Origin of the sequence: Salinicoccus carnicancri Crm, assembly GCF_000330705.1 — a bacterium.
Classification (GTDB): domain Bacteria; phylum Bacillota; class Bacilli; order Staphylococcales; family Salinicoccaceae; genus Salinicoccus; species Salinicoccus carnicancri.
Genome location: NZ_ANAM01000010.1, coordinates 57,672 through 115,342, shown reverse-complemented (window position 1 = coordinate 115,342; position 57,671 = coordinate 57,672). Strand labels below are relative to the sequence as shown.

Sequence of the window (57,671 nt, the reverse complement as noted above, 5' to 3'; positions counted from 1 at the left end):
TGATTTAATCCCCTTATTTCAGGTGTTACACTGATTATTGCAATTCGTCATGCAGAGATAAAAATATACTTATTCTCAACATGTTATTAGTGGAAGCATTTCTCCGGTTTTATGAATAGTGGTCAAGAGCCATACATTAGACTCGGATGCTTCCTTTTTGCTTTGGAGCTATTTTGGAGTTATAAAATAGTCCATAGTGTTTAAATACCCTAGTTTGATTCGTTATTTAAAAACCTATATAGTATAAATAGGTTTGATTTTATAGTAATAGAATCAGAAATATATTATTTAGTAAGAGAGTGGTTTTGAATGGGAAACAAAGAGATACAGATGCAGCGGATGTGGCAATATTTTGTTGAGGCAACGACTGAAATTATTGAGCAGAAAGGCATTGAAAATGTTACTATACGTGAAATTGCTGATAAAGCCGGTTACAACAGTGCTACGATATATAATTATTTCCAAGAAGTTTCTCATCTGATTTTTTTTGCGGCATTAAAATATTTAAATAAATTCATTGAAGAACTCCCGGAATATATGGAGAAAGGGGAAACTTCAGTCGATCAATATTTATTAAGCTGGGAAAGTTTCTGCCAGCATTCTTTTGAAGAACCTGAAATATATTATGCTATTTTTCTGAAAGACTTAGGAGAGAATCCTGAAGAGTTATTAAAATATTATTACGGTGTATACCAGTCTAATCTGTTCGGTGAAGTAACGGAAGACATACATACTTTTATAACAGAGTATAATTACTCAACAAGAAGCCGGAATGCCTTGGATAAGTCTGTAGAAGAAGGGGCGTTTTCAGAAAGCGAAGCAACTAAGATTAATGAAAAGACAGTATTGATATGGCAGGGCATGTTAGTTACTATATTGAACAATCGTCGTCATTTGAGTGCTGAAGAAGCGACCAAAAAAACAATGGACCATATTAAAGATATAATCTCATATCATTTGAGTTAAGGAACACTTTCTATCCGTTTATAAAATTTCGTCTATTCCCTTCCTTGTATTAATAATCCCATATTTAATATTTGTATTTTACCGAGACTATATGGATTTCAATCAAATTGATCAGGAATTTGTATCATCAGCCGCATCCAGAGGGGAATTATCTACCCAGGAAGTCTTTTTGATTTACGTGGGTGATAGAGAACTGTCTGGCTTATTTTGACAAACAAAAATTTTATTCATAGGTCAATACTACTTTAATAGATATTTAAATAAAAAGTTTCCTTCAAGTAAAGATTTGAAAGATTGACCAGAGAGAATGCCAAGATACTGCTTGAACAGATAGAGATGGAGAATGAAGAGACTGTGAGTTTATGGATAAAGAAATCGAAGCGCTGGAAGACACTATTGACGCGCAGATCGTCAAAGAACGCCTGAAAGATACTGGTGTCAAAACGTATAGTGTCGAAGAAGTCACAGATGTCGATCTCGATGACATTACACTCGATGAGAACGACGGTTGGAAATAAATAATGAGGAATCAGACGGGCATATGCTCGTTTTTTTTGTTCAGGTTGAATCGCTCATGTCGGACTGATTGCGCTTATTTACCCGCTATAATTTATAAATGTCTTTACGGTGGACGATATCTACTACAATGATTTTGATTTCATCCCCATCGATATCAGCCAGGATGCGGTAACGTCCGACGCGATAGCGCCAATAGTCCTTCAGTTCACCTTTCAGTGGCTGCCCGTGCTGCCTCGGATGCATTGTCCCCTTCAGGTTCTTTTCAATCCATGCGACAATCATACGCTGTTGGCCCTTATCAATCTTTTTCAGGCTTTTTACGGCCCGCTTTTCATATACAACCTGATACGCCATGCTATAGACCGAGCATCCGCTTCACGTCATCATGATCGTAAAGGGTCACGTCGTCATTTTGGACGTCGGCTTCGTAGGATTTAAGCACCTAAACGTCGAATTCATCTTCTATTTTTTCTTCAAGCGTCTGCTTCATAATGGTGGACAGAGGTACACCCCGGAGTTTCGCATACGTCTCAAACACTTCCTGCTCGTCCTTGTTCATCCGCACCGTGATTGTACTCATCAACATCAATCCTTTCTGTTTGAGTGCGCCTATCTTGTAACACATTGTAATACATTACAGCTGAAAAAGAAAATGGATGCCTCAGAAAAAAGCATCCGCCTCGGTATAAAAAAACTGATAATCAATTCACATATAGTAAAGCGAGAACTCCAGATCCTTATCCAGGTGCTCCCCGATCAGTCGCTTCCCTTTTTCCACATCCCGCTCTTCTATTGCTCCGACAATCTGTGCATGCTCCTCAATCAGGTTCGGCCGCTGCCTTTCTACGACTGTCCTGCTAAACAGGTAGATGATGGAATTCATCCGTTCATAGGTCTCACTCAGGAAGGGGTTCCTGATGGAACTGATCAATTTATCGTGGAAATATTTATTGGCGGCCAGTGTTTCATCTTCGGGCCCTGCGTATGCTTTTTCAATGGAATTTTTGAGGTCATTGATATCGGATGGGCCGAACAGCAGTATTGCTTTTTCGATTGCGTGTGTTTCAATGAGTGTCCGCATCTCGAAGAGATTCCTGTAATCTTCGGGAGAGGGCTTGTATATGTACCCGTCCTTGACGAGGTACTCGAACTCCAGCTGTTTCAATACTTCTCTGATCGGTGTCCTGCTCACCTCGTATTTTTTTGCGAGTTTGATCTCCGTCATCTTTTCATTCTCACCGAATTTTCCGCTCAATATATCTTCCCTTACTTTTTCATATAAAGTTAGATTTTTCTCCATGACCTCACCTCAAATTCATTATACAAGAATGATTCTGGTTAATAAATGTATACATTTTAATTAAAATAGTATACAATATTTTTGAGTAAACGTTTCCAAGGGAGAGAATAGTATGAAAATTGGTTTTATCGGCTTGGGCATCATGGGTGCTCCAATGGTCAAGAATCTGTTGAAAGACAACCATACAGTATATGTGAACGACCTTAATGCAGAAGCGGTTGAAATGGCGGTATCGCATGGGGCGACTGCTGTGGCGAGTCTGCAGGAGATGGCGGAGAATGCAGAAGCGTTCATTACGATGCTGCCGAATGGTGCAATCGTGAAGTCGGTCCTTCTGGATGCCGAAAATGGCCTGTATCCGCATTTGAAAGAAGGTCAGGTTGTGGTGGATATGAGTTCACTGACGCCTACTGATTCCATTGAAATCGGTGCAAAGCTTGAGGCAAAGAAAGTTATTTTTGCAGATGCACCGGTAAGTGGCGGGGAACCTCTGGCGATTACAGGCGAGCTTTCGGTCATGGCCGGCTGCAGGGAGGAACATTTTGCGCGTGTTGAAGAAATCGTTGCCTCGATGTCCAAATCGGTCATCAGGGTGGGGGACATTGGTGCAGGCAGTACAGTCAAACTGTCCAATCAGATTATTGTAAACGTTAACATCGCTGCGCTTTCAGAAGCGGTTGTCATGGCGAAGAAATTCGACATTGATCTTGAAGCGATGTTCGAGGCGATCAGGAACGGCCTGGCGGGTTCGAACGTGATGGAGGCGAAGTTCCCCAAAATGATTGCTGAGGATTACAATCCGGGCGGCACGATCAACATCAACTATAAGGATCTGTACAATGTCACTTCCACAAGTGATGCAGAACAGCTCTCGCTGCCGCTGTCCAACATGGTGAAAGAGATGTACAAATCCGAAGTGATCAACGGCAACGGCATGAACGACCACTCCGGAGTTATCAAATATATTGAACGAATCAATAATATGTAGGTGATGGATATGAATAAGGAACTGCTTGAAAATGTAATGGATTGTGGAAATATACGTGATTTTGAGAATTTCAACTATAAAGTCATCGTCCTCGATGACGACCCGACAGGGACTCAGACTGTGAAAGATCTGAACGTATACACTTCCTGGGAAGAGGAATATGTCAGGGACGGATTCCGGTCCGATAATAACATGTTCTATATCATGACGAATTCAAGGGCGTTCTCCGAGGAGGAGACAGTCCGTGTACACAGGGAGATCACTGCGGTCATCGACAAAGTATCGAAGGATCTGGATCAGCAGTACATGATCATCAGCCGCGGGGATTCGACTCTGAGAGGGCATTCCTATCTCGAGCCGAAAGTGCTGGATGAGGAAAGTGAAGGGGGATTCGATGCGGTATTCTATATCCCTTCATTTTTCGAAGGCGGACGCTATACGCATGAAGGCATCCATTACCTGGTTGAGGGGGATGCGTTCATCCCTGTCAGTGAAAGTGAATTCGCCAATGATTCTACATTCGGCTTCAAATCCACAACGATGGCGGACTACATCGCAGAGAAGAGCGGTGGTGAAGTGGACAGCAGCGATGTGAAACACATCGATCTGGACATGCTGAGAGGGTGCGATGATGCACAGCTCCTGGAATTTTTTGATTCATTGTCAGGATTCGACAAAGTGGTTGTCGACTCGGTGCATGATAATGATCTCGCCTTCTTCACGTCGGTACTGATGGATTATCTGAACAGGGAAGACAGGAAATTCATCTTCCGTACAGCCGCTTCGTTCGTCAAATCGATCTGTGCGACACCGGGTGAAATCCTGCAGGCGGATCAGATGGTGCAAAAAGAGGACGGACGGGGCGGAATCGTTGTTGTCGGCTCCCATGTCGAAAAAACGACACAGCAGCTGAACTACCTCATGGAACACGACGGGATTGAAACGTTCGAGTTCGATGTTGAGAAAGTGAGGGACAGTGAGGGACTCGCACGCTATGTTGATAATATGAAGCATCAGATCGAGGATGCCATCGGAGGAGGCAGGAATGCGGTCGTCTATACTTCCCGCAACCTGGTCAAAACAGAAGACAGGGAAGAGAGCCTCAAGATTTCAAAACGGATTTCGGAAAGTCTTGTAGAAATTGTCTCCACACTGGAAATTAAGCCGAAGTTCATCATAGCGAAAGGTGGAATCACTTCGAGTGATGTGGCAACCATCGGTCTGGGAATCAAAAAGGCACGTGTACTGGGGCAGGCGGAAAAAGGGATCCCGGTATGGAAGACCTCAGAGGAAGCAAAATATCCGAACATGCCATACATCGTTTTCCCGGGAAATGTGGGGACTCAGGAAACATTGCATGCAGTCTACAGTAAGTTGAACAGAGGGGAGTAGGAGCAATGTTACTGATATTATTCCTGATAGCGCTCATTGTACTGTTTTTACTCATATTGAAATTCAAGGTGGAACCATTCATCGCACTGCTGATCATATCCTTCGGTCTTGCCCTGGCTGTCGGGACACCGATAGCGGAGGCATCGACAATCATCGCAGAAGGCTTCGGCGGTACATTGGCCGGCGTCGGCATCCTGATCGGGCTCGGAATCGTATTCGGACAGTTCCTGGCAAAATCCGGTGCAGTCGAGAAGATTGCCGAAGGTATCCTGAGTGTGACGGGAGTCAGGAAATCTCCGGCGGGGCTCGCTATGACGGGGACGCTTGTATCCATCCCTGTATTCTTCGATGCCGCATTCGTCATTCTCAACAAAGTGATAAAGAGCCTTGCGACGAAGACGGGTATTGCCAAGATTTCCTTCGTGACTGCACTTGCGGTCGGTCTGATCGTTTCGCACAGCATGGTCATACCGACACCTGGACCGCTGGTTGTTGCGGATAATGTTGGTGTGGATCTCGGGGTATTCCTCATCTTCGGTGCTTTCACAGCAGTGGCAGCAACACTCGTAGGAGGATATGGCTACGGCATGTTCATCGGTAGACGCATGAATATTAAAGACGTGGAAGAAGAGATGGAGGAACTGGGGGAGGAAGTGGCCCGGGACACAGGAACGAAGAAACAGATTACGAAAAAGCTGTCATTCGGTCTGCTCCTTCTGCCGATTGTTCTTATTCTCAGCAATACCGTGGCGGACCTTCTCATTCCGGACAATCCGCTTTCAAGCTTCTTTGCATTCGTCGGGGATAAGAACGTTGCGCTCCTTATTAGTGTGCTCGTTGCGCTGATTGTGCTGAGACCTTATATTGCAGGGGACTACGCTGCACAATTCAACCAGTCCATGGCAGACGCCGGAAGCATCCTTCTCATCACCGGTGCCGGCGGTGCATTTGGTGCGGTCATCAACGCAAGCGGCATGGGGGACTACCTCATCGACATGATGACAGGCTTCAATATCCACATCCTGCTCCTGGCATTCATATTCACGCAGATACTCAGAGCTTCACTTGGTTCGGCAACTGTTGCATTGGTGACTACTTCCAGCATACTCGGACCGCAGATTGCAGACCTTGCCGTCTCCCCGGTGCTGCTCGCACTCGCAATATGTTCTGGAGCCATCGGACTGTCACTGCCAAACGATTCAGGATTCTGGGTAGTCAACAGATTTGGGAACCTGACTGTGCCACAGACGTTACAAGCGTGGTCACTCGGCGGGTTCGTGGCCGGACTGACCGGACTCACCATTGTATATATAATGCATTTTGTAACACTGATGATATAGTCTTTAAAGAGGCATGGGTTTAACCCATGCCTCTTATTTTCATCCTCTATCCCTGATTGACGTCACATATCTGACATTTGCGGTGATGAGCGTTGCCGCGATGACAATCATGCCGAATATCTGGTTGTCTCCTGTGGATATGGAATACATCATCAGGATCACCAGGCCGAGGAATAATGTGCCGTTGATCGTATTGAATGTTTTGTACAGCCCTTCGAGCATGACGTGACGTTCACCTTCGTCGGAGGCATGCAGCAGTTTGTCTGCGAAGTCCGAATCGCTGGATGATGGCAGGTCGCGTTCCGGGTACATTACGTGCAACAGTGTCGGCAGGAGGAATAAAAACAGCAGTGCGGCGAGCATCGTTATGCCTGAAGCGGTAAATATCCATGCATCTGTCTGCTGGATGATGGCAACGCCGGTCACCAGGAGGCTGAGAACCAGCCCGGTCTGTATGCAGAGGGAATTGTCGGCATATTTCCTGTACATATACTGTTCGGATTCATCTTCATCCATATCACCATCCCGCTTTGATGCGTGGCTTTTCAGCTGGAAGAATCCTGATATGCCGAGCACTGTAAAGATTGCCGCGGCAGCGAGGCCGGTGATGCTCAGTTCGGTTACGAAGGTGCCTATTCCGCTCAATGCCTCAAAATTCAATATGACCATCCCGACTATCAGTCCGCCCAGAAAGTATGGGGCGAAAGACAGAAGTGATTTCTTTTTCTTTTCCATCTAAATCTCCTCCTCATCAAATATGAAAATGCTCTCTATCGTTTCGTCGAAAATTTTCGCCATGCGTTTTGCGATCAGGAGGGAAGGGATGTATTCCTCCCGTTCGATCAGGCTGACGGTCTGTCTGGAAATTTTGGCGAGTCTGGCAAGTTCGGTCTGATTGAGTCCGTCCCTTGCACGCAGTTCCCTTATCCTTGTTTTCATATCATCACCCCATTAATATGAATAGTAACATATAATTGTCACTATGACAATTATAATAGTCAAAATGAATGATTTAATTGTCAAATTCATAAATGTATGAGTAAAATGCAATAATTTCAGAATATTATGATATAATTCAGTGGAATTGTATATACATGGTAAGGAGGAAAATGAATGAAGCTGTTGACCTTTTATAAAGATGGAAAAACGAGACCGGCTGTATCAACGGATCAGGGGGTGCTTGATATTTCCGGTTCGTACCCTACTATGATTGAAGCGATTGAAAGATATGAAGGCTTGAATGAATTTCTGGATTTTGCTCTTGAGGAAAATTCGGATTACTATCTGGATAAGGACAGTCTGAAATACGGACCGGCAATCGACTGCATGGAGAAGATCATATGCGTGGGACTGAACTATCAGAAGCATGCCGATGAATCGAATATGCCGGCGCCGGAATATCCGATATTGTTCAGCAAGTATAAAAATGCCCTTTCGGGTCATGGGGAAAAGGTCGCAATACCCCGGGAAGCGACACAGGTGGACTACGAAGCGGAGCTTGCCATCGTCATCGGCAAAGAGGCAAAAGGCGTTTCGGAAGAAGATGCGCTCGACCATGTTTTCGGCTATGCCTGCTCTAATGATCTGTCTGAGCGGACATTCCAGATGCGGAGTGGTCAGTGGCTGCTCGGCAAATCACTGGATGGGTTCTGCCCGCTCGGTCCATACATCGTGACGAAAGATGAAATCGAAGATCCGGACAGGCTGGGTATACGCTGCAGCGTGAATGGGGTGAGCCGGCAGGAGTCCAACACGGGGGATATGATATTCAACTGCCGGCAGATTATCAGTTACGCATCCAGATACATGACGCTCAAGCCGGGTGATGTCATTTTGACAGGAACGCCTGAAGGGGTGGCAATGGGGTATGAAGCAGATAATCCGTGGCTTGAAGCGGGTGATGAAGTGACGGTGGAGATAGACGGGCTGGGACGTCTCTCGACGAAGATGACAGCAGAATAATTGAAAAGGAAGCCAACCGGACGTGCTGTAGCATGTCCGGTTTTCCTTTATATAACAAGGAAACGCTTTCATTTATTAATAATTCAGAAAATGTAGAATATTTGATTAAAAAGTGATATTGTATCGATAAATGTTATAGAACATGGTTTTATAACCAGGTCTTAAAAAGAGGAGTGTGGTTGTATGCAACGTGGGAAGCGGGAGCCGGTCAGGAATTATAAAATCTGGGTGGTTTTCGGCATAATATTCATATTGCTGAATCCCTGGTATTTCCCTGCCGGCGGTGAACCGGTGCTCATTTATGGTGTGCCGCTGTGGGCACTTGTGATCATGGGGGTCACGGTGCTGCTGTCCCTCCATATCACTTATGTCATCAGGTATCATTGGGATGAATCGGATGAAATTGCAGACAGGGAGGAGGATAAGTGATGGAATTGGCTTTTTCAGGAATGTCCGGCATCCTGATCATGCTTTTTTACGGCATGGCGATGCTGGCGATTGGTGTCACTACGTTTTTACGGAATAAGAAAATACATGGCAGCCTGGACGAGTATTATCTGGGAGGCAGAAGCCTCGGCACCCTGGTGCTGTTTTTTACATTCTTTGCGACGCAATACAGTGGTAATACAGTCATCGGATATTCAGCAGAGGCATATCGTGTCGGTTATGCGAACCTGGTCACGGTTCCTTTCTTCATCATGATTGTCCTCGTGTATCTGCTCTATGCACCGAGGTTGTATAAGATAAGTAGAAAGCATAACATCGTGACACCGGTGGACTGGCTGCAACTGCGTTTCAAGTCGAAGGCTGTATCCATATTGGGTGCCATAATCATGCTGTATGCCCTGGGAAATTTCCTTCTGGAGCAGCTGATCGCAATAGGTCAGGGGGTGGCCGGCCTGACAGGCGGCACCGTCCCCTACCAGGTTGGTGTGATCTTCTTCATTACCATCATGATCATATACGGCTGGCTCGGAGGCATGCGTTCGGTGGCCTATACGGATACGATGCAGGGGATTGCCCTTTTGGTCGGCGTGTTCATGCTGCTGATCGGTACGATCCTCTATTTTGGCGGGCTGCCGGAAGCGGGGGATTACATCAGGACATATTCTCCTGAGAACCTCGGTGTGCCGGAAGGTGTCGGGCTGGTCACGTGGAGCAATTTCCTGCTCCTTGTCGGTTTTGGTGCAGCCGTTTATCCGAACGCCATACAGAGGATCTTCTCTGCCAAAAATGAACGGGCGCTGAAGAGATCGCTGACGCAGATGGCATGGATGCCTTTCCTTACAGCAGGAGTGGTATTCATCATAGGGATACTTGCCTATACTGCCTTCCCTGACTTGTCTGTTGCGGAATCCGAGCAGGTCGTCGGTATGATGGCGAGTGTCATAGCCAATGAGAACATCATATTCTATGTGGCTATGGTGCTGCTCTTCGGGGGGATCATCGCGGCAATCGTCTCGACGGCCGATTCGGTGCTGCTTACTTTTTCGTCTATCATTTCAAAGGATCTGTACGGCAGATACATCAATCCCGGTGCCTCGGACACCCGCAAGATCATGGTCGGTAAAATTCTCGGAGTCGCAGCGGTTGCATTTCTGCTTGTCATTGCGTGGAATCCGCCGGCAACATTATACCAGGTATTCGTTCTTAAACTCGAAATACTGGTTCAGGTCGCGCCGGCCATCATCCTGGGCTTATACTGGCAGCGGAGTCATGCAAAATCAGTCTTTGCCGGAATGCTTGCAGGCACCCTGCTCGCCGCCTTCTTCACTTTTACCGGCCTGAAGCCGCTCGGCATGTTCAGCGGCATATGGGGGTTGATACTGAATCTCGCAATATACACCGGGGGAAGCCTGGTATTTGGGGATGCGGCAGGAGAGGACCTGGAAGCGGATGGGGGCGAACCTGTGGAAGTATCCTCCATCCAGCCACTGCAGGACCATTAGGAGTACACAAGGACGGAGACGGATATCGAATGGATATCCGTCTCTTTTTTATTGCGGCTTATTATGAAAGCCTTTACATTTTCTGTTGACATGCTTTTGATGCAGTATTATATTAGTAGTTAAGTTCACATACAAGAATTTAGTTCATATATGTGAACAGGAGGCGATCGAATGTCTGTGAAATCAGCAGAAAGAGTTTTGGAAATAATTGATTATTTGACTGCAATGGAGAGGGGAGCGACGTTGATGGAATTATCCGGCGAGCTGGGTATACCGAAAAGCAGCATGTCCCAGCTTCTGGGAACGATGACGCGCAAAGATTACCTGTCCCGGACGGAGGGGAATATGTACAAGCTTGGGCATAAGCTCATTACTGCAGGCAACAGGGCGCGTACGGGAAATGATATATACAGCGCGTCAATCTCGATACTGAGTGAAACGGTGCAAAAGACGGGGGAAACGGTCTTCCTTGCGATCCGCTCCATGGATGAAATCATCTATCTGGCGAAAGTGGACAGTGATGAGTCGGCGCGGACGACGGCACAGCCGGGCATGCGCAAGCCGCTCCACTGTACGGGCCTCGGCAAGGCATTCCTGGCATTTGAGGAGGAGGGTGTGAGGCGGGAGCTGCTGGATTCCATCACTCTCAATTCCTATACATCCCATACCATCACCGACCGGGAGGAGCTTGCTGCGGTGACTGCCGGATACAGGGGCCAGGGCTTTTCCATAGATGATGAGGAGAATGATATCGGAGTTTACTGCGTTGCGGCACCGGTCTTAAACGATCAGGGCAGGATGGTGGCTGCCATCAGCTGTGCCGGTTCGAAGCCGAGGATGCTTGATAAGGAGCAATCCGTGATTGAAGAGGTTACCCGGGCGGCCGGAAGGATTTCCGAAACCCAGGGGTATGCGGGAGGTGTCATGTGATGGAAGTGATCGGAATCGGAGAATCGATGGTGGCTCTTGTCAATGAGCCGAAAGGATATATCCGGCACGCGGACAGCTTCAAACCCTATGTTGCCGGGGCGGAAATGAATACGCTGATCGGTCTCAGCCGGCTCGGGCATGGGACGTCCTGGGTATCTGCCCTCGGTGAGGATGAATTGGGTGAACTGATCCTCCACAAAGTGCGGGCGGAAAATGTGGATGCATCGCATGTAACTCATAAGGATAAGCGCACCGGGGTGTTCTTCAAGCAGATATTGCCGGACGGCAGTGTGGATGTCACATACTACCGGGAGGATTCGGCAGCGAGCAATATGGATATCCGGGACATCGATATGGATGCCATAAGGCGGGCGAAAGTCCTTTATCTGACGGGCATTACACTGTCCCTGAGCAGCTCGGCGAAAGAGATGCTCTTTGAAGCGGTACGCATAGCCGGGGATGATGTGACAGTCGTCTTCGACCCCAATATCCGTCTCAAGATGTGGTCGGCAAAGGAAGCGCGGGAAACAATACTGGAGTTTCTCCCCCATGTCGACTGCCTGATTGCCGGCAGGGATGAGGTGGATATTCTGATGGGGGCGATGCGGCCGGAGGAGGCGCTCAAGTCCTTCCGGGAACTCGGCTGCAGCAAGGTGGTGCTGAAACTGGGAAAAGAAGGTGCGGTGTATGACTTCGACGGTATCGGGGGCTCGGTGAAAAACCCGAAGCAGTTCGAAGAGATCGATCCGGTAGGGGCCGGGGATGCATTCGCAGCGGGCATCATTTCCGGGTTACTGAATGGGGAGGACCCGGAGGCTTCGGTTGAAAAAGCCTGCTTCCTCGGCGGATATATCACACAGTTTGTCGGAGACTACCAGGGTTTCCCGTCCGGGGACGGACTGCGGGCGGCCATGGAGAGTTTTGATGATGAAAAAGTCAATAGATAGGAGAGATGATGATGACTGTTCTGGAGCGGATCAAGGACCACAGGATGATCGGCATTCTGCGTGGTTATGATACGGAGGATGCACTGAAGATTGCCGGTGCATTGGTGGACACGGGCTTCACTGTAATAGAAGTGGCCCTGAATTCCCCGAATGCAAAAGCGACTGTGAGGGCGATCAAAGAAGAATTCGGCGACGGTATCGTGCTGGGCGCGGGCACTGTGCTGAATACGGAGGATGCGGACGACTGCATCAGCGCGGGGGCGGAATTCCTGCTGTCGCCGGTATACAGTAAAGAGGTCCTGGATTTCTCATGCGACAGGGATGTTCTGTACATCCCCGGGTGCTATACACCCACGGAGATATACAACGCCCACAAAGCAGGGGCGGGGATGATCAAAGTTTTCCCGGCCGGCGGACTCGGTGCGGGCTACATCAAGGATGTACTGGCGCCGATGAATGAGCTTGTACTGCTGCCGACCGGCGGTGTGACGCCCGGCAACATCAATGAGTTTCTTGATGCGGGGGCAGCTGCGCTTGGCATCAGCTCGGCACTTGTGCCGAAAGGGAAAGTTGACCGATCGCTGCTTGAAGACGTGCGTGGGCGTGCAATTAAGTTCAGGGAGGCATTGAGCCATAATGAAGATTAAAAGTTATGAACTGTTCACAGTACCGCCGAGATGGCTGTTTCTGAAAGTGGAGACGGACGCAGGACTTGTCGGCTGGGGTGAACCTGTCATCGAAGGCAAGGCGGCCACCGTCAAGGCGGCGGTCATCGAAATGATGGAGACGCTCATAGGCAGGGATCCGCTTGAGATCGAAGGCATCTGGAACGAGCTCTACAGATCAGGATTCTACCGCGGCGGACCGATACTCATGAGCGCCATCTCCGGCATCGACCAGGCCCTCTGGGACATCAAGGGCAAGTACTACGGTGCGCCCGTCCATGAACTGCTCGGCGGCAGGGCGCGGGATTCCATCAAAGTCTATTCATGGGTCGGCGGCGACCGCCCGGCGGATGTCGGTGAGGCATCACTCGAGCTGAAGAACCAGGGGATTACGGCTGTCAAGATGAATGCGACCGAAGAGCTGCAGTATATCGACAGCTACAGCAAAGTCGATATGGTGCTTGAGCGTGTCGATTCGATCCGGCGTAGCTGCGGTACGGATTTCGGCATCGGCATCGACTTCCACGGCCGGGTGCACAAACCCATGGCGAAAGTGCTGGCGCGTGAACTCGAGCAGTTCCGGCCGATGTTCATAGAAGAGCCGGCCCTGCCTGAGAATAATGAGAACCTGAGGGATATCGCAATGCATACCGCAATTCCGATTGCGACCGGCGAGCGCATGTTCTCGAAATGGCAGTTCAAGACGCTGCTCCAGGACGGCTATGCAGACATCATCCAGCCGGATCTGTCGCATGCCGGCGGCATCACGGAATGCAAGAAGATCATGTCGATGGCGGAAGCCTTCGATGTCGCTGCTGCACCGCACTGTCCGCTCGGACCGATTGCTCTGGCATCATGCCTGCAGGTGGATGCGACTTGCCATAACGCCATCATTCAGGAACAGAGCCTCGGCATCCATTACAACAAAGGGAATGACATATTGGATTACATCAAGGATGCGTCAGTCTTCGAGTATACGGATGGTCATGTGAAGATTCCGGATGGGCCGGGCCTCGGCATAGAAATCAACGAAGACTATGTGCGCGAACGCAGCCATATTGGCCACAACTGGAAGAACCCGGTATGGAGGCATGCAGACGGCAGTATCGCAGAATGGTAATAATGAAAGGGGTATAACAAATGTCTCATGAAACATGGCTGATCATAGCCACCATCATCGGAATTGCACTGCTGCTTTTCCTGATCATGAAAATCAAGCTGCACGCATTCGTTTCATTGCTGATTGCATCACTCTTCATCGGTGTTGCGAGCGGCATGAGTCCACTCGACATCATCGACGTCATTGAAACGGGGATGGGCGGGACGCTGGGTTTCATCGCTGTCGTCGTCGGACTCGGCGCCATGTTCGGTGAAGTCCTGAAAGTGTCGGGTGGTGCCGAACGGCTCGCACTGACGCTCATCGACAAGTTCGGAGAGAAGCGCTCACAGTGGGCGCTCGGCTTTACGGGATTCCTCGTGTCGATTCCGGTCTTCCTGGACGTCGCACTGGTCATATTGATTCCGATCATCTACTCATTGGCACGAAAAACGAAGAAATCATTGCTGTACTATGGTATTCCGCTGCTTGCCGGTCTTGCCGTAGCGCACAGTTTCGTACCGCCGACGCCAGGTCCGATGACGGTCGCCGCAATGCTCAGCGTCGACCTTGGCTGGGTCATCCTGTTCGGCATACTGGCCGGAATTCCGGCAATGATCTTTGCAGGGCCGGTGTTCGGTAAATATATCGGCGATAAAATACATCTTGAAGTCCCGGATTATCAGAAACTCGATGAAGAGGTTTCATCCGTGAGGGAGAAGAAGGATCTGCCGAGCTTCACTCTGGTGTTCACCCTGATCCTGATCCCACTCGTCCTCATTCTCGTCAACACAGTGACAGGTGCGATTGTCGGCGAGGACTCTGGTAACCTGTTCGCCGAAACGATCCAGTTCGTCGGCCATCCATTCGTGGCACTGATCATTACGGTCGTCCTCACATTCATCACGCTTGGCACAAGGCGCGGCTACACCAGGGATGAAGTGCAGGAAGTCGCGACGAAGGCGCTTGAACCCGCGGGCATCATCATCCTGATTACCGGTGCCGGTGGTGTGTTCAAGGAAGTTCTGATTCAGAGCGGTGTCGGTGATGTCATGGGCAACTTGGTTGTCGGTGCCGGGCTGCCGCTTGTTGTTGCGGCATTCGTCATCACGACATTCGTACGTGTCGCACAGGGCTCTGCAACTGTCGCAATGGTGACCGGTGCCGGACTCATGGCACCGATCATCGATATCAGTCCGGTCACCCAGCCGGAACTCGGCCTGATCGCCATTTCCATTGCGAGCGGCGCGACAGTGCTGTCCCATGTCAATGACTCCGGATTCTGGCTTGTCAACCGTTTCTTCGGCATGACCACCGGGGAGACGCTGAAGTCCTGGACGGTCATGGAGACCATCATCGGACTGACGGGCTTTGTCGTCGTATTCATACTTAGCCTTGTCATCTGACAAAAAACGAAATTTCCCCGCCTTCCGGCGGGGTTTTTGTATACAGCGCCAAAAACACATATAATGGAACTAATATTGACGGCGAAAGGCAGTTGTTCTATGAAAAGACATATGATCGGTCTCGATATCGGCACCACGGCCGTCAAGGCTGTGCTGTTCGATATGGACGGCACCTTTATAGATAAAGAGACAGGGGATTATCCGCTCCATACACCTGATGCAAAAACCGCGGAACAGGATCCGGAGGAGATACTCGAACGCACCCTACAGGCACTCCGCCTGCTGATATCCCGCAATGGATGCGGCGACAGCATCGAATTCATTTCGTTCTCATCCGCCATGCACAGCATGATCCTTCTGGACAGGAAAGGTGAACGGCTCACCGAGTGCATCACATGGGCGGACAGCCGGGCGGCTGAGTATGCGGATCGTCTGAATGAAGCGGACGGCCTTGAAATCTATCACCGGACGGGGACACCGATCCACCCGATGAACCCGCTCGTCAAACTGTTCCATTTTAAAAATGAAGAACCGGAGCTTTATGCGCAGATTGGAAGAATCATGGGGATAAAGGAATATGTATTCGCGGAAATCTCCGGCGAATATGCGGTAGACCGCTCAATCGCGAGCAGCATGGGGCTGATGAATCTTGAAGCATCGGAGTGGGACACTGAATTGCTTTCCATGCTGGAGCTGTCGGCGGACCAGCTGCCTGAGCTTGTGGATACGACGGAAATTTTCAGCATGGATGAAGATGCAGCCGGTGATATTGGCATTTCCCAGGACACGAAACTCGTCATCGGGGCGAGTGACGGGGTGCTTGCAAACCTCGGTGTCAATGCGATACATGAGGGGGATGTGGCCATTACGGTCGGCACGAGCGGCGCAATCCGGACAGTAATCGACAGACCGCGTACAGATGTGAAGATGCGCACCTTCTGCTATCATCTGACGCCTGGTGCTTTCGTCATCGGCGGGCCGGTGAACAACGGCGGCGTGATTTTAAGATGGATTCGGGATGAGCTGTGCCAGCAGGAAATCAGTGAGGCCGACACATGCAGCCGTGATCCGTATGAAATCATGACCGAGGCGGCGGAGAGTGTGCCTGCAGGGAGTGACGGTCTGATATTCCACCCGTACCTTGCCGGCGAACGTGCCCCGCTGTGGGATGCGAAAGCGGTGGGTTCATTCTATGGCCTGACGATTTCCCACGAACGGAAACACATGATCCGTGCGGCCATGGAAGGTGTAGTGTACAATCTGTACAGCGTTTTCCTTGCGCTCCGGGAACAGATGATGGAAGTACGCTCCATAAAGGCGAGCGGTGGATTCGCCCGCAGTGCATTGTGGAAGCAGCTGATGGCGGACGTATTCGGCGAAGCGCTGCATGTTCCGGAATCATATGAGTCAAGTGCGTTCGGTGCGTGTATACTGGGGTTATATGCACTTGGTGAAATAGATGACCTTGATGAGTCCTCCCGTTTCATCGGTGAAGATGAGACCTATCATCCGGATGAGACGGCTTATATGAAGTACCAGGATGTCATGAGCGTCTATATAGAGATTGGCAGGTCACTCGCAGCGTTTTACGGACGCATGCAGGAACTCCGGGAATGATCAAGGAAAAGGAGGTGGGAAAATGGATCTGAAAAGTTTTTTTAATCATTTTCTCGAGGAGAACGAGCTGGTGCGGGCGGGGTTGATGAGCGATGAATCCTTCGATTCACTCGGCGCCCTGGCGGAATTCAAGACGGCAAGCATCACCGATCAGGACATCCTGACCGAAGTGGCGGAGAATATATCGATGGGGGAGGCGGTGCTTGTGCGTGACCTTGTTGACATCGAGCCTGCAGATAATCTCCACCACATCGATTATGATGTATCGAAATATGCTGCGCTGATCGATTATCAGTACATACTGGAGGAGGGGGGTGGCACCGGCGTCATTCATCATGACATCGTCATGGCCATCGATGCGGCGCTGAAGGATACCGGTGTGCTGCCGGATGTTGATATGTTCATCCACCGTGATGAAAATTTCAATCCACGGGATATCTCACGCCTTGAAGAGATTTACAGAGGGCCGATATACTGGCTCTACAACAACCTGACATGGCGTGAGCTCCAGGCGATGCTCAGACGGCTCGGCAGCGAGACCGAGGGCAACCAGAAAGATGACTATCTGCGGCATATCACCTCCCTCGTCACATCTCCTGAGTTCCTTGCAGAGATACTGCTCCATATCGGTGATGAGGAATTCAGGATCATACGGGACAATGTGGAAAAGGACTATAATGTATATGAGGCAAAATCCAGGTGGGAGGAAGCGAGGAGCCTGGGGCTGATCGTCAAAGTGCATGCACATTACTTTGTGATGCATCAGAAGGTCCTGGAGACGCTGAAAACCGTGAATTTTGATGCTGTGAACAGAAACAGGCGGCCGCAGGGTGCTGACAAACCGGCGCGGGGCGACTTCAACGCCTACGCACTCATGTTCGAGGTCATGGAGACACATGAACCCGTGTGGCGGGAAGTACAGGTGCCGACGGGCCTCAATTTCTACGAACTCCATCTGATCATACGGGAAGTCATGGGATGGAGGGGCAGCAGCCCTTCAAGATTCACAGCCGATGGTTTCACCATATATGAATCCCTGCTGCTGATGAATGAAGCGAAGGCGGACTCTGGTGAGCCCGGCGGACTTGTGGCGAGTTTCACCCAGGCTGATGCACTGCTCGAGCGGGCCGGGGAAGTCTACTATCAGTATGAATCGGTGGATGGGTATGTCGTGAAAATCAGCATGGCGGACAGGATCAATATCGACTACCAGGTGCCGGCCATCCGTGACTACGGCGGACCGGTGCCGATAGAGAATGTGGGCGGTCCGAAAGGGCTGGAGCGAACACTTGCGATTCTTGGAGACAGGCGGCATCCGGATTACGTCCGGACGTTCGAGAAGGTGCGCATGATGAACTACCGGGAACGCTATCCGATGACGGCGATCAACAACAGGCTGGAGAAGCAATTTGCCAAATCCCACCCGGTGACTGAATTCAACGTCTGATATTTGGAGGATAATATGGATTTGAGACGATTTTACCATGTGGTTTTAAAAGATGACGCGCTTGCAGATATGTCCATTTCATACATCAATGATGCCTATTTCATGTCGAAGATTGCAGAGAAGATGAATCCCGACGAACGCAGGCTGATTAAAAAGCTGATTAAAGTCCGTCCCCTGTCAGGATTCTACGAGATTACGATCAAACCGGGGGAGTGTTTTCACCTGATCAAGAACCGCATCATACTCAAAAGCGGGGACAGCGGATTCATCCATGTGGAGGTGGTCCGGAGGCTTTCGCGCCTCATTGATATCCATGAAGCCGAGAAAAGGTATGAGGAGGAGCAATCTTCAGAGTCTGCATACAATGCCCTGAAGCTCAGGATCACCCTGGAAGATGCGCATACACCAGTGTGGCGGGAGGTCATGGTGCCGAGGGATTTCAATTTCTATGAACTGCATCTCGTCATCCAGAAAGCGATGGGCTGGCAGGGCAGCCATCTGTCATCGTTCTTCAGCAGGGGCGAAAGAATTTTCGTATATGAATTTGAAATGGAGGATGGGTTTCGGATGGAGGGCGGCCCGGAACACCTGCTGGCAAGTGAAACCGGGATCGACCCGCTCCTCACCCGGGCAGGAACCATCACCTACGTCTATGATTACGGGGATGACTGGATGCATGAAGTTGAAGTGCTCGGGGAAATGACGCTTGACCATCCTGAAATACCTGAGGTGCTGCACCACAAAGGACCGGGGCCGATTGAGGACTCGGGCGGCGTTGACGGATTCAGGGAAGTGCATGATGCGATCAGAGACAAGAGCCATCCTGAACATGAAGAGTGGCTGCTCTGGGCGAAATCGCAGAATTACAAGGAGAGATATCCTAAAAAAGCAATCAACCGTACCCTGGGGAAGATATTCGGGGGCAAAGAGCCGGTGACGGAGTCGAACGACCCGACCGTGGATATGTAAAAATAATGACGGCAGAACCCGAAATGGATTCTGCCGTCATTTTCATATCTCATCATCCGCCGATGCCTCGGATCGGAGTTCGTTGTAGTACTGGACACTGGTCATGGCGCCTTCGTCCACCATGTTCGCATCCCGTTCCTCATCCGGCTTGCCGAGGTGGAGCGTGTAAGGATCATTCGTCCAGCTGCCTGCCGCACCCACGGCCTTGTCAAATCCGCGCTTCACTTTCTCCCGGTTATCTTCCTTTGATAAGTACGCAACACCTGCTACGACACACGCTGCACCAATCAGTTTTGTGACTTTTCCCATAATGCATCCTCCTTGTCAGGTAAAGAAAATATCGGTGGCTGAGGCCTCTATTTCCCCTGATTATCTCATAACGGCATTTGGAATGAAACAAAGATGTTTTGTCGGCCGGCGGACTGCAGCTGCATACGGGACGTGTTAAAATAGACGGTAGAATAAAGAATATTTCGTATTATGGAGGGATGGCAGTGGAGAGGCCTCACATTGATAAGTTATTCACCGGAGGAGTGAAGCAGCTTGGCGACCCGCAGGCGCAAGACAAGCTTGAGCGGCCGTGGGAGAGCGGCATCTTCAAGGAAGAGACGGATTCGCCGGTCTTTCTGTCGGAAACCGGCCTGACCGGTGATGATGTGGCCGATAAGAAGAACCACGGCGGGCCTGAGAAGGCGGTGTTCGCGTATGCGTCGAAGCATTACGCGCACTGGAGGCATGAGCTCGGCATTGATATTGCGCCAGGGGGCAACGGTGAGAACCTGTCTGTTACAAATATGGATGAATCATCCGTGTGCATCGGAGATGCCTACCGGGTTGGGGAAGCGCTAATCCAGGTTTCCCAGCCAAGGCGTCCGTGCTGGAAGCCGGCCAGGCGCCACGGGATACTTGACCTTGCGCTCCGTATACAGAAGACGGGCAGGACGGGCTGGTATTTCCGTGTGCTTGAAGAGGGCAGGATCAGAGCCGGGGATATGCTTGAACTCGCCAGCCGCTCCTATCCGGAATGGACAGTCAGAGCGGCGAATGAAGTGATGTATGAGCAGAAGGGCAATATGGGCCTGGCGGAGAGCCTGGCATCATGTGAACTGCTCGCTGATAATTGGAAAAACACATTGAACAGACGTCTCATGGGCAAAGAAGGGGGTATAGATAAGAGAGTCTATGGGCCGAACAGATGAGAAGACAATCCATGGGGAGGAAAAGCATATGAAACTGTTGGCAGTCACAGCATGTCCGGTGGGCATCGCCCATACTTACATGGCAGCAGAGAATATTCAGAAGGCAGCGGATGAACTTGGCATTGATATGAAAGTGGAGACACAGGGTTCGATCGGTGCCGAAAATGAATTGACGGCGGCCGATATCGAATCGGCGGACGGCATCATCATCGCAAGTGACAAGGATGTATCAAAAGAACGTTTTGCAGGCAAAAGACTTCTTGCGGTCGGTGTACAGGAAGGCATCAGGAGACCGCAAGAACTGATCAGACGGTTTGAAAACGACGAAGTCCCCGTGTATAAGGCCGGGATGAAGACGGCGGATGAAGTGAAGGACGAGAAGAAAAGGAAGGAGAACCCGGTCTACCGTCATCTTATGAACGGTGTCTCCTACATGATTCCGTTCATCGTCGTCGGCGGGCTTCTGATAGCGATTGCCCTGACACTTGGCGGTGAACAGACAGAGGGCGGCATCGTCATCCCGGATGGTTCATTCTGGAAGCAGGTTGAAGCGATCGGGAGTGCCTCCTTTGCATTCATGGTGCCGATACTTGCGGGGTATATCGCCTACAGTATCGCCGACCGGCCCGGGCTTGCACCCGGCATAGTCGGCGGCTATATCGCAGCCAACGGCAGCTTTTACGGAACGGAAGCGAACGCAGGGTTCATCGGCGGAATCATTGCCGGTTTCCTGGCAGGGTATATCGTCCTGGCACTAAAGAAAATCAAGGTGCCCAAAGCGATGGAACCCGTGATGCCGATCATATTCCTGCCTATCATAGGCACGATCATCGTCGGTCTGCTGTTCATATATGTGATCGGTGCGCCTGTATCTGCGCTGTTTGATGGGCTGACCAGCTGGCTTGAAGGGATGCAGGGTGCAAGCTCCATCCTGCTTGCAATCATACTCGGCGGCATGATTGCGGTCGATATGGGCGGCCCCTTCAACAAGGTCGCCTTCCTCTTCGGCGTCGGCATGATTGCTGAAGGCAACTATGCGATCATGGGAGCAATTGCGGTCGCAATCTGTATCCCGCCAATCGGCATGGGGCTTGCGACATTCATCAACAAGAGGAAATACAACCCGGCGGAGATTGAAGCGGGTAAGGCATCATTCACGATGGGGCTCTTTGGCATCACGGAAGGTGCAATTCCCTTTGCCGCTCAGGACCCGCTCCGTGTCATCCCGAGCATCGTCACCGGCTCAATGGCGGGTGCGGTCATCGCAATGCTAAGCGGCGTCGGTGATCACGTTGCCCACGGCGGTCCGATCGTCGCGGTACTCGGTGCAGTGGACAATGTGCTGATGTTCTTCGTCGCGGCGGCGGTCGGCATCGTCGTTACGGCATTCATGGTAAATGCGCTCAAGAAGACAGTGGGTGTTGAGGCAGCGGGTGTCGGTGAAGTGGCGATGGATGAAGAAGCAGAGGAGGCAGCACCAGTTGCTGAACCAACCGAGAGAGAAAAGTCGACTGAGAAAGCCGAAGTGGAGAAGCTGACGGACATCATGGACAAAGATCTGATTGAGGTGGACCTTGCGGGTACCGGCCGTGATGCGGTCATTGATGAAATGATCGGGAAGCTGGATGACAAGGGTGTCCTTTCATCGAAAGAAGCATATAAGGAAGCGCTTCTCGCAAGAGAGGCGGAAGGTACGACAGGAATGGGGATGAACATCGCCATACCGCACGGCAAGTCGGACGCAGTGAAGCATCCGGCAGTGGTCTACGGCAGGAGCACAGAAGGTGTCGACTGGAACAGCATGGACGGTACGGACGCCAGACTCATCTTCATGATTGCCGTGCCGACCGAGGCGGCCGGAGATGCCCACCTGAAAATACTGCAGATGCTATCACGCAAACTGATGGATAATGATTTCAGGAATGAGTTGCTGGAAGCAGATTCGAAAGAAGGGGTATATGAACTGCTGGAACAAGTAAAATAAGGATGATTGTCATGAGAAAAACACTGATTTACCTTCAGCATAACCTGACCGACATTCAGGTCTACAAACTGCCCGAAGGGTATGCATTTGTCCGTTACAGAAAAGGAATGGAAGAGGATTGGGCGAACATCCTATTGGAATCAGGGGAATTTGACAGTCACAGGGATGCTTTGAAAAGATTCCGCAGAGAATTTGATAAAGCAACTGAACTTGGGGAGCATATGATCTTTATCGAAAACGAAAACTCTGAACTGGTCGGTACAGTCACTGCATGGCACGGTACAGTAAAAGACAGGCTGCGCGGACGGCTGCACTGGTTCAATATCATTCCGGATTCCCAGGGGAACGGACTCGGTTTGCCCTTATTGTCAAAAGGGATGGCGATGCTGCAGGAAAGGCATGAAGAGGCATTCTTAAAAGTGGACGTGAACAATACGGTAATGGTCCGGCTCTTCATCAGCATGGGTTGGAAACCGCTCATCGTCCACTCCTGGGAAGTAAGGGTCTGGGTCCAGTCGGGCTATCACAGTTAATGGAGGGCAATATGTTAAAGGAACCGATATTTTTGAAGCCGGTACTGCAGGAAAGGATATGGGGCGGAACGAAACTCCGCGAAGAATATGGATATGAAATACCATCGGAGACGACAGGTGAGGCGTGGGTGATATCCGCCCATCCGAACGGACCGTCCACAGTGACAGGGGGGCGGTTTGCAGGAAAGACGCTCGATCAGCTGTGGGAAAACCATGGAGGACTGTTCAATAGGAAGACTGACGGAGAGTATCCGCTCCTTGTCAAAATCTTGGATGCAGCCGACGATCTGTCAGTACAGGTCCATCCGGATGACCGGTATGCGCAGGAAGAGGAAGGTGTGCCCTACGGTAAGACCGAATGCTGGTACGTACTTGGAGCACAAGAGGGTGCGAACCTGATACTCGGACATAATGCGGCAGACAAGAGCGAATTTGAAAAAATGGTGGATGATGGCAGGTGGGAGCAGCTGTTCCGCTATGTCAAAGTCCAAAAAGGCGACTTCGTCTATGTTCCGAGCGGTACGATCCATGCCATCGGGCGCGGCATCACGATCCTTGAAGTGCAGCAGAGTTCGGACATCACTTACCGTGTGTATGACTACGACAGGCGGGATAAAGACGGCAACTCCCGTGAACTGCATCTCGACCGGGCGAAAGCCGTGACCAGCATCCCCCATGAAGATGCGAAACTGGACTTCGAAATCACCGAGGAGAATGGCTTGACCATCCGTCAGCTGGTCAAAGAGCAGTATTTCACAGTGGAGAAATGGGAAGTTGCCGGTGAAGCGGGACATTCCATCAGCGCAGATTTCCTGCAGGCAGACGTCACAGAGGGCAACGGCATCATCAAAGTGGCAGGAGAGGAATATGAACTGTCAAAAGGCGTCCATTTCATCCTGCCGAATGACGTGGAATATATTGAACTGGAGGGAGAGATGGAACTCATCGTCTCTCATCCATAAATGTAATCAGGCGGCTGCCCCCTTTCGGGGCAGCCGCCTGATTTTTTGACAGCATTTATTAAATGATACCTTGGAGCCGCAAGATGATGATGAATGTGTTTTCAATTGAGGATATCTTTTTTCGGTCATAGCATTAATATCAGAGCATTTTATGTGAGATATAGTTTGGAGTCATTTCGCCGATTGTAAAATTATGATAGGCATATAAAAGCGTATTCTACAAAATATGTTATTAATATTAAGAAAATTATTGACAATAATGCTCTTATATTTTAAAGTATAACCAATTATCGGTATATCGTTCCTATAAACGGAATATTGTGGAGGCTGGTTATGTTAATTAAACAAAAGGAGGGATAGTTTGAATCAACCTGATGGAACTTCGTCTAAGATTGATGTGCCGGTTCTGATAGTAAGCGGCGGATTGTTGCTCGGGTTTATAGTATTCGGGGTTGTAGATCAGAAATCTTTAGTCGGATTTGTAAGCGCTTTATTTAACTTTTCTGTGAAATACTTTGGTTCAATTTATCAGTTTTTAATGCTGGGAACATTTATCATTGCTTTGTTTTTAAGGTTTTCAAAATATGGGCGAATCCGCTTGGGGAATGCAGATAAACCGGAGATGAGCAATTTTAAATGGATTTCGGTCATTATGTGTACTTTACTTGCTGGCGGTGGGGTGTTCTGGGCGGCGGCTGAACCATTGAATCACTTTATAAATGTCCCGCCTCACTTTGAAGGTGTTACTTCCGGTACTAAAGATGCAGTGATGCCGGCATTAACTACGAGCTTTGTAGATTGGGGCTTTCTTGCCTGGGCTATTCTGGGGACACTTGGAACATTTGTGCTGATGTATGCGCACTACCACCGGGGTGTACCCCTTAAACCCAGAGCACTACTATATCCGATTTTCGGAAATAGAATTATAGAAAACAGCGTCCTGGGCACTTTGGTGGATGCCTTTTCTGTTATAGCGGTTGCAGCCGGTACAATTGGTCCCATCGGTTTTCTTGGACTGCAGGCGGGATATGGCATGAATGTCTTATTTGGTCTGCCTGACACTTTATTTGTCCAACTGGTAATTATCGCCTTGATTGTGGTGATTGCTGCTATATCAGCAGTCACAGGGATCCATAAAGGCATTCAAATTTTGAGCAGTTACAATGTCATTCTAGCTTTGATTCTCGTAGGAGCTATGCTTGTACTGGGGCCCGGCCTGTTCATATTTGATACCTATTTCCAATCATTTGGTTCTTATATACAAAATTTTGTAGGCATGAGTACGTATCGCGGGGATTATGAATGGCTTAACAGCTGGACAGTATTCTTCTTTGCCTGGTTTTTAGGGTATGGGCCTATGATGGCAATCTTCACAAGTCGTATTTCACGGGGGCGTACAATACGGGAAATCGTACTCGCAGTCGCAATCATCGCACCTCTCGTGACGACTTTTTGGTTCACCGTCGTGGGAGGCACGGGGATATTCCAGGAACTTATGGAGGCGGGGTCCATATCTGCCCCCTTAAACAATAATGGGGCACCGGCAGCCATGATTGCGATTACCGAGCAACTGCCATTTGGTTTTGTTTTAGGAGTTCTGTTTCTCCTTGCCACAATTATTTTTGTACTCACAACAACAGATTCAATGTCGTTTACCATTTCAATGGCCCTTACCGGTGAGGGTAATCCTTCTAAGTTGATGAGAGTGTTCTGGGCTGGAGTAATGGGTGCAGTTGCAATCATCCTACTGACGATAGGAGAAGATAGTGTGAGCTCCTTACAGTCGTTTATTGTGGTGACTGCTGCGCCTGTTTCTCTGCTGTTATTGACTACGTTTTGGACAGCACCCAAAGTTTGCAGGGAGCTTGCAAAGGAACAAGGTATCGACCAGTGAAATGAAAGTGTTCCTGGTACCTATCAAGTCCGAGCATAATAAGTGGGAATGATGGAGGTGTCATGCTGATGACAGTTAAATATAAGAAGCATAAGCTACGGCCGGCATCAGAGGTAATGAAGCTAGAGAGGATTGGTGCATTCAGACTGACGAGCCTAAGTTTTCTAAGAATTTTACTCAGGCATATGATGAGAGAAAATTGGAAGATCAGACGCACTGTACTTGATCTGGATGAAAATGGCTATGGTCATGCAATATATAGCATTGACACATCAAAGCATGAATTCTCTTTTGTAGTTATCTCCACAAAAATCAAAGATGAGGAAAGAAGCGACCGCGTGATTTCAAAGAATTGGGATGTCACTTTTGCCTTATCTGAAGGTAGAATTTCTGAAACAAAACTGGAGCGTATGAAAAGGGAGCTGCCAAAACAAGAAGCTGGGCGCGGTGACACATCTGACCTTGTTTGGTCACGGGCCAACAAAAGTAACCGTATTTTTGACTACGTTATTGACTGCCTCGCGAATCAAAAACAACCGGACCCTGAAATATTAAATGAAGTAGGCTATCTGCTGCGTACAACTGCAGTTTATGGAAATGGTAAATTTGGTTTAGCACCTTATGACAAAATGAAGCATAATCATCCATTTAGTGGTCCGTTTCAGGCTCAGATGTTTGCAGTATACATGTTACGTCAATTCGGTACTGACCTGGTAGAACATATTGCAGAACAAAGAAACCCTCAGGCTGTGAAATTGCACCCCGATATAAAACGGTATATTGGGACGGGCAATGCAACAGGATTAGGAATGGCTCCCTTTCTAATTGCCCATCCAAGGTTGATTCATCAATGGATTTCTGTACGAGAGCAAGCAATCGCAAGAGTGAAGGATATAAAACCGTCACAGGATGATTTCAGGGTTCTGATCGATTGGTTAGACCGGGTCAGTGACTATTTTAGTGATTCCAAGCTTATAGACAGGGAAATTATTCTTAACATGGAAACATTGGCAGAACAGAGCGCATATCTTAAGGACATCCTTTCAGAGTATGTGGAGACAGGCAGTCTGAAGGGACAGTCAACATCAGATATATGGCATGATTTGTCATTAATCGCAGCAGACTCAGTCTCGATTGAGATGCAGGAGCTGTTGCACACACTCTTGCTTGAATTGTATGCCGATCATGTTGTAGACCTTGAACGATGTATGAATGTAGAGGAAACGTATCAGATAGAACCGCGTATGACGGTAGAGCAATTGCGGAAATTAATCGAAAAGCAGTATGAGTGGGTATTCCAATACGATTTTAATGATCCTGATGAAAAATATTATTTTTGGTATCGATCAGAAGAAAAAGAAGAGCCGCGGATGGGGGTTCGCGGAGAAGAACCCGGAGATGACAAAGAGCTGGATATGAATATAGCGGAACAAGTCCAGGAACTTTATAAAGTAACAAAATACGGGTCACCAAAAGAAATGGTTCCAGCATTTATTTTAAAGTATCCACGGTATAAAGGTATCATTCAACGCATCCAGTCTCTGGAGGGATATGAGTATGGTGAGATTCAAGCGAATTTTTTAAATAAAGATTTTACGCCACTTAATTTGTTGAGATGTAAACTATCCTTCTTTGGTGCAGAACGCTTTAACCCGAAGTCGAATCGCTGGGTGCGGATTACACTATTTCAAGGCGCACCACTTATAGAAGAGATCGGACATCCATATCTGGATGATTGGGTTTTCCCGGAACTACCAATGTTAGGAGAGGATCAATAGATGGAAAGACAAGGGATGATTGTGATTGATGCACTGGAACTTAGCAATTGGGATCGTGACTTTCTTTATCTACTGAAAAAAGGAGGGGTGACATGTGTCCATGCATGTTGCGGCCTGTGGGAAAATGCTCGCGAAACCTTAAGTAAAATAGGGTCATGGCATCGCTTCTTGAAAGAAAATGATGATCTGGTGATGCAAGTGTTTCAGGGTGAAGATATTCTGAGAGCTAAAGAAACCGGTAAGATCGGTGTCATAATTGGTGCGCAAAATACTTCAGCACTTGAGGATGAACTATCTCTTGTATCTGTGTTTAACCAATTGGGAGTCAAAGTGATGCAACTCACTTACAACAATCAAAACCTGGTGGGCAGCAGCTGCTATGAAGAAAATGACTCGGGACTGTCACGTTACGGGAAAAAAGTTGTTCGAGAAATGAATCGTGTGGGCATGGTGGTTGATTTATCCCATGTCGGAAATCAGACCACTTTAGATGCGATTGCAGCATCGACTCGTCCTGTAGCCATAACTCATGCCAACCCAGATTGGATTTATCCAAGCAAGCGCAATAAATCCAAAGAAGTTTTGCGTGCTCTGAAGGAAAATGACGGTGTTCTTGGTGTATGTGCATACCCACACCTGGTAAACGGGAAAGAAACGACGTTGGATGAATTTTGTGACATGATTGTCCAGACTGTCGATTTCATGGGCATTGATCGCGTGGGACTCGGAACAGATTTGACATTGAATATGTCTGTGGATTTCTTACATTGGATGCGGATGGGGAGATGGACACATGAGATGGATTATGGAGCTGGAAGTAAAGAGAATCCGTCATGGCCGGAGTGGCCGGAATGGTTTCAGACACCCGCAGATTTCCCGAATATATCGAAAGGGCTCGCGAAAAAAGGGATGACGGCTGAGGAAGTGGAAAAAGTGATGGGGGGCAACTGGTTACGCTTCTTTACGGATAGTTTTAAGAGCGAAAAGGAGGCGATGAAATGCACGTATCCTTTGTAGAACTGTTTCTTCATTGCAAGAAGGTTTTCCGTGCACACGGGATTTCATATGGGTGTGCGGATGATGGAGCGGAAGTGGTGGCATGGAGTGAATTTGCTGGTTTGCATGGGTTGCAGGTTTTAAAGAAGGAAATTTCAGATATGCCGGACTCGGGCATGCGGAGTATCATGTTGGTATCCAAGGAGGAGGGATTATATCGATTTAACGGCAATGGACAAAGCGCCATTATTCTGGGCAAGCTGATGGCCGACTATGCTTTGGGTCTGTCAGAGACACAGAACACAGTGCGGGTGCATATGAGCAACACAACCCGTTCTCGCCTCTTAGCCTATGCAGGACATTACATCGCCTCGAGAGATAAAGGGTGTGTCATTAATTATAGGATGCAGGATGGAACTCCGATGTGGATACTCTCAACCCCTGAGGTATCCTTCCCGATTTTTGCCGAAGGAGAAATTGCCGAGAGCATCATGCAAAAAAATCTTACTGAGGAGTTGGGAAGACATGAGACCAATGATTTATCGACAGATGAATTTTGGATGGTTTGCACCGATGAAACAGAACTGATTACAGGATGTGTCAGAAAGTTGAGGTGGGCATCGAAAAATGGGGATGTCAAACTCATGGAATCTGCCCAATTAAAGGCGATATATGAACAGGCTTATTTCAACGGGGCAGAAGTTGACAGTGCCACATGGGATATTCTGGATGAAGTCGGACGGAAAACACTGGTAGAGGCAACAGACGAGTCCAGGGTCCGGGGTGCCGGAGAAAAAGCGGAGTAAGATTAAAAAGCAGAAAGTAATAACCAGGAAAAATATGAGGAGGAATTATATATGACAGTGATTACAGGAGCAGAGTTGAAAAACTTCATCAATGGAACATGGACCACACCTTCCGGGAAAGAGTTAAAACAGGGTGTGAACCCGGCGAATACAAAAGAAGTTGTATCGTCATTCTATCAATCCACCTCCGAGGATCTGTCTGATGCGATAGATTCTGCATCAAAGGGATTCCAGCAATGGAAAGACATCCCCGCGCCTCAACGTGGTGAATACTTATACAAAATTTCGGCGTTGATGGAAGAGGAGAAAGATGATCTCGCTAAAACAATGGTTCAGGAAGAAGGGAAGACCTATAATGATGCCATCAAGGAAGTTGGGTATGCAGCTGGAATCGTTAAATACTATGCCGGTGAATGCAGACGTTTAAAAGGCAGTATTCTTGAGGCAGATATGCCAGATATTCAAATTCAAACCAAACCGGAACCGTTAGGGGTTGTCTTGGTCGTAACACCTTGGAACTTCCCGCTTTCGATTCCGGCTTGGAAGACAGCGCCGGCTCTTGCAAGTGGAAATGCAGTCGTACTTAAACCTTCTTCGGAGACACCACTTACTGTTATGAAGTTTATGGATATCATCCAACGTGCCGGTGTCCCGGCTGGAGTGGTCAACTCCGTGATTGCACCAGGAAAGCTTGTTTCAGAAATGATCCATCATCCTGCAGTTAAAGCGGTAACATTCACAGGATCCAATACAGTGGGTGAAAAAATCTATGCTGAGGCTGCGAAAGGCATGAAGCGTTGTCTATTGGAAATGGGGGGCAAGAATCCCCTTATCATAATGGAGGATGCAGATATAGATGAGGCAGTACAAATTGCCGTTACAGGTGGGTACGGACAAACAGGTCAAGCGTGTACTGCGACTGGTCGTATCATTGTACATGAAAAAGTGGTCAAAGAGTTTACAGAGAAGTTGGTCAAAAGGACTGAACAGTTAAAAGTGGGGAATGGAATGCATGAAGGGATTGATATGGGGCCACAAGTCAGTCAGGCAGAACGACAGTCTACACTTGATCTTATCCAAAGTGCAAAAGACGAAGGTGCTACAGTGCTTACAGGGGGAGGAATTCCTCAATATCCTGAACTTGAGGATGGATATTTTATAGAACCGACTGTAATTAGCAACGTAAAACCAGCTATGACAATTTCTCAAAAAGAGGTTTTCGGTCCTGTGAATAGTATTATTGAAGTGAGAGATATCGATGAGGCGATTTCTGTTGCCAACGATGTGGAATATGGCTTATCTTCGGCTATTTGTACAAGAAATATCGGGTATATGAATAAAGCGCTTAGTGAAATAGAGGCGGGTATTGTCAAGGTGAACATGACAACGACCGGAACATTTTTCCAGGCACCTTTTGGTGGCTATAAGAAATCGAGCACTGGGACATATAAGGAACTCGGTAGTGAGGGCATGGATTTCTATTGCCAATACAAGACACGTTATATTAAAAGTAAGTAGAAGTAATCAGCATGGTGTGGAAGGCATGGTCTGTCTTCCGCACCACTTGGTTTAAATGAAGATAATTCATGATATACTGAGTTCACCTACTTAATGAAATAGGAGGCATGTATGAAGGCAAAATCTGATGTTTCTGCCACGGTGCTACGGGCTATGAAAATATTGAAGCATTTAAAAGAGGCAACAGGGCCGCAAAGTATCAGTTATATTAGTAAAAACTTGGATATATCGCCTACTATTGTCCATCGCTTATTGACGACATTGAAAATGGAAGGATTTGTGTTCCAGGACAGCCAGACTAAACTTTACTCACTAGGAACAGTATTCATGGAGTATTCCAATCGAGTAATGACGCAGTTGCCGTTTTCAGCACTGGTTGAAGCCAAAGTACTGCAGTTGAGAAATCTGACTGAAGAAACAGTAGGATTTTATATTCAAAAAGGTTATAAACGTCTTTGTTTAATCGAACATGAAAGCCAGAAAGAAATACGGCGGTCTGTTGGAGTTGGGAAAGAACACCCGATTCATAAAGGGGCTACCGGAAGGGCGCTACTGGCATATCAGCCGGAAAAAGTGTGTGAAGAAATATTAGAAAACTTGATGCCGGAAGAACGTAACTTATTAGAAGAAAAGATAAAAGCAGTGAAACAGCATGGTTTTGCATTGAGTTATGGGGAGGTAACGGATGAGGTTTCAGCATTGTCAGCACCGGTCTTTGATTATCAGGGCCGTCTGATTGGAGCGTTATCCATTTCCGGACCCTCATTTCGATTCAGTGAGGAAATGATTCAGTCATATATCCCTGCCTTACTGACTACTGCTTCGGAGATTTCACAGGGATTTCAATAGAGAGCCACTGCAACACCCGCGAGCATAAATGCACAGGAGGGCGATTAGGCACCTGCAATAACAATGTGTAAATAATCCCTCCCCTTATTTTTATGGGTGTTACTTACTTAATATTTCAGCCAGTTCGCCCTGTGCGGTAAAAGAGATGCCCCCGGCAATACCGGGGGCATCTCTTTTAGTTTCCATATGATAGCATCAATATTATAAGGGTGTGTGACGAATTATTAGCATATCCAAAGGGGATGACCACCAGCCCATGCCTTTACATCATCCCGGCAAACCAGACTCCAAGCCCGGTGCCGATATAGTTGCCAATGATATAGCCGAGTGTACCAATGATCAGAATCGGCCCGACGAGTTTTGTCCAGCCGCGCGAAATCGCCATGGCTGCGGCGGTTGTCGGACCGCCGATGTTGGCGTTGCTCGACAGGATGATCTCTTCGAGACTGAATTTGAAGAATTTCCCGAAAGAGAAGGAAACAATCATGTTGATGAAGACGATGATAGCCGCAAAAAGCAGAATCAATGGTGCGTTCTGAATGATCAGCGGAATGGATGCGGGCACACCGATGACCACAAAGAATATGTAGATCAGGAATGTGCCGATTTCCTGCGCACCGTTTATGCTGGTGAAGTATCTGGGTATGAACGACACGAGCAGCAGGGTTATTGTCGTGAGCATCAGGTAGTCATCCCCGATGATCCCTCTCAAAACTGTGAGGAAGATGTTTGCATCATCGGGTATGACGTTGGTGAAAAATTCTGCGAGCTTGAATGATACTGCCACGATGACGAATGAACTGCCCACAGCAAGGGCGATATCGCTGAGTGAAATCTCCTTGCGCTTCCAGTATGAAGCGGCCTGGTTACCGTTATCGGCACCGTTCCTTTCGATTTCATCGATGTACGGAGCCCTGTAATTTTTCTTGAAAAAGCCGACTGCCGGAATGGTGATGAGTACAAGGAAGTACAGTGCCATCAGCAGGTTATCCGCCACTACGGTCGATGACACTGTTTCCCCGCCAACATCGAAACGGGTTGCCATTGCGGCGAAGTTGACCCCGCCGCCTGTGTATGAGCCGGTAAGCATGGCGCCGATCTGGTCGACTGCGGGAATGTATTCTTTCAGCAGAAAGAATGCAATGATTGCCCCTGCCACTGTTCCAATCGAGCTGATCAGGAAGATCATGAGCAGCCGTCCACTCTCCTTCCATATCCTTATGATGTTGGACTGGAAGAGAAGCAGTGGTATGGCAAGCGGCACAACATATGCCCATACAATGTCATAGGTCGGTGATTCAATCGGGATCACCCCGAAATTTGCAAGAAGCATCGCACCGACGAGTGCGATGATGGCACCGGATAGTTTCGACGCCCATTCGAATTTCTGTTCAAGATATATGGAGAATGCCGCCCATCCTACGAGAATCCCCCATAAAAGCCAGCTTTCATCCGGCGAAATCAAAGAATCCATTATGTATTCCCCCTTTATGAATCCGATTATAATCGAAAAAGAGAAGGATATCTAATTTTTTAGACAATAAAATATAGCAAAAAAATAAGACCGCAGAATCAGAAATCCTGCGGTCTTATCATAAAATGATGGAGCCAAGGGGGCTCGAACCCCTGACCTTTGCGCTGCCAGCGCAACGCTCTCCCAGCTGAGCTATGGCCCCTATGTACTGAACACATACCTTATTGTAGGACATATCAGGAATTTATTCAATACATTATTTATTTATTGATATCTATGGGAGACTATTCACTTGAAATTTATACCCATAGGGGGTATAATGGCTGTATAATAAAACGGATCAGAAAAGGTGAGGGATGGATATGTCAGAACATTTACAGGAATTTGCCACGGAGCCGAGGACCAATGAAGAAAAGGACAGGATGCTGAATCGCTTGAAACGGATCGAGGGACAGGTCCGGGGCATACAGAAGATGGTCGATGAAGACCGCTATTGTGTCGATATACTTGTGCAGATCAGCGCGATTCAATCTGCTTTGAAAAACGTTGGCTACAACGTGACCGAAAGGCACATGAAGCACTGTGTCACAGATGCGATTGAAAAAGGTGAAGGCTCCGAATCGATCGAGGAGCTGATGGCTGTCTTGAAACAGTTTGCAAAATAGGAGATGGCAGCATACAAGGAGGGGAAACTAATTGTCCAATGACAAGAATGTAACTTTGAATATCACCGGCATGACATGTGCATCGTGTTCAAACCGAATTGAAAAAGTATTGAATAAAATGGATGATGTGGATGCCAAAGTCAATCTGGCGACAGAAAAAGCATCAGTGGCGTACAACCCTGAAAATATTCAGCTCGATGACATTACGGACAAAATATCGAACCTTGGATATGGAGTGGAAATGGATGAAGTGGAATTTGATATCACCGGCATGACGTGTGCGGCATGCTCCACCCGGATCGAGAAGGTACTGAATAAGACAGAAGGTGTATCCAATGCCTCCGTCAACCTGACGACGGAAAATGCAATCATCGAATATAATTCAAATGTTGTATCTGAGAAAGCTCTGATCGGCAGGATAAACGACCTGGGATATGGTGCCGGGCAAAAACAGGGCACTGAGGAGAAAGGGTCCAAAAAGGAGCAGGAGCTCACAAGGATGAAGTGGAAAGTCGTCATCTCCGCACTGTTATCCCTGCCGCTCCTTGTCACGATGCTTGATCACCTGTTCGGCATCGGTCTGCCGGCGATTTTCATGAATCCATGGTTCCAGCTGGCTTTCGCAACACCTGTACAATTCATTTTGGGCTGGCAGTTCTATGTCGGTGCATATAAGAACCTGAAAAATTTCACTGCGAACATGGATGTGCTCGTTGCGATGGGGACAAGCGCCGCTTTCATATTCAGTTTATATGAAACGTATAAATGGATGGCCGGCGCCACCATGCATCCCCATCTTTACTTTGAAACCAGTGCGATCATCATCACGCTCATCCTGTTCGGCAAGTATTTGGAAACACGGGCAAAAACAAAAACAACGGGTGCCATCAAAGAACTGCTGAACCTGCAGGCAAAAGAAGCACGCGTGATCCGGGATGGCGTGGAACAGATGATTCCGGCAGAAGATGTAATTGAAGGAGATCGACTCATCGTCAAACCGGGTGAAAAATTCCCTGTGGACGCAATGGTTGTCAAAGGGCGTACTTCCGTGGACGAATCCATGATTACCGGCGAATCGATACCGGTCGAAAAGGCGGCGGATGATAATGTCATTGGTGCGACGACCAACCAGAACGGTACAGTTGAAATTCTGGCAACCAAAGTAGGAAAAGAAACGGCTCTCCAATCCATCATCAAAGTAGTGGAAGAGGCACAGGGCAAGAAGGCCCCCATCCAGAGAATGGCGGATCTGATTTCCGGTTACTTCGTACCGATTGTCATCGGTATAGCGGTTGTCACCTTCCTGGTGTGGTACTTCCTGGTCAGCCCCGGAAATATGGAAGCTGCACTGGTCGCATCCATCTCAGTACTTGTGATCGCCTGCCCATGCGCCCTTGGACTGGCTACACCGACCTCAATCATGGTGGGGACCGGTAAAGGTGCGGAGAACGGTATTTTATTCAAGGGCGGGGAACACCTGGAAAAAACACATTCCCTCAATGCAATCATCATGGATAAGACGGGTACGATCACCAAGGGCCGGCCGGAAGTCACTGACTTCACAGGTGACGACGACACACTCCGACTGCTCGCTTCTGCAGAGAAAGGGTCAGAACACCCACTTGCCGAAGCAATTGTAAGCTATGCAACGGAACACGATATAGAACTCGCCGATGTGGACGACTTCAATGCGATCCCCGGGCGCGGCATCGAAGCTGTGATTGACGGCAGGCGTATTCTTGTCGGCACGCGTAAACTGATGGCAGAGAACAACATGGACACTGGAGACCTGGAAGACAGCATGAGCCAATTCGAGCATGATGGCAAAACTGCCATGATCATCTCCGTGGATGGGCGGGTGAAAGGTATTGTAGCCGTGCAGGACACCGTGAAGGAAACTGCAAAGGAAGCGATCAAATCCCTCCATGACCAGGGCCTTGAAATCATCATGCTGACAGGGGACAATGGCAGTACCGCTTCGGCAATTGCCAGACAGGTCAATATAGATACAGTCATTGCTGAAGTGCTCCCTGAAGAAAAAGCAGCCCAGGTCAGGAAAGTGCAGGATGAAGGGAAAGTGGTTGCGATGGTAGGCGACGGCGTCAATGATGCACCGGCACTCGCTACAGCAGACATCGGCATCGCCATCGGCACTGGGACCGAAGTTGCCATCGAAGCGGCAGATATCACGATTCTCGGCGGAGAGTTGACGCTGATTCCAAGAGCAATCAATTTAAGCCACAGGACAATCCGTAATATCAAGCAGAATCTGTTCTGGGCATTCGCCTACAATACAGCAGGCATCCCGATTGCTGCACTCGGTTTCCTGGCACCATGGGTGGCCGGTGCTGCAATGGCATTCAGTTCGGTCAGCGTAGTAACCAATTCGCTCCGTCTCAAACGTGTTAAGGTATAATATTTTATAAACTTGTATTAGGAGGTATCATAGTTATGGCTAATAAGACAATCAAAGTAGAAGGTATGACATGCGGACATTGCAAGAGCTCGGTGGAAGGTGCGCTGAATAAGCTGGAAGGTGTCAATGGCTCAGAAGTGAGCCTGGAGGATAATCAGGTAAGCGTTGACTATCAGGAGGATAAAGTTGATGATGCTGCGATGGTCGACGCCATCGAAGGACAGGGTTACGACGTCGTAAAGTAAGTTGAGATATAGAGCGGAGGCCTCCGCCCAGTCTGGTGCGGCCGGCGTGAACTCCAGGCCGCCCTTCAATTGAACACTGAAATATTAGAACAGCCAACGAGTTTAAGACCGTTGGCTGTTCTTGTTTTTTTATAAGGGAGTGACAGCTTTAAAAGTGCTTACTTCAGCTTTCTGACCTTTCCCTGGATGACGGAGGATTTACCATTGTGCATCCTGCCTTCGTGCCTGTGTACGACCTCTTTTTCAAGGTGGATCACTTCCACATCGAATCGCTCCAGATATCCTCTGATTTCATCAAGGTCATAAAGCATGTTCATGTCCGGCGGGCCGCCTGTTTTATATTCCAGCTGTTCCTTGGAATACAGTTCGAATACGATCAGTCCCCCGGGTTTCACACATTCCACCAAATTCGTGAACATCTGCAATTTGCCTTCCGCCGGAACGTGCCCGAAAATATTGACGCTGATGTCATAAGTCTCACGGGGTACTGCGTCTTTTATCGTTATATCCCGCAGGTTGGTATCGACTGTCACGTCTTCTGAAGCAGCCAGCCGTTCCATTTTCTCAATCCCCTCTTTTGAAAAATCATAAGTTGTGACCTGATTGCCGAGTCTGGCGAGATAGACGGCATTGCGTCCTTCACCTTCGGCGAGGAGAACAATCCTTTTGCCCTGTTCTGAACCCAGGACGGTCCTGACCCATTCGTTTGGCTCAACACCGTATATATATTCATCCGTTCTGAATTTTTCATCCCAATGATTCATCATAATACCCCATTCGCTTTTATATCTCTGTCACCATTGTAACGGACATTTTCCAAAGTATCACCCAATATACCATGCGGGGTATTTGACCGGGGCAGGTTCCATCTATTATAATGTTGTTATCAATATTACAGAGAAGAGGGTTAGGATGACTGTTGAAGAGAAGTATGTCTATGATAAGGCGGTAGTCAACCGCATAAACCGTCTGCAGGGGCAGATCAACGGTGCGTTGAAGATGATTGAGGAGGGCAGGCACTGCAAAGATGTGGTCACTCAGTTGAGTGCGGCCAAAAATGCATTGAACCGTACCATGAACGTGATCGTGAGTGAAAACCTGGTGGAATGTGTGAAAGAAGCGATGGATGACCCGGATCAGGATACGGATGCACTGGTCAAGGAAGCGGTCGAACTGTTGAACAAGAGCAGATGATAAATCATCTGTTTTTATGCCTCCTGTCAAATACCCTAAGGGGTATTTGACAGGAGGCGGAGTGTTTGCTATTATACCCTTATGGGTATTTAAAACAAGGAGGTTCTATACAATGAACAAAACTGGAACGGATTATCATATCAATGATGCAGACGGGATACTTGAAAAAAATCAGTACCTGCTTGATGTCAGGGAAGATTTTGAATACGATATGGGTCATATTGAAGGTGCCCGGAACATCTCGGTGAATGAATTGGAAAACAGGCTGGATGAACTGCCAAAGGACCGGCGGATCCATGCATATTGCCAAAAGGGAAAACGCGGTGCCAAAGCCGTGGACATTCTGAAGCGGAATGGATACGATGCAGTGAACCTGGACGAAGGCTTTTCTTCATATACCGGTGCGTATGACAGTTCGAAGACTGTTACAGGCGCACCGGATGCATCCGGGGATAGAAACATTGATCCGGAAAGGGTGAGGATTGAAGCGAGTGGTCTTCAGTGCCCGGGGCCTCTGCTCAGGGTGAGCGAAACGATGGGACAGCTTGAACCCGGACAGCAGATGGAAATCACGGTGACGGATCCCGGTTTTTGCACGGATGTCGAAGCCTGGGCGAAAAAGACCGGAAACACGGTGCTAAAAAACGAAAAGGATGGTGACAGGGTTGTTGCTGTACTCGAGAAGAATGATCAGCAGCCAGCGCCATCCGGGGAAGGCCATCAGATGGTGGAAACGAAAAACGGTGCAACGATGGTCGTCTTCAGCGGTGATCTCGACAAGGCGCTTGCTTCGTTCATCATTGCCACTGGCGCCAAAAGCATGGGTAAGGATGTAACGATGTTCTTCACATTCTGGGGACTCAATGTCATCAAGGACCCAGAAGCACCGAAGAAGGATAAAAAGGGATTGGACAAAGCATTCAGCATGATGATGCCCAAATCTGCCGCCAAACTGCCAATTTCGAAAATGAATATGTTCGGGCTCGGATCGAAGATGATCCAGTATGTCATGAAGAGGAAGAAAGTCGACGCATTGACGGAAATGATCGACAAGGCCGATTCCCTCGGTGTCAAAATGGTGGCCTGCACGATGAGCATGGATATCATGGCGGTTGAGGCGGATGAACTGCTGCCGAATGTCAATTTCGGAGGGGTCGGCACTTATCTCGGTGATGCAGAAAATGGGAACCTGAATCTTTTCATATAATAAGCGGTATATTGAATACTAAGGAGTGTATATAATGTTCTTCAAACAATTTTTTGACAAGAAACTTGCACAGACATCCTACATGGTGGCATGTCAGCAAACAAAAGAGGCGATCATCATCGATCCGAAACGTGTCGTTGATGAATATGGAGAAGTGGCAGCTCAGGAAGGTTTCAACATCACACAGGTGACCGAGACGCATATCCATGCGGATTTCGCTTCCGGTTTGCGCGATGCTGCTGAACGTTTCAATGCGACGGCATATGTATCAGATGAGGGGGACGAGAATTGGAAATATGAAGGTATGCCCAAAAACACGGTATATCTAAAAGATGGCGACATCATCAGAGTCGGCAAAGTTGAATTGAAAGTCCTCCATACACCGGGCCATACACCGGAAAGCATTTCATTTGTTCTGACAGACAGAGGCGGCGGCAGCGATGAACCGATGGGCATATTCACAGGGGATTTCCTGTTTGTCGGTGACATCGGACGGCCGGATCTTCTTGAAGAGGCGGCACAGATGGAAGGTACGACTGAGGAAGGCGCGGCAGCGATGTTCGATTCATTGAAAACAGTGGACAAGTATCCGGAATTCATGCAAGTCTGGCCGGGTCATGGGGCCGGCAGTGCCTGCGGCAAGTCACTCGGTGCAGTGCCGCTCTCCACGCTGGGCTATGAACTGAGGAACAACTGGGTGTTCGACTATGATGACAGGGAAGCTTTCATAAAAGAGCTGACAAGCAACCAGCCGGAGCCGCCAAGCTATTTTGCCCAGATGAAGAAAGTCAACAAGGAAGGACTGCCCGGATTCAAGGTGAAGGATGTTGAAGTGGGCACCCCGGATGAACTGCCGGGACAGCTGTTCGATCTCAGAAGCCGGGAGGAATTCAGGAAAGGGTTCAAAAAAGGTGCGATAAACATTCCGTACAATGACAAATTCCTTCAGTTTGCCGGATGGTATATCGATTATGATCAGCCGATGACTGTTATCGGCAACCCTGAAGACAGCCGGGTGCTGCAGGAGGATCTCGCTTCCATCGGATATGACAATCTTCAGCTGATAGTCCCTGCACGGGAGGCAGAACAGTATTACGACGATGCATATGAAAATGTATCTGCGGCGGAGTTCATCAGCAATTTCAAGGATAGGAATATTCTCGATGTCCGTTCTGCTTCCGAATATAACAATGGCAGTCTTGAAAATGCGCACCATCTGCACTTCGGCCAGCTTGACGAGAAAGAGGTGCCGTTCGATGCGGACGATACAATCTATGTGCATTGTCAGTCCGGTGTCCGTTCAGCCATAGCCATGAGCGCACTCAAGGCCCGGGGATACGATAATGTCGTAAATATCGAAGATGGCTACGCAGGTCTCATCCGAGCGATGCAGTGATGGATATTGTAACGATCATCGTCATATTTCTGATCGGTTTCGTCGGATCTTTCATCTCGGGGATGGTGGGCATAGGGGGATCGATCATCAAGTACCCGATGCTTCTGTATATACCCGCATTGCTTGGTGTCACTGCGTTTACATCACATGAAGTATCTGGAATCAGTGCGGTACAAGTGTTTTTTGCAACGATAGGTGGCGTCTGGGCATATAGGAACAGCGGTTATCTGAACATGCGGCTGATCGCATACATGGGAAGCGCGATACTTGCAGGCAGTCTCCTCGGGGGATACGGCTCGACATTCCTTACAGAGACCCAGATTGATGTCGTATATGCCGTGCTTGCGGCAATCGCTGCCATCATGATGTTCATCCCCAAAAAGGAAATCCCTTTTTCACGGGGCGATGTCCTTCATTTCAACAGGACGCTTGCGGCATCACTTGCATTCTTGACCGGCAGTGCCGCCGGCATTGTCGGTGCTGCCGGTGCCTTCATACTGGTTCCGATCATGCTGGTGATCCTTAAAATACCGACGCGCGTGACGATTGCGACCAGCCTGGCTGTCACACTGATTTCCTCCATCGGTACGACCGTCGGCAAAGTGGCGGCTGATCAGGTGCTCTACGGACCTGCCGCCATCATGATCATAGCAAGTCTCATTGCGGCACCACTCGGGGCAAAAGCTGGACAGAGGATGAATACCGGGGTCCTCCAGTGGATTCTGGCACTGCTGATACTGGCGACAGCTGTTAAAATCTGGGTGGAAATCCTGTTGTAATGCTGCAGTGTTCCAGATCGGGAGAAGGTATTTTCTGCCGGCAGTCCGTTGGATGTTTACGGAACCGATTTTCGGATACAGTTTTATAATGATAATGGCAGAAAGGGTGTTACAGTGGAATTTCACGAAGTTCTGGTAGTTGGCGGCGGTACTGCAGGAATAACGGTAGCTTCACGTCTGAAACGCATATCCGAGTATATCGACCTGGCCATCATTGACCCGGCTGACAATCATTATTATCAACCGCTATGGACACTTGTAGGGGGCGGCGTCGTTGATAAGGAAGCGTCCCGGCGCTCTGAGGCTTCATTGATCCCGAAAGGGGTCAAATGGTACAAGGAATCGGCGGAATCATTCAAACCGGAGGAAAATCGGGTGACCACTTCGGAAGGCACTGAAATAATGTATAAATACCTGATCGTATGTCCCGGTTTACAGCTGGACTGGGATGAAATAGAAGGACTGGCTGGAAATGTGGGGAAATATGGCATATGCAGCAACTACTCGTATGAACATGTGGATTACACATGGGAAACAATACGATCTTTCCAGGGGGGCCGTGCGATATTCACTCATCCCGATTCGGCGATTAAATGCGGGGGTGCACCACAAAAGATCATGTATCTTGCAGATGAGGCATTCCGGAATCAGGGAGTCCGCAACCGGACGGAAATCAATTTCAAATCAGCAAACGGCTCTGTGTTTTCAGTTAAGAAATATGCTGATGCGCTTGATGAGGTCATCAGCAGAAAGGGAATCAGGGCCGATTACAAGAAAGACCTGATCAAAGTCGACGGCCCCAACAAACAGGCGGTTTTCCGGGACCTGGACAGCGGGGAGGAAGAGACGCTGGATTATGATATGATTCATGCAGTCCCTTATATGAGTGCCCCTGATTTCATCAAGAGAAGTCCTCTGGCCAATTCTGATGGATGGGTGGACGTAGACCCCCATACCCTTCAGCATAATGGATACGGAAATATTTTCAGCCTCGGGGATGTTTCCAGTGCGCCGACCTCGAAGACGGGTGCAGCGATACGCAAACAGGCACCGGTAGTGGCATCACATATCAAATCAATGCTGAAAGGCGGTGCCCGATCCGCCCGCAGGTATGACGGGTATACTTCATGTCCCCTCGTCACGGGCTATAATTCCCTTATAATGGCAGAATTCAAGTATGATAATGTGCCATCGGAAACTTTTCCTGTCAACCAGGCGAAAGAAAGGAAAAGTATGTACATGGTGAAAAAGTATGGACTGCCTGCCATGTACTGGCGGGGAATGATGAAGGGGCTTATGTAGGCATGCCCGACGGCAAGTCCTGAAAATTTTGGATATACGGGTCTATACAGTGTCTGGCTTCATTTGAAAATCACTCCCTCCTGTGCGGACGGTCATCGACCGCCCCGCAGGAGGGAGTTTTAAATTTCCATGTAAATGGATACTGGTGTCATAACTCCTGAACCGTCATCGTCGCTGTTCATAAATTTATTGATACCTTCCAGGCATATGTTAAAATTACATAAAAGCGCTTACAAAATTGCGGAAAGGGGAACTGCCGTGCAGCAGTTATATAAGATTTTGTAATTTTTAAAATATATGGACAACGGTTTGTGCATGCTGTAGACTGGTCTTATTAATCAAATTATATGAGTTTAATCGGTTTTAATCCTACTATAAATGAGGGATATCATGTCAGAGAAAAGAACCATGACCCAGAAGATCCTGGATTTCATCGAACGGGTGGGCAATAAGCTCCCGGATCCGTTCGCACTCTTCGTCGGACTGGCTGTGCTGATGATTCTCGTGTCCTATATATTCAGCCTTTTTGATGCATCGGTCAATCACCCGGGGACGGGCGAGGAACTGCCGATCAGAAACCTGCTGTCTGGTGAAGGGCTGCAGTTCATCATCACTTCGATGCTCGAGAACTTCACTGGCTTCGCGCCGCTCGGGCTTGTGCTTGCTATGATGCTCGGTATCGGACTGGCGGAAAAGGTCGGACTGCTCGATTACGCAATCCGCAAGACAATCCTGAAATCACCGCCGTTCCTCGTGACCTATACGGTCGTGTTCGTCGGTATACTGGGTAACCTCGCATCGGATGCTGCGGTTGTCCTCATTCCGCCCCTCGGTGCACTCGTATTCTATAAGCTCGGACGCCACCCGCTTGCTGGACTCGCCGCCGGTTTCGCCGGAGCAGGTGCCGGCTTCACGGCGAATCTGTTCGTTGCCGGAACGGATGCACTGCTTGCAGGAATTTCGACGGAAGCGGCTGCGATACTGGATGAAAGTATAACTGTGACGCCAGTGGACAATTGGTATTTCAATATTGTATCCGTGTTTGTGCTGACTGTCGTCGGCGGTCTGATTACCACCAGAATCGTTGAACCGCGTCTTGGGAAATATACCGGAGATGCTGTGGAGGATGAGAATACGGAAGAACTGCCGAATGCCAAGAAAGGGTTTTTCGCAGCCCTGATTGCCGGACTGCTCTACTGGGCACTGGTGCTCGGTGTCATCTTGATCCCGAACAGCCCGCTCAGGAATGAGGAAGGCGGTATTTCGCCTTCGCCATTCCTTGATGGCATCGTACCGATCATCCTGATCTTCTTCATTGTCATCGGCATGGCGTTCGGTATCACAGTCGGAAAGATCCGGGCGAGTAAGGATGTCACGTACTATATGACGGAATCCATAAAGGATATGGCGGGTTATATTGTGCTTGTATTCGCCATCGCCCAGTTCATTGCATACTTCACCTGGTCCAATCTGGGCACATGGCTTGCAGTGAACGGCGCCGAATTCCTTGAAAGTGTCGAGTTCACGGGAGTGGGACTGATCATCGGCTATGTCATATTCACTGGTCTCATGAACTTCCTGATTACATCAGGTTCTGCAAAGTGGGCAATCGAGGCACCAATATTCGTCCCGCTGTTCATGCAGCTCGGCTACAATCCTGCATTTACACAGGCAGCGTACCGTATTGCGGATTCGTCCATCAACATCATCACGCCATTGTTTCCGTACATGGTCATCATACTGGCATTCATGCAGCGGTATGACAAGAATGCGAGCATCGGCAGCTACATGGCGCTGATGATCCCCTACTCACTGATATTCCTGGTGGTATGGATCATCATGCTGCTCATCTTCTTCTTCACGGGGTTGCCGCTTGGTCCGGGTGTCGGAGTGTATCTTGAGAAATAAAGTAATGAAGGAGTATGAATCATGAGCGATATTGAAAACAGGCTGATTGAATGGAGAAGGGATTTCCACAAGTATCCGGAACTCGGGTTCCTTGAAATGCGTACATCGACGATTGTGGCGAATGAGCTGGAGACGCTCGGATTCGATCTTGAAATCGGCAGGGAAGTCATGTCCCCCGGACACTGCCTGGGCAAACCGTCTGATGATGAAACAAGAGCGCATGAGAAATGGGCCAGGGAGAACGGTGCTGTGGAGAAATATATGGACCGGGTATCCGAAGGATATACCGGCATCGTGGCCACATGGGATACGGGCAGGCCAGGTCAGACGGTTGCCTACCGCGTCGATATGGATGCCCTGCCAATCTATGAGTCCGAGGATGAAAGCCATGTCCCGGTCCAGTCGGGCTTCCGCTCGCTGAACACGGAAATGCATGCCTGCGGTCATGATGCGCATACCTCCATCGGGCTCGGACTCGCCGTGAAAATTGTTGAAAACCGGGACCAGCTGAACGGGAAGATCAAACTCATCTTCCAGCCGGCAGAGGAGGGGGCGAGAGGCGCCATCTCCATGGTGGAGGCTGGCGCGGTGAATGATGTGGACTGTTTCATCGCGACGCATATCGGCATCGGTGTCGAACAGGGGCATTTTGTTGCATCCAACAACGGATTTCTCGCGACGTCAAAGATGGATGTCCGCTTCAAAGGCGTCTCCTCCCATGCAGGCGGAAAGCCGGAGGAAGGTAAGAATGCGATGCTCGCCGCCGCCAATGCCGTCATCAATCTGAGTTCCATCCCGCGCCACTCCGGCGGCATGACCCGGATCAATGTCGGGGAGCTGCACGCCGGAAGCGGCCGCAATGTCATCGCAGATGAAGCGAAGCTTATGATTGAGACACGTGGTGAAACATCCGTACTCAATGATTATATGAAAACTTACGCTGAATCGATCATCGAAGGGGCGGCGCGAATGCACCAGGTCGACTACGGGATAGAACTCGTCGGAGAGGGCATCAGCGCCAAGGGTTCCACGGAGCTCGCTGAAATCCTGCATGAATGTGCAAAGGAAAACGGACTCACGAGCCTGGTGCAGAGTGATGAAGCTGCCGGGTCGGAGGACGCGACGTTCTTCATGGATGCCGTACAGAAACAGGGTGGCTGCGCGACATACTGTGTCATCGGCACGGATCTTGCCGCCGGCCACCACAATGAACGATTCGACGTCAACGAAAAGAGCCTGCTGCAGGGTGTAGAGACCCTGTTCGCCTCTGCAGTGAAGCTGGCCAATAAGTAGAAATAAGCGCTCATTGATGTGCATGCACATCAATGAGCGCTTATTTTACATCCCTACGAATATCCACGCAAACAGATAGATGACAGGGAAGGATATGACGGTCCTCAGTACGAATATCAGTACGAGCTCGAATACGGAGACCGGTATCTTCGATTTGAGCAGCAGGGCGCCGACTTCGGAGAAGTATATGATCTGTGTCAGTGACATGACGGCGATCAGGAATTTTGTGAAGTCACTCTCGATACCGGAACCGATGACAGAGGGCAGGAACATGTCGGTAATACCAATGATGAACGCCGGTGCTGCAGCAGCGGCTTCGGGCACCTGAATCAACTCGAGGAACATCTGCACCGGGTAACTCAGGAACGTGAATACAGGTGTATATTCCGCAAGGATCAGTGCGATGGTCCCGATGGCGATGACGACCGGAATCAGCCCGCCGTATATATCGATGACGTTTATCGTGCCATCCTTCAGAAGCCCTTTCGGACCGTCGCTTTTGGCAGTTCTCCGGTAGGCGCGCAGTTTGGCAGTTTCAAGAATGCTGCCGCCTTCGGTACGTTCGTCAATCTGGCTGCCGGTCACTTCATAGTATGTCTCCTCCTTGACAGACAGCGGCGGGATGCGGACCAGTATCAGTGATGTGAACAGACACGCAATCGTCATCGTCAGGTAGAACTGCAGGAAGTAATGTTCGATGCCGATGAAAGTGGCGATCACGAGACTGAACGGTATGGACAGTACTGAGAAGTTTGTCGCGATCGTGAGTGCTTCCCGTTTTGTATAGAAGCCCTTCTCATACTGTTCCGTCGTAATCATGACACCGACCGGGCTGCTGCCCATCCAGGAGGCGAGCGCATCGATGGAGGAGCGTCCCGGCACCCTGAATAACGGACGGATGAGGGGTTCGAGGAACGTTCCGACCAATTCCATCAGGCCGAAATTCATCAGGAGCGGCATCAGGAATGCAGCAAGCAGAAGCCACGTCGCAAGAATGGGCACGAGGGAGTACATCATCGTGCCGCCGGTCAGTTCACTCGTTATCGCCTCCGGTCCGAACCCAGTAACGACCATGACGGCAATGACTGCACCGGTGGATCTGAGAATGAACCATAGCGGGCCGAGGACGAAGATCCCCTGCAGCTTCGGCGTATGGGTGAAGAGTCTTCTATTCACAAACGTGCCGTATATGGTGATCATGAGAAAGGCAGCGATTGTGGTCGTCGTGATGGCGGGTATCACCCCTTCAAAGTTGGCAAGTATGCCTTCTGCCATGATGCCCAGGATGATCGTCCACTGGCCGTCGATGCTGACGGGCACGATGAACAGCAATAGGGCAATGGAGGAAATGGTCCAGGTCTTCAGCTTGGTGACTGTATCAAATTGCATAAACAACCCTCTTCTATGTATTAATTATGAATAATTCAATGATAGAAGAGTATGGGCGAAAAGTCCATAATATTCTGATATAATTGGGAAGGAATATCTTTGGAAAGAGGGATAGCATGCCGAAAGCGAATAGAAGAATGCAGTATATCGAGGTCCCGGGCACCCGCCAGTTTGCCAACCGGGTGGAGGAGTTCCCGGGCTGCGTGGATCTGACGCTCGGTCAGCCGGATTTTGAAACATCGCAGCCGATCAGGGAGGCAGCCATCGACGCCATCAATACGCAGTCGATGAAGTATTCCCATAATACGGGGCTCTACGTACTCAGGGAGGCCATCAGCAACTATTATAAAGACCGGCACGGTGCACATTATGATCCGAATGGCGAAGTGCTGGTGACCGTCGGCGGCAGTGAGGGCATCGACGGAGTCCTCCGGGCGATACTCGATCCGGGGGACGAGGTGATTGTTCCGGCCCCGACGTACCTTGGGTATGAACCCATCATCGAACTCTCGGGGGGCATTACGAAATTCGTCGATACGACAGATACCGGGCTGATTGCCACGCCTGAGCTCATCGAGCGGAACATCACGGAGAAGACGAAAGCTGTCCTCCTCAACTATCCGACCAATCCGACCGGTGTTACGTATACGAAGGAGCAGATGGACAGGCTGGTGGAAGTTTTCAGGAAGTATGACATATTCGTCATCACTGATGAGATATACGGGGAGAACACGCTGGAAGGCGACCATATCAGCCTGGCCGGCTATCCGGAGATCAAGGAGAAAGTGCTCGTCATCAACGGGCTCAGCAAATCGCACGGCATGACCGGATGGCGGATCGGATATGTCACCGGCCACCGGCAAATCATGGAGGAAGTCACTGCAGTCCACCTCTATAATACGATATGTGCCAGCCTCCCGAGCCAGTATGCAGCCATCGAGGCGCTGAAGCACCAGCTGCATGTGCCGGGGGAGATGAACAAAGAATATATCAGAAGACGTGACTATATATACGACCGGCTGACGGGTATGGGCCTCGAGGTCAAAAAGCCCACGGGCGCATTCTACATCTTCCCGTCGGTGGAAAAGTACGAACACGACTCATTCAAATTCTGTACGGAACTGCTTGAAACCGTCCAGCTCGCCGTCGTCCCCGGCCGTTCCTTCTCGGAATTTGGAGAAGGCCATATCAGACTGTCTTTCGCATGCAGCATGCATGAGCTCGAGGAAGCGGCGGACCGTCTGGAAAAATACCTCCATATGTTAGAAGCGGCAAAATGAAATATTTCAAATCAGGCAGATTGTGATGCTATTTCACATTCTGCCTTTTTGTGTTTATAAAATTTTGAAGAGATGTTATACTGATTCGTAATAACAGAATAGTGAGAAAATTCTTGAAAAGGGAGCCGTAGGGTCCCTATATTTGTTTCCAAAGATTTTGGGAGGGGGGATATGCATGGGTGGATTTCCGCTGACTGGCTGGCTGATCATGATTGTACCGCCGGTGCTGATGATTCTTTCTGTAGTGCTCTGGTATGTCAGGGAAGTGAAGATGGAAAAACTGGAAAATGAACTGATAAGAAAAAATGATCCAGGAGGTGAATGATAATGAGCCACACAGGTATATTGGTCATTGTCATTTTGTATCTGCTGTTCCTGCTCGCTGTCGGGTTCTGGTACTCGAAGGCGAGCAGCGCAGGTTCTTCAGAATATTTTCTCGGCGGGCGAAAAATGGGGCCGTGGGTCCTGTCGATGAGTGAAAAGGCGTCTGAAAGCAGTGGTTTCATGACTGTCGGCCTGCCGGGTGAAGGGTATTCCACCGGCATGAGTTCCGTCTGGAATGCTGTTTCGGCCGTATTCTCCATATTCAACTGGTTCTTCTTTGCGAAACGGATCAGGCGCCTGTCCGAAATATTAAAATCAATCACCATCCCGGACCTCCTGTCGGCAAGGTTCCAGGATCATTCACATGTGATGCGTATGGTTTCGATTGTCGTCATGACAGTTTTCCAGACGGTATACGTCTGTGCCCAGTTCGTGGCATTTGGCGTCCTCTTCGAAGTCGTCCTTGGTGTCAGTTTCTCCGTGGGTGTCATTGTCGGCGGCATCATCACCATCATCTACACGATTCTGGGTGGTTTCTTTGCGGTGGCACTGACCGACTTCATCCAGGGGCTTCTCATAGCATTTGCGCTGTTCATACTGCCGATTCTGGCAATCATTGAGATTGGAGGATTCAACCGCATGGGTACGCTCCTCGATCAGTCCATGGGAACTGAATTTCTGCAGCCGTTCTTCGGCGAGTCACTGCTGACGCTTGCCGGACTCATCGGCATCATCAGTTACCTGTTCATCGGGTTCGGATTCAACGGTTCACCGCATATTCTCATCCGCTACATGGCGCTGCGCAATACGCGGGATGTGAAGCGCATCGCCCTGATCGGCATCATCTGGATGATGATCGCCTATTACGGTGCTTCATTCATCGGCATGTCCGGAGCGGTCCTGTTCCCGGATCTCGGGAATCCTGAGCATATCTTCCCGACGATGACGGTCGAACTTCTGCCATGGTGGCTTGCGGGTTTGGTGCTTGCGGGTGCATTATCCGCAATGATGTCCTCCATCGACTCGATGCTGCTTATCGCCTCATCGACAATCGCGGAAGACTTATGGAATAAGGTGCTCCATAAAGATGAACTCGATGAAGACAAAACAATACTCATATCAAGAATTGCCACTGCAGTCATCGGAGTGTTCGGCATCATCATCGCACTGAATCCGCTGGATTCCGTATTCTGGCTCGCCGTGTTTGCATGGGCGGGGCTTGCAACATGTTTCGGTCCGCCGGTCATCCTCTCCCTCTTCTGGAAGGGCGTCACGAAATGGGGCGCAATCTCAGGGATGATTGTCGGACCAGTCGTGACTGTACTGTGGTACTTCTTCCCGCCGCTTGATATATATGAAGGCGGACCGGCCTTCATAGCGGCACTGCTGACCATTGTCCTGGTGAGCCTCGTGACACATCCCCCGAAAGGCGGGGACTTCGACAGGATGTGGGATGAATACACAGAGAAATCGGAACTTGGCAGACCGGTGCCTCTGCCGTCGGATGTTGCATCTGTAAAGGCGCTGAAAAAGAGTGATGTAAGCACGAAGACAGAGAAGGAGATCGTCACGCAGCTGCTCAACAGCAAAATTCGCACAGTAAGCACTTATGTGGGCAAGTAGGAAAGGAAGAGGCATTTTGGAAAATGATATGGAGACAATCTCCCTGATCAAAACGGGGTTCGATCTGAGTGACAGGGAAGTGGTGTGCTACCCATATCTGATCGTCACCTTCAAGATATACATGCCGAGGCTGTTCCTGAAACCGAGGGTCGCCTATACCGTCGTGGCAGCGGACCTGGTCAAAGGTGCCGCGGCAAGAGCGAACATGTTTCCTGAAACCGAAGAGGTGGATATCCGGGAGGATTCACTCGTCCCGGGTCTCATAGAGGAGGAAGAGGCACTGACGAATGCGAGAAAAACCGCCCTCAGGTGGATCATGTACAAGTTCCATTCATTCAGGGCGCCCCGCATCGAAGTGATCCAGAGGCAGAAAGCCTACAAAGCATTTTTCCATGCAGACGTCAAAGGCAGGAAGGTGCTGGTTGATTCGGTAAAAGGCCTGGAACAGGATGATATCAGATAACTGGAACGGGTTTGAAACTTAAGTATGAAAGAGGGATCTGTATGATGGATTTCAGAAAAAGGCGGATGAAGCTCCTCGGCACAATGGACGAAAGGGAGGACGCACTTGTCATCCTCACCGATCCCGCCTATATCCACTATCTGACCGGATACCACGGGGCGCTCGGCATCGAATGGGGCCGGCCGGAACTGTTCCTCATGACAGGGGACGGGGAGTCCGCCCTGATCACCCCGCTGATGGAGCAGGAGATGGCACTCAGGCAGACATCGGTCGACCGGGTCATACCGTGGACCGACGGTCTCGATGATGAGTGGAGGAAACCGCTCGGGGATTTTATCAGCAGGCATGCCGGCGGGAATATCGGCATCGACTATCCAAAGATGCCCCGGGTGATATGGGATTTCATCACCGGTCGGTCGGGACGGGATAAAGTTGCCGATATCAGTCCGGCCATCGACAGGATGCGCATGATCAAAGATGCCGATGAAGTCCGGGTTGCCCGGCATGCTGGAGAAGTGGCCGTTGCGATGCTCGAAGGGGCGATGGACCGGGCCGGAACGGGAGTCTTCGAATATGAAGTGGCCCTGGCGGCTATTGAGGCCGGAACGAAAAAGGCGGCTTTCCTGATGGAGCAGTGCTATCCGGATGACGAGCCGTTCAATTTTCCGGTCATAGGCAATCAGCAGATCATGGCAACCGGCGGCCTGACCACAATGTGCCATCATCGGAACGGGATGACGCGGCTGGAATATGGCGAACCGTTTTTCATCTGCCACTGCGGCACGGCCCGGTTCAAAAGTTTCTATCCGGGGTTTGACAGGACCCTTTTTGTCGGAGAGGTAAACAAAGAAGCCCAAAAACTGCTTGAAACCGCAGAGAAAGCCCAGGCAGCCGCTCTCAATGAAGTGAAACCAGGCGCCGTGGCCGAAGATGTCTATCATGCATATGCGGAGGTCATCCAGAGTGCGGGCTACCCGATACCATTTCGGGCAGGCCGGTCGATCGGCTTCTCAGTCAACGAAGCGCCCCAGCTTGCATATGGGGACAAGACGAAACTTGAGAGAGGGATGACATTCGCAGTCGACGGCGGCGCCGATGGCAAGAACTATCGCGCGCAGGTCGGCGACAGCATACTCATCACGGAAAACGGTTTTGAATTTCTGACCCCGTTCACCAAGGAGCATTCAAAACTGGTGGTTGGGAGATAGGTAATGTACAGATCGGTTAAGCTACAGTTTTAATTGTCTGGGGAACAAAAAACAGGCCGCAGTAATAATTCTGCGGCCTTAATTCATGAAACGGTTACCGGGTTTTGGTTACACCTCTATACTCCTGAGTACGCCATGAATCCACCGTCAACAGGCACTGTAATACCTGTGACAAACTTCGAAGTATTTTCATCGGCCAACCACAGAAGAGTGCCAAGCAAATCTTCAGGTTCTCCGAAGCGTCGCTGGGGGGTATGGGAAACTATTTTTTCAGCTCGCTCAGATAATGAACCGTCCTCCTTCAATAATAAGTCCCTGTTTTGCTTGGTGAGGAAAAATCCTGGAGCGATTGCATTTACCCGGATTCCTGCTTCTGCAAAATGGACTGCGAGCCATTGTGTCAGGTTATCTATCCCAGCTTTAGCGGCACTATAAGCGGGGACTTTTGTCATAGGTGACGGGGCAGACATGGAAGAGATATTGATGACTGTTCCACCACGATTTGTCATCTCTTTGCCAAACACCTGTGTCGGAATCAGTGACCCTGTCAGATTCAACCTGAAGACATGGTCGAAACCTTTAAGTTCAAGATCAAAGAATGATTTTAAAGTGTCATTCTCAGCATCACCATTTTCAAAAGTTTCCTTGTCTGTTATGGCATCGGGATGATTTCCTCCGGCACCGTTGATCAGGAGGTCGCATTCCCCGAGCTGCTCTTTTACTGTTGCATATGCTTTTTGGACACTTTCTTCATCCAGAACATCGCATGCAACTGCGATTGCCCTGCCCCCTCCATCTGTAATTTCATCTGCAATTTCCTGGCCGTTCTTCTGGTTTCTGTTCAAGATGGCTACATTCATCCCCTGGCGTGCAAGTTCTTTCGCCATTTCCTGGCAAAGAACTCCGCTTCCTCCTGTAACTACAGCATTCTTACCCATAAGACCTTCAAATTCAGGCAGCAAAATCATCCAACTCCTTTCCGTTTTTCCAATTCATATGCGTCCCACAGCCCCCACAGGTACATGATGCCCAGTGCACGGTCATACAGTCCATATCCGGGGCGGCAGTCTTCATCCCACAGATGACGTCCGTGGTCAGGGCGTACATACCCTTTAAAACCTGCTTCATGATATGCTCTCACGACATCGTCAATCGGCACTGATCCGTCCCGGGAGCGATGGGACGTCTCGATGAAGTCCCCGTTATCATAGGTTTTTACATTCCTGATGTGTGCAAAAGCGATCCGGTCTGCAAATCGTCTGATAATATGAGGGATATCGTTTTCGGGATTTGCCCCCAGAGAGCCGCTGCACAGTGTCAGGCAATGGGATGGGCTATCTGAAATTGAAAGATATCTTTCAATCGCACTTTCACTGTTTATGATTCTCGGCAGGTTGAATACCGACCATGGTGGATCGTCGGGGTGGATGGCCATTTTGATGCCTTCCTCTTCAGCCACCGGCAGGACTTCAAGCAGGAAATGCTCCATGTTTTTCCACAGTTGCTCTTCATCAACAGTTTCGTATGCCTTGAACGAATCTTCAATAGTTTTGAGCCTTTCAGGTTCCCATCCGGGCATCGTGTAGCCGGAGTCGGTTGTCTGTTTGATGAGTTCGTCCGGGTCCATATTTTCCACTTTGGATTTTTCATAGAACAGGGCAGTGGAGCCATCTCCCAGTTCTTTGAATAAATCTGTTCTTGTCCAGTCGAAGACTGGCATGAAGTTAAAGCATACTACCCTGGCTCCTGCTTTTGCCACATTCCGCAGACTGATCTTGTAGTTTTCAATATATTCATCTCTTGAGGCTTTTCCGAGCTTTATGTCTTCGTGGACATTGATGCTTTCCACGACATCCAGATGGAAGCCGTGGGCATCCGCCTGCTTCTTGACTTCCATCACTTCCTCTTCAGGCCAGACCTCACCGGCCTGGCGGTGATGCAATGCCCATACCACCCCTTCAACCCCCGGAATTTGCTTGATCTGATCTAATGTTACAGAGTCGTTTCCTTCCCCATACCATCTAAAGGTCATATGCATGTCTTATCATTTCCTTTTCTAAAATGTGAGTACTATTTTTCTTGCTGCTTCAGGGTTGTTTTCAAGTAATTCAAAGGCATCATGAATCTGATCCATGGAATATCTTTGGGAAATGATCTGTGTCGGATCGATTTCGCCACGTCCGACCTGATCTATCACTTTCGGGAATTGATGAGTCTGCAATCGTGACCCGGCCACTTTCAATTCTTTTTTGGTCAATAGTAATGAAGGAATGGATGAAGGCTGCTCATTGAATCCCAGGGTAACGACTCTGCCGGCTATGGATGCAAGTTCAACGGCCTGTTGGAAAGTTTGGGGCAATCCAACAGCATCGATGACTACATTTGCAAGTTCTCCATTCGTCAATCTGTTGATTTCTTCTTCAACATGGACTCCATCAGGTTGGATGGTTGCGTCGGCACCGATGGATTTGGCGTAATCCAGCCGGTTCTGATTGAAATCAGAGATGAAAACTTTGGCGCCGCGTTGTTTGGCCTGCAGGAGACAGGCAATCCCGGTTGGGCCGGCACCGATTACGAATACGGTATCACCTTCCCTTACATCTCCTCTGTAAGTTGCCTGCGCGCCGATGGTCATCGGTTCCATCAAGGCGGCTGCTTCTTCAGAGACGTTCCCGGGCACTTTATGCCAATTATTCTCATCTGCTTTCAGATATTCAGCCATTCCCCCGTCTCTGTGCACACCGAATACTTCAAGGGAATCACATACGTTAGGCTGGCCATTTCTACAGGCGTAGCATTCGCCGCAGTATGTGATGGGCTCCAATGCTACAAGATCCCCGGGTGCAAGGGAAGTGACCGCTTCTCCGACTTGCTCAACAATGCCGGAAACTTCATGTCCGATGACCCTTGGATATGAGGTGAATGGGTTGCTGCCATGGTATATGTGGACATCAGAGCCGCATATGCCTACATTTTTTATTTTCACTATGACTTCGTCACCATTTTCAATAACGGGCTTTTCAAGTTCAACAATATTCAGTTGACCTGGTTTTTCTACTTGTATTGCTTTCATTCTTGACACTCCTTATCTTTATTCGAACAGTCCTGGCAGGAATAGTGATAATGATGGTACAAAAGCGACAATGATCAGTACGATGATGGCAATGACGAAATATGGAACAAGCTCTTTGACAGTAGTCATGATCTTGACGTTGGCAAATTGAGAGGCGACGAACAGGCACACACCGACAGGTGGTGTTGACAGGCCAATCATCAATGCCAGTACCATGACAATACTGAAGTGGATTGGATCCATACCGATGCTGTCAGCAATTGGCAGCAGCACAGGGAACAGAATGACGATTGCTGCGATTGTTTCCATGAACATTCCGACTATGAGCAGCAGAAGCATCATCAACAGAGTGATGAGTACCGGGTTGTCCGTAATGGATAGGATGCCGTCAGCAACCAGGACAGGAACACCTTCTGCAACCAGGATCCATCCGAATGTATTGGCAAGAGCTACAAGGATCAAGATGGAAGCAGTAGTTCTCAGAGTGTCCATTATGATGCCCGGTACTTCTTTCAGATCCAGTTCCTTATAAACAAATTTACCGACGATAAATGCATAGAAAACGACAACGACTGCCGCTTCAGTCGGTGTGAAGTACCCGCCGAGGATTCCCCACAAAATGATGACGACCATGAGCAGTGCCCAAAAAGCGCCGAAAAAGCTTTTGCCGACTTCGGAAACTGAATGTCTGCGTCCTTTGGGGTATTGTCGTTTTACAGCAATCATGTATGTAACAAGCAAGAATCCGAGTCCAAGAACCACACCCGGGATTGCACCGGCTACAAACAAGTCGCCTATGGAAATGCTGGCGAGCGTACCGATGATGATCATCGGCAGGGAAGGCGGAAGCATCGGTCCGACCGTGGATGAAATAGAAGTGACGGCCGCTGAAAATCCGGAACCGTAGCCTTGCTTTTTCATTGCCGGTATCATGACAGAACCGATACTGGCTGTATCTGATAACGCAGTTCCGGAAATGCCTCCGAATCCCAGGGATGATGCAACGTTTGTCAACGCCAGACCGCCTCGAATATGTCCTACGAGAGCGTTTGCAAAATCGATGATCCGGTTTGTAATGCCACCGGCATTCATCAGGTTACCCGCCAGAATGAAGGCTGGGATGGCTAACATTACAAATGAATCCAGGCCGGCAAACATCGTTTGAGGGATGACAGTGACCGGCACGCCGGCAACCAGGAGGTAAGCCAACGCTGATAGGCCTAAACTGAAAGCGATGGGTACCCCTGCTGCGATACAGAATAAGAATATGCCTACTAAAAGTAACGCCATCATATGTCGTCCACCTCATTTCTTGGTTCGTTCTTCTGGCAACGGTCAATTATATAAACGATTGAATATACGAAAAGCAATAATGCGAGTATTGGGATCGAAGCATATATATATACCATATCTGCCCCGAGGGTGGGCGCATAGAAATCCACGCCAAGCCCGGTGAACTGTACACCATATATGAAGAGGAATATTGAAAATATCATGATGAACACTGATACGATACTTTCATATATCCGCCGGGCGTTTTTGGATAATGATGACGGCACCAGGTCAACAGTGATGAACTCGCCCCTCCTCAGAGCTACAGGTGCTGCTGTCACCATTGAATAGACGAACAAATATCTTGAAAGTTCTTCTGTCCAGGTGAACTGGTAGGGGAAATATCTACTCAGGATCTGAGTAACCACCACGATGAGCAGAGCAGCAAAAAATATCATGGAAATGATTCCCAGAATTTTATCGACGCGGTTCATCATTTTCATTCGTCACTACCCCCTTTTCCACTTTCTACAATCTCCTGATAGAGTTCCAGCTGTTCTTCACTGAAGTACTCTTCAAGGGCCGGCTGCATAGCTTCACGGAAAGCTTCCTGATCAACATCACTGTTGAATTCGACACCTGTTTCTTCAAGCTGGGCGCGTACTGCTCTACCTTCCTCTTCCATCAGATCCCGGGAATAGGCCTCGGCTTCACCTGCTGCTTCTTTGACTGCTTCCTGCTGGTCTTTGGGAAGGGCTTCCAATTGTTCTGAGCCGACAACTACATAGATCCAGGAACGGACGTGCTCGGTTTCATTGATGTAATTCTGCACTTCATAAAAGCCATTACTCATTATCAGGTCATTCGGGTTCTCCTGACCGTCAATTACACCCTGTTGCAGACCTGTGAATACTTCACTTAAGCTCATAACCTGTGGCTGGGCACCTGCCTGTGACCAGGATTCCAGGAAGAGGGGAACGTTTGGTATGCGCATACCGAAACCGTTCAGGTCTTCTGGTGAAGAAATAGGGGTATTTGATGTGAGATTACGGGGCTCCCGTTCCATATAAAACAACGGTGTCAGGCCGATATCTTCATCTATTTCCTGCTCAATCTGTTTGCCTATGGGTCCCTCAATCACTTCCCTC

Annotated in this window: 56 protein-coding genes and 1 tRNA gene (1 of these 57 only partly in view); 41 read left to right on the top strand and 16 right to left on the bottom strand. The window is 49.1% G+C overall.

Annotated elements, in window-relative coordinates; all coding sequences use genetic code 11:
* Nucleotides 1–309 precede the first annotated feature (309 nt).
* Nucleotides 310–966 (top strand): TetR/AcrR family transcriptional regulator, encoded by a 657-nt coding sequence (locus C792_RS0112995; protein WP_017549893.1) that lies wholly within the window; start codon nt 310–312, stop codon nt 964–966.
* Between the two features lie 362 nt (nt 967–1,328).
* Nucleotides 1,329–1,484 (top strand): hypothetical protein, encoded by a 156-nt coding sequence (locus tag C792_RS15010; RefSeq protein WP_017549892.1) that lies wholly within the window; start codon nt 1,329–1,331, stop codon nt 1,482–1,484.
* Between the two features lie 85 nt (nt 1,485–1,569).
* On the opposite strand, the gene C792_RS0112985 is transcribed toward C792_RS15010, so the two are convergent.
* The 3 genes from C792_RS0112985 to C792_RS0112975 all read right to left on the bottom strand — a co-directional run bounded on the left by C792_RS0112985 (nt 1,570) and on the right by C792_RS0112975 (nt 2,785).
* Entirely contained in the window at nt 1,570–1,839 is a 270-nt protein-coding gene (locus tag C792_RS0112985) for a type II toxin-antitoxin system RelE family toxin (protein ID WP_017549891.1), read from the bottom strand.
* Nucleotides 1,840–1,927: 88 nt separating this feature from the next.
* Nucleotides 1,928–2,065: a type II toxin-antitoxin system RelB family antitoxin gene (gene relB, locus C792_RS14925; RefSeq protein WP_017549890.1), complete on the bottom strand. Its 138-nt coding sequence runs from the start codon at nt 2,063–2,065 to the stop codon at nt 1,928–1,930.
* Nucleotides 2,066–2,191: 126 nt separating this feature from the next.
* Nucleotides 2,192–2,785, bottom strand: coding sequence for a GntR family transcriptional regulator (locus C792_RS0112975; protein WP_017549889.1), 594 nt, complete (start codon nt 2,783–2,785; stop codon nt 2,192–2,194).
* Nucleotides 2,786–2,897: 112 nt separating this feature from the next.
* On the opposite strand from C792_RS0112975, the gene C792_RS0112970 reads away from it, so the two are divergent.
* The 3 genes from C792_RS0112970 to C792_RS0112960 are packed head-to-tail and all read left to right on the top strand — an operon-like array spanning nt 2,898 to nt 6,505.
* Nucleotides 2,898–3,773: an NAD(P)-binding domain-containing protein gene (locus C792_RS0112970; RefSeq protein ID WP_017549888.1), complete on the top strand. Its 876-nt coding sequence runs from the start codon at nt 2,898–2,900 to the stop codon at nt 3,771–3,773.
* Between the two features lie 9 nt (nt 3,774–3,782).
* On the top strand, nt 3,783–5,165 hold the full coding sequence (locus tag C792_RS0112965; RefSeq protein WP_017549887.1) for a four-carbon acid sugar kinase family protein: 1,383 nt from the start codon (nt 3,783–3,785) through the stop codon (nt 5,163–5,165).
* A 5-nt stretch (nt 5,166–5,170) separates the two neighbouring features.
* On the top strand, nt 5,171–6,505 hold the full coding sequence (locus C792_RS0112960; RefSeq protein ID WP_017549886.1) for a GntP family permease: 1,335 nt from the start codon (nt 5,171–5,173) through the stop codon (nt 6,503–6,505).
* A gap of 39 nt (nt 6,506–6,544) precedes the next feature.
* Here C792_RS0112960 and C792_RS0112955 read toward each other — a convergent pair whose 3' ends face one another.
* Complete coding sequence (locus C792_RS0112955; RefSeq protein ID WP_017549885.1) at nt 6,545–7,240, bottom strand: DUF3169 family protein; 696 nt, start codon at nt 7,238–7,240, stop codon at nt 6,545–6,547.
* Nucleotides 7,241–7,444 carry a helix-turn-helix transcriptional regulator gene (locus C792_RS0112950; RefSeq protein WP_017549884.1) on the bottom strand — a complete coding sequence of 68 codons (204 nt, stop codon included), beginning with the start codon at nt 7,442–7,444 and terminating at the stop codon, nt 7,241–7,243.
* A gap of 174 nt (nt 7,445–7,618) precedes the next feature.
* On the opposite strand from C792_RS0112950, the gene C792_RS0112945 reads away from it, so the two are divergent.
* From C792_RS0112945 to C792_RS0112895, 11 genes are all read left to right on the top strand, one after another.
* On the top strand, nt 7,619–8,467 hold the full coding sequence (locus C792_RS0112945; protein WP_017549883.1) for a fumarylacetoacetate hydrolase family protein: 849 nt from the start codon (nt 7,619–7,621) through the stop codon (nt 8,465–8,467).
* A 183-nt stretch (nt 8,468–8,650) separates the two neighbouring features.
* Nucleotides 8,651–8,896 (top strand): hypothetical protein, encoded by a 246-nt coding sequence (locus tag C792_RS0112940; RefSeq protein WP_017549882.1) that lies wholly within the window; start codon nt 8,651–8,653, stop codon nt 8,894–8,896.
* Nucleotides 8,896–10,416 (top strand): sodium:solute symporter family protein, encoded by a 1,521-nt coding sequence (locus C792_RS0112935; protein ID WP_017549881.1) that lies wholly within the window; start codon nt 8,896–8,898, stop codon nt 10,414–10,416. Before C792_RS0112940 ends, C792_RS0112935 begins: the two co-directional genes overlap by 1 nt.
* Nucleotides 10,417–10,587: 171 nt before the next feature.
* The gene (locus C792_RS0112930) at nt 10,588–11,346 is read left to right on the top strand and encodes an IclR family transcriptional regulator (protein ID WP_017549880.1); all 759 of its coding nucleotides are present in this window, start codon (nt 10,588–10,590) and stop codon (nt 11,344–11,346) included.
* On the top strand, nt 11,346–12,293 hold the full coding sequence (locus tag C792_RS0112925) for a sugar kinase (protein ID WP_017549879.1): 948 nt from the start codon (nt 11,346–11,348) through the stop codon (nt 12,291–12,293). The genes C792_RS0112930 and C792_RS0112925 overlap by 1 nt, the downstream gene beginning before the upstream one ends.
* An 11-nt stretch (nt 12,294–12,304) precedes the next feature.
* A complete protein-coding gene (locus tag C792_RS0112920) occupies nt 12,305–12,940 on the top strand; it encodes a bifunctional 4-hydroxy-2-oxoglutarate aldolase/2-dehydro-3-deoxy-phosphogluconate aldolase (RefSeq protein WP_017549878.1) in 636 nt (211 codons plus the stop codon).
* Complete coding sequence (gene dgoD, locus C792_RS0112915; protein WP_017549877.1) at nt 12,930–14,078, top strand: galactonate dehydratase; 1,149 nt, start codon at nt 12,930–12,932, stop codon at nt 14,076–14,078. The genes C792_RS0112920 and dgoD overlap by 11 nt, the downstream gene beginning before the upstream one ends.
* A gap of 20 nt (nt 14,079–14,098) precedes the next feature.
* Nucleotides 14,099–15,460 (top strand): GntT/GntP/DsdX family permease, encoded by a 1,362-nt coding sequence (locus C792_RS0112910; RefSeq protein ID WP_017549876.1) that lies wholly within the window; start codon nt 14,099–14,101, stop codon nt 15,458–15,460.
* Between the two features lie 99 nt (nt 15,461–15,559).
* The gene (gene gntK / locus C792_RS0112905) at nt 15,560–17,077 is read left to right on the top strand and encodes a gluconokinase (protein ID WP_017549875.1); all 1,518 of its coding nucleotides are present in this window, start codon (nt 15,560–15,562) and stop codon (nt 17,075–17,077) included.
* Between the two features lie 22 nt (nt 17,078–17,099).
* On the top strand, nt 17,100–18,524 hold the full coding sequence (locus C792_RS0112900; RefSeq protein ID WP_017549874.1) for an IS1096 element passenger TnpR family protein: 1,425 nt from the start codon (nt 17,100–17,102) through the stop codon (nt 18,522–18,524).
* 15 nt (nt 18,525–18,539) lie between these two features.
* Complete coding sequence (locus C792_RS0112895; RefSeq protein ID WP_017549873.1) at nt 18,540–19,493, top strand: plasmid pRiA4b ORF-3 family protein; 954 nt, start codon at nt 18,540–18,542, stop codon at nt 19,491–19,493.
* Between the two features lie 42 nt (nt 19,494–19,535).
* Here C792_RS0112895 and C792_RS0112890 read toward each other — a convergent pair whose 3' ends face one another.
* Complete coding sequence (locus C792_RS0112890; protein WP_017549872.1) at nt 19,536–19,802, bottom strand: hypothetical protein; 267 nt, start codon at nt 19,800–19,802, stop codon at nt 19,536–19,538.
* Nucleotides 19,803–19,981: 179 nt separating this feature from the next.
* On the opposite strand from C792_RS0112890, the gene C792_RS0112885 reads away from it, so the two are divergent.
* The 10 genes from C792_RS0112885 to C792_RS0112840 all read left to right on the top strand — a co-directional run bounded on the left by C792_RS0112885 (nt 19,982) and on the right by C792_RS0112840 (nt 32,012).
* Entirely contained in the window at nt 19,982–20,692 is a 711-nt protein-coding gene (locus C792_RS0112885) for an MOSC domain-containing protein (RefSeq protein ID WP_040608918.1), read from the top strand.
* 28 nt (nt 20,693–20,720) lie between these two features.
* Entirely contained in the window at nt 20,721–22,676 is a 1,956-nt protein-coding gene (locus C792_RS0112880; protein WP_026090362.1) for a PTS fructose transporter subunit IIABC, read from the top strand.
* Between the two features lie 11 nt (nt 22,677–22,687).
* Nucleotides 22,688–23,209, top strand: coding sequence for a GNAT family N-acetyltransferase (locus C792_RS0112875; RefSeq protein WP_017549869.1), 522 nt, complete (start codon nt 22,688–22,690; stop codon nt 23,207–23,209).
* An 11-nt stretch (nt 23,210–23,220) separates the two neighbouring features.
* Nucleotides 23,221–24,171 (top strand): mannose-6-phosphate isomerase, class I, encoded by a 951-nt coding sequence (gene manA, locus C792_RS0112870; protein ID WP_017549868.1) that lies wholly within the window; start codon nt 23,221–23,223, stop codon nt 24,169–24,171.
* 361 nt (nt 24,172–24,532) lie between these two features.
* The gene (locus C792_RS0112865) at nt 24,533–26,065 is read left to right on the top strand and encodes a BCCT family transporter (protein ID WP_017549867.1); all 1,533 of its coding nucleotides are present in this window, start codon (nt 24,533–24,535) and stop codon (nt 26,063–26,065) included.
* Between the two features lie 68 nt (nt 26,066–26,133).
* Nucleotides 26,134–27,843 (top strand): hypothetical protein, encoded by a 1,710-nt coding sequence (locus tag C792_RS0112860; RefSeq protein WP_040608939.1) that lies wholly within the window; start codon nt 26,134–26,136, stop codon nt 27,841–27,843.
* Nucleotides 27,844–28,860, top strand: coding sequence for a membrane dipeptidase (locus C792_RS0112855; protein ID WP_017549865.1), 1,017 nt, complete (start codon nt 27,844–27,846; stop codon nt 28,858–28,860).
* Nucleotides 28,842–29,645 (top strand): DUF3726 domain-containing protein, encoded by an 804-nt coding sequence (locus C792_RS0112850; protein WP_017549864.1) that lies wholly within the window; start codon nt 28,842–28,844, stop codon nt 29,643–29,645. Before C792_RS0112855 ends, C792_RS0112850 begins: the two co-directional genes overlap by 19 nt.
* A 51-nt stretch (nt 29,646–29,696) precedes the next feature.
* A complete protein-coding gene (locus C792_RS0112845) occupies nt 29,697–31,163 on the top strand; it encodes an aldehyde dehydrogenase family protein (protein ID WP_017549863.1) in 1,467 nt (488 codons plus the stop codon).
* 111 nt (nt 31,164–31,274) lie between these two features.
* Nucleotides 31,275–32,012: an IclR family transcriptional regulator gene (locus C792_RS0112840; protein ID WP_017549862.1), complete on the top strand. Its 738-nt coding sequence runs from the start codon at nt 31,275–31,277 to the stop codon at nt 32,010–32,012.
* A 262-nt stretch (nt 32,013–32,274) separates the two neighbouring features.
* On the opposite strand, the gene C792_RS0112835 is transcribed toward C792_RS0112840, so the two are convergent.
* Both C792_RS0112835 and C792_RS0112830 read right to left on the bottom strand, forming a co-directional pair.
* Nucleotides 32,275–33,486 carry a DUF819 family protein gene (locus tag C792_RS0112835; protein ID WP_017549861.1) on the bottom strand — a complete coding sequence of 404 codons (1,212 nt, stop codon included), beginning with the start codon at nt 33,484–33,486 and terminating at the stop codon, nt 32,275–32,277.
* A 129-nt stretch (nt 33,487–33,615) separates the two neighbouring features.
* Nucleotides 33,616–33,688: transfer RNA gene (locus C792_RS0112830), tRNA-Ala, on the bottom strand.
* A 160-nt stretch (nt 33,689–33,848) separates the two neighbouring features.
* Between C792_RS0112830 and C792_RS0112825 the strand changes: the two genes are divergently transcribed.
* From C792_RS0112825 to copZ, 3 genes are all read left to right on the top strand, one after another.
* Nucleotides 33,849–34,151, top strand: coding sequence for a metal-sensing transcriptional repressor (locus tag C792_RS0112825; protein WP_017549860.1), 303 nt, complete (start codon nt 33,849–33,851; stop codon nt 34,149–34,151).
* 70 nt (nt 34,152–34,221) lie between these two features.
* On the top strand, nt 34,222–36,567 hold the full coding sequence (locus tag C792_RS0112820; RefSeq protein ID WP_425413720.1) for a heavy metal translocating P-type ATPase: 2,346 nt from the start codon (nt 34,222–34,224) through the stop codon (nt 36,565–36,567).
* A 35-nt stretch (nt 36,568–36,602) separates the two neighbouring features.
* The gene (gene copZ, locus C792_RS0112815) at nt 36,603–36,812 is read left to right on the top strand and encodes a copper chaperone CopZ (RefSeq protein ID WP_017549858.1); all 210 of its coding nucleotides are present in this window, start codon (nt 36,603–36,605) and stop codon (nt 36,810–36,812) included.
* 158 nt (nt 36,813–36,970) lie between these two features.
* Here the strand turns inward: copZ and C792_RS0112810 are convergent, their stop codons facing one another.
* Complete coding sequence (locus C792_RS0112810) at nt 36,971–37,579, bottom strand: class I SAM-dependent methyltransferase (RefSeq protein ID WP_245537546.1); 609 nt, start codon at nt 37,577–37,579, stop codon at nt 36,971–36,973.
* A gap of 145 nt (nt 37,580–37,724) precedes the next feature.
* Here C792_RS0112810 and C792_RS0112805 point away from each other — a divergent pair, with 145 nt between their 5' ends.
* From C792_RS0112805 to C792_RS0112775, 7 genes are all read left to right on the top strand, one after another.
* Complete coding sequence (locus C792_RS0112805; protein WP_017549856.1) at nt 37,725–38,006, top strand: metal-sensitive transcriptional regulator; 282 nt, start codon at nt 37,725–37,727, stop codon at nt 38,004–38,006.
* A gap of 112 nt (nt 38,007–38,118) precedes the next feature.
* A complete protein-coding gene (locus C792_RS0112800; RefSeq protein WP_017549855.1) occupies nt 38,119–39,213 on the top strand; it encodes a DsrE/DsrF/DrsH-like family protein in 1,095 nt (364 codons plus the stop codon).
* A 34-nt stretch (nt 39,214–39,247) separates the two neighbouring features.
* Nucleotides 39,248–40,609, top strand: coding sequence for an MBL fold metallo-hydrolase (locus C792_RS0112795; protein WP_017549854.1), 1,362 nt, complete (start codon nt 39,248–39,250; stop codon nt 40,607–40,609).
* On the top strand, nt 40,609–41,388 hold the full coding sequence (locus C792_RS0112790) for a sulfite exporter TauE/SafE family protein (protein WP_017549853.1): 780 nt from the start codon (nt 40,609–40,611) through the stop codon (nt 41,386–41,388). Before C792_RS0112795 ends, C792_RS0112790 begins: the two co-directional genes overlap by 1 nt.
* Nucleotides 41,389–41,502: 114 nt before the next feature.
* Nucleotides 41,503–42,690, top strand: coding sequence for an NAD(P)/FAD-dependent oxidoreductase (locus tag C792_RS0112785; protein ID WP_026090360.1), 1,188 nt, complete (start codon nt 41,503–41,505; stop codon nt 42,688–42,690).
* A 390-nt stretch (nt 42,691–43,080) separates the two neighbouring features.
* Entirely contained in the window at nt 43,081–44,598 is a 1,518-nt protein-coding gene (locus C792_RS0112780) for an AbgT family transporter (RefSeq protein WP_017549851.1), read from the top strand.
* Between the two features lie 21 nt (nt 44,599–44,619).
* Entirely contained in the window at nt 44,620–45,891 is a 1,272-nt protein-coding gene (locus tag C792_RS0112775; RefSeq protein WP_017549850.1) for an amidohydrolase, read from the top strand.
* A gap of 45 nt (nt 45,892–45,936) precedes the next feature.
* Here the strand turns inward: C792_RS0112775 and C792_RS0112770 are convergent, their stop codons facing one another.
* A complete protein-coding gene (locus C792_RS0112770; RefSeq protein WP_017549849.1) occupies nt 45,937–47,280 on the bottom strand; it encodes a YjiH family protein in 1,344 nt (447 codons plus the stop codon).
* Nucleotides 47,281–47,396: 116 nt separating this feature from the next.
* Here C792_RS0112770 and C792_RS0112765 point away from each other — a divergent pair, with 116 nt between their 5' ends.
* The 5 genes from C792_RS0112765 to C792_RS0112745 all read left to right on the top strand — a co-directional run bounded on the left by C792_RS0112765 (nt 47,397) and on the right by C792_RS0112745 (nt 52,178).
* The gene (locus C792_RS0112765) at nt 47,397–48,560 is read left to right on the top strand and encodes an aminotransferase class I/II-fold pyridoxal phosphate-dependent enzyme (RefSeq protein WP_017549848.1); all 1,164 of its coding nucleotides are present in this window, start codon (nt 47,397–47,399) and stop codon (nt 48,558–48,560) included.
* A 175-nt stretch (nt 48,561–48,735) separates the two neighbouring features.
* Nucleotides 48,736–48,885: a hypothetical protein gene (locus C792_RS15005; RefSeq protein ID WP_017549847.1), complete on the top strand. Its 150-nt coding sequence runs from the start codon at nt 48,736–48,738 to the stop codon at nt 48,883–48,885.
* Nucleotides 48,886–48,887: 2 nt separating this feature from the next.
* A complete protein-coding gene (locus tag C792_RS0112755; RefSeq protein WP_017549846.1) occupies nt 48,888–50,507 on the top strand; it encodes a sodium/proline symporter in 1,620 nt (539 codons plus the stop codon).
* 16 nt (nt 50,508–50,523) lie between these two features.
* A complete protein-coding gene (locus C792_RS0112750) occupies nt 50,524–50,970 on the top strand; it encodes a hypothetical protein (protein ID WP_017549845.1) in 447 nt (148 codons plus the stop codon).
* 41 nt (nt 50,971–51,011) lie between these two features.
* Nucleotides 51,012–52,178 carry a M24 family metallopeptidase gene (locus C792_RS0112745; protein ID WP_017549844.1) on the top strand — a complete coding sequence of 389 codons (1,167 nt, stop codon included), beginning with the start codon at nt 51,012–51,014 and terminating at the stop codon, nt 52,176–52,178.
* A gap of 116 nt (nt 52,179–52,294) precedes the next feature.
* On the opposite strand, the gene C792_RS0112740 is transcribed toward C792_RS0112745, so the two are convergent.
* The 6 genes in view from C792_RS0112740 to C792_RS0112715 are tightly spaced (at most 18 nt apart) and all read right to left on the bottom strand, a layout consistent with a single transcriptional unit that may run on beyond the window.
* Complete coding sequence (locus C792_RS0112740) at nt 52,295–53,146, bottom strand: SDR family oxidoreductase (protein ID WP_017549843.1); 852 nt, start codon at nt 53,144–53,146, stop codon at nt 52,295–52,297.
* Entirely contained in the window at nt 53,143–54,216 is a 1,074-nt protein-coding gene (uxuA, locus tag C792_RS0112735) for a mannonate dehydratase (RefSeq protein WP_017549842.1), read from the bottom strand. Before uxuA ends, C792_RS0112740 begins: the two co-directional genes overlap by 4 nt.
* 18 nt (nt 54,217–54,234) lie before the next feature.
* The gene (locus C792_RS0112730) at nt 54,235–55,251 is read right to left on the bottom strand and encodes a zinc-binding alcohol dehydrogenase family protein (protein WP_017549841.1); all 1,017 of its coding nucleotides are present in this window, start codon (nt 55,249–55,251) and stop codon (nt 54,235–54,237) included.
* A gap of 18 nt (nt 55,252–55,269) precedes the next feature.
* On the bottom strand, nt 55,270–56,544 hold the full coding sequence (locus tag C792_RS0112725) for a TRAP transporter large permease (protein ID WP_017549840.1): 1,275 nt from the start codon (nt 56,542–56,544) through the stop codon (nt 55,270–55,272).
* Nucleotides 56,541–57,026 (bottom strand): TRAP transporter small permease, encoded by a 486-nt coding sequence (locus C792_RS14535; RefSeq protein ID WP_017549839.1) that lies wholly within the window; start codon nt 57,024–57,026, stop codon nt 56,541–56,543. Before C792_RS14535 ends, C792_RS0112725 begins: the two co-directional genes overlap by 4 nt.
* Nucleotides 57,023–57,671: the 3' portion of a TRAP transporter substrate-binding protein gene (locus C792_RS0112715; RefSeq protein WP_017549838.1), read on the bottom strand. The gene runs 362 nt beyond the window's last position; only the last 649 of its 1,011 coding nucleotides appear in the window; its start codon lies beyond the right edge, outside the window — the gene reads right to left on this strand; the stop codon is at nt 57,023–57,025. Before C792_RS0112715 ends, C792_RS14535 begins: the two co-directional genes overlap by 4 nt.

Bases quoted from the DNA above. Each gene is read 5' to 3' on its own strand.
- gntK (WP_017549875.1), top strand. From the start codon at position 15,560: ATGAAAAGACATATGATCGGTCTCGATATCGGCACCACGGCCGTCAAG.
- C792_RS0112800 (WP_017549855.1), top strand. From the start codon at position 38,119: ATGAACAAAACTGGAACGGATTATCATATCAATGATGCAGACGGGATA.
- C792_RS0112925 (WP_017549879.1), top strand. From the start codon at position 11,346: ATGGAAGTGATCGGAATCGGAGAATCGATGGTGGCTCTTGTCAATGAG.
- C792_RS0112850 (WP_017549864.1), top strand. From the start codon at position 28,842: ATGCACGTATCCTTTGTAGAACTGTTTCTTCATTGCAAGAAGGTTTTC.
- C792_RS0112840 (WP_017549862.1), top strand. From the start codon at position 31,275: ATGAAGGCAAAATCTGATGTTTCTGCCACGGTGCTACGGGCTATGAAA.
- C792_RS0112930 (WP_017549880.1), top strand. From the start codon at position 10,588: ATGTCTGTGAAATCAGCAGAAAGAGTTTTGGAAATAATTGATTATTTG.
- C792_RS0112940 (WP_017549882.1), top strand. From the start codon at position 8,651: ATGCAACGTGGGAAGCGGGAGCCGGTCAGGAATTATAAAATCTGGGTG.
- dgoD (WP_017549877.1), top strand. From the start codon at position 12,930: ATGAAGATTAAAAGTTATGAACTGTTCACAGTACCGCCGAGATGGCTG.
- C792_RS14535 (WP_017549839.1), bottom strand. From the start codon at position 57,026: ATGAAAATGATGAACCGCGTCGATAAAATTCTGGGAATCATTTCCATG.
- C792_RS0112880 (WP_026090362.1), top strand. From the start codon at position 20,721: ATGAAACTGTTGGCAGTCACAGCATGTCCGGTGGGCATCGCCCATACT.
- C792_RS0112810 (WP_245537546.1), bottom strand. From the start codon at position 37,579: ATGATGAATCATTGGGATGAAAAATTCAGAACGGATGAATATATATAC.
- C792_RS0112855 (WP_017549865.1), top strand. From the start codon at position 27,844: ATGGAAAGACAAGGGATGATTGTGATTGATGCACTGGAACTTAGCAAT.
- C792_RS0112965 (WP_017549887.1), top strand. From the start codon at position 3,783: ATGAATAAGGAACTGCTTGAAAATGTAATGGATTGTGGAAATATACGT.
- C792_RS0112845 (WP_017549863.1), top strand. From the start codon at position 29,697: ATGACAGTGATTACAGGAGCAGAGTTGAAAAACTTCATCAATGGAACA.
- C792_RS0112945 (WP_017549883.1), top strand. From the start codon at position 7,619: ATGAAGCTGTTGACCTTTTATAAAGATGGAAAAACGAGACCGGCTGTA.
- C792_RS0112835 (WP_017549861.1), bottom strand. From the start codon at position 33,486: ATGGATTCTTTGATTTCGCCGGATGAAAGCTGGCTTTTATGGGGGATT.
- C792_RS0112780 (WP_017549851.1), top strand. From the start codon at position 43,081: ATGTCAGAGAAAAGAACCATGACCCAGAAGATCCTGGATTTCATCGAA.
- C792_RS15010 (WP_017549892.1), top strand. From the start codon at position 1,329: ATGGATAAAGAAATCGAAGCGCTGGAAGACACTATTGACGCGCAGATC.
- C792_RS0112790 (WP_017549853.1), top strand. From the start codon at position 40,609: ATGGATATTGTAACGATCATCGTCATATTTCTGATCGGTTTCGTCGGA.
- C792_RS0112900 (WP_017549874.1), top strand. From the start codon at position 17,100: ATGGATCTGAAAAGTTTTTTTAATCATTTTCTCGAGGAGAACGAGCTG.
- C792_RS0112770 (WP_017549849.1), bottom strand. From the start codon at position 47,280: ATGCAATTTGATACAGTCACCAAGCTGAAGACCTGGACCATTTCCTCC.
- C792_RS0112920 (WP_017549878.1), top strand. From the start codon at position 12,305: ATGACTGTTCTGGAGCGGATCAAGGACCACAGGATGATCGGCATTCTG.
- C792_RS0112740 (WP_017549843.1), bottom strand. From the start codon at position 53,146: ATGATTTTGCTGCCTGAATTTGAAGGTCTTATGGGTAAGAATGCTGTA.
- C792_RS0112985 (WP_017549891.1), bottom strand. From the start codon at position 1,839: ATGGCGTATCAGGTTGTATATGAAAAGCGGGCCGTAAAAAGCCTGAAA.
- C792_RS0112795 (WP_017549854.1), top strand. From the start codon at position 39,248: ATGTTCTTCAAACAATTTTTTGACAAGAAACTTGCACAGACATCCTAC.
- C792_RS0112885 (WP_040608918.1), top strand. From the start codon at position 19,982: ATGGCAGTGGAGAGGCCTCACATTGATAAGTTATTCACCGGAGGAGTG.
- manA (WP_017549868.1), top strand. From the start codon at position 23,221: ATGTTAAAGGAACCGATATTTTTGAAGCCGGTACTGCAGGAAAGGATA.
- C792_RS0112860 (WP_040608939.1), top strand. From the start codon at position 26,134: ATGACAGTTAAATATAAGAAGCATAAGCTACGGCCGGCATCAGAGGTA.
- C792_RS0112820 (WP_425413720.1), top strand. From the start codon at position 34,222: ATGACATGTGCATCGTGTTCAAACCGAATTGAAAAAGTATTGAATAAA.
- C792_RS0112995 (WP_017549893.1), top strand. From the start codon at position 310: ATGGGAAACAAAGAGATACAGATGCAGCGGATGTGGCAATATTTTGTT.
- C792_RS0112725 (WP_017549840.1), bottom strand. From the start codon at position 56,544: ATGATGGCGTTACTTTTAGTAGGCATATTCTTATTCTGTATCGCAGCA.
- C792_RS0112805 (WP_017549856.1), top strand. From the start codon at position 37,725: ATGACTGTTGAAGAGAAGTATGTCTATGATAAGGCGGTAGTCAACCGC.
- C792_RS0112895 (WP_017549873.1), top strand. From the start codon at position 18,540: ATGGATTTGAGACGATTTTACCATGTGGTTTTAAAAGATGACGCGCTT.
- C792_RS0112890 (WP_017549872.1), bottom strand. From the start codon at position 19,802: ATGGGAAAAGTCACAAAACTGATTGGTGCAGCGTGTGTCGTAGCAGGT.
- C792_RS0112975 (WP_017549889.1), bottom strand. From the start codon at position 2,785: ATGGAGAAAAATCTAACTTTATATGAAAAAGTAAGGGAAGATATATTG.
- relB (WP_017549890.1), bottom strand. From the start codon at position 2,065: ATGAGTACAATCACGGTGCGGATGAACAAGGACGAGCAGGAAGTGTTT.
- copZ (WP_017549858.1), top strand. From the start codon at position 36,603: ATGGCTAATAAGACAATCAAAGTAGAAGGTATGACATGCGGACATTGC.
- C792_RS15005 (WP_017549847.1), top strand. From the start codon at position 48,736: ATGGGTGGATTTCCGCTGACTGGCTGGCTGATCATGATTGTACCGCCG.
- C792_RS0112955 (WP_017549885.1), bottom strand. From the start codon at position 7,240: ATGGAAAAGAAAAAGAAATCACTTCTGTCTTTCGCCCCATACTTTCTG.
- C792_RS0112730 (WP_017549841.1), bottom strand. From the start codon at position 55,251: ATGAAAGCAATACAAGTAGAAAAACCAGGTCAACTGAATATTGTTGAA.
- C792_RS0112875 (WP_017549869.1), top strand. From the start codon at position 22,688: ATGAGAAAAACACTGATTTACCTTCAGCATAACCTGACCGACATTCAG.
- C792_RS0112755 (WP_017549846.1), top strand. From the start codon at position 48,888: ATGAGCCACACAGGTATATTGGTCATTGTCATTTTGTATCTGCTGTTC.
- C792_RS0112765 (WP_017549848.1), top strand. From the start codon at position 47,397: ATGCCGAAAGCGAATAGAAGAATGCAGTATATCGAGGTCCCGGGCACC.
- C792_RS0112825 (WP_017549860.1), top strand. From the start codon at position 33,849: ATGTCAGAACATTTACAGGAATTTGCCACGGAGCCGAGGACCAATGAA.
- C792_RS0112970 (WP_017549888.1), top strand. From the start codon at position 2,898: ATGAAAATTGGTTTTATCGGCTTGGGCATCATGGGTGCTCCAATGGTC.
- C792_RS0112910 (WP_017549876.1), top strand. From the start codon at position 14,099: ATGTCTCATGAAACATGGCTGATCATAGCCACCATCATCGGAATTGCA.
- C792_RS0112950 (WP_017549884.1), bottom strand. From the start codon at position 7,444: ATGAAAACAAGGATAAGGGAACTGCGTGCAAGGGACGGACTCAATCAG.
- C792_RS0112935 (WP_017549881.1), top strand. From the start codon at position 8,896: ATGGAATTGGCTTTTTCAGGAATGTCCGGCATCCTGATCATGCTTTTT.
- uxuA (WP_017549842.1), bottom strand. From the start codon at position 54,216: ATGCATATGACCTTTAGATGGTATGGGGAAGGAAACGACTCTGTAACA.
- C792_RS0112775 (WP_017549850.1), top strand. From the start codon at position 44,620: ATGAGCGATATTGAAAACAGGCTGATTGAATGGAGAAGGGATTTCCAC.
- C792_RS0112745 (WP_017549844.1), top strand. From the start codon at position 51,012: ATGATGGATTTCAGAAAAAGGCGGATGAAGCTCCTCGGCACAATGGAC.
- C792_RS0112960 (WP_017549886.1), top strand. From the start codon at position 5,171: ATGTTACTGATATTATTCCTGATAGCGCTCATTGTACTGTTTTTACTC.